Source organism: Anaerocolumna sp. AGMB13020, assembly GCF_033100115.1.
Classification (GTDB): Bacteria; Bacillota; Clostridia; order Lachnospirales; family Lachnospiraceae; genus Anaerocolumna.
On record NZ_CP136910.1, the window covers coordinates 2,540,001 to 2,597,671 of the forward strand.

The 57,671-nt window shown below is 40.5% G+C and carries 50 protein-coding genes and 1 riboswitch (2 of these 51 cut by a window edge); of the genes, 3 read left to right on the forward strand and 47 right to left on the reverse strand.

The window, feature by feature from the left end:
- The 10 genes from ispD to R2R35_RS10210 all read right to left on the reverse strand — a co-directional run.
- Window positions 1–188, reverse strand: partial view of a 2-C-methyl-D-erythritol 4-phosphate cytidylyltransferase gene (gene ispD / locus R2R35_RS10165; protein WP_317734402.1) — the 5' portion only. It extends 562 nt beyond the left edge of the window; 188 of the gene's 750 nt are visible here — the first part of the coding sequence; the start codon lies at window positions 186–188; its stop codon lies off the left edge, out of view.
- Window positions 189–193: 5 nt separating this feature from the next.
- Window positions 194–1,216, reverse strand: coding sequence for a tRNA (adenosine(37)-N6)-threonylcarbamoyltransferase complex transferase subunit TsaD (gene tsaD / locus R2R35_RS10170; RefSeq protein ID WP_317734403.1), 1,023 nt, complete (start codon window positions 1,214–1,216; stop codon window positions 194–196).
- A gap of 102 nt (window positions 1,217–1,318) precedes the next feature.
- Window positions 1,319–2,233, reverse strand: a complete 915-nt coding sequence (locus R2R35_RS10175) for a ribonuclease Z (protein WP_317734404.1) — start codon at window positions 2,231–2,233, stop codon at window positions 1,319–1,321.
- Window positions 2,234–2,524: 291 nt separating this feature from the next.
- Entirely contained in the window at window positions 2,525–2,770 is a 246-nt protein-coding gene (locus R2R35_RS10180) for a hypothetical protein (protein ID WP_033164529.1), read from the reverse strand.
- 74 nt (window positions 2,771–2,844) lie between these two features.
- Window positions 2,845–3,273 (reverse strand): ribosomal protein S18-alanine N-acetyltransferase, encoded by a 429-nt coding sequence (gene rimI, locus R2R35_RS10185; RefSeq protein WP_317734405.1) that lies wholly within the window; start codon window positions 3,271–3,273, stop codon window positions 2,845–2,847.
- Between the two features lie 3 nt (window positions 3,274–3,276).
- Window positions 3,277–3,984, reverse strand: coding sequence for a tRNA (adenosine(37)-N6)-threonylcarbamoyltransferase complex dimerization subunit type 1 TsaB (gene tsaB / locus R2R35_RS10190; RefSeq protein ID WP_317734406.1), 708 nt, complete (start codon window positions 3,982–3,984; stop codon window positions 3,277–3,279).
- 58 nt (window positions 3,985–4,042) lie between these two features.
- Complete coding sequence (gene tsaE / locus R2R35_RS10195; protein ID WP_317734408.1) at window positions 4,043–4,471, reverse strand: tRNA (adenosine(37)-N6)-threonylcarbamoyltransferase complex ATPase subunit type 1 TsaE; 429 nt, start codon at window positions 4,469–4,471, stop codon at window positions 4,043–4,045.
- A gap of 406 nt (window positions 4,472–4,877) precedes the next feature.
- Window positions 4,878–5,498 carry an ECF transporter S component gene (locus R2R35_RS10200; RefSeq protein ID WP_317734410.1) on the reverse strand — a complete coding sequence of 207 codons (621 nt, stop codon included), beginning with the start codon at window positions 5,496–5,498 and terminating at the stop codon, window positions 4,878–4,880.
- A gap of 171 nt (window positions 5,499–5,669) precedes the next feature.
- Window positions 5,670–5,801: riboswitch (FMN riboswitch) on the reverse strand.
- A gap of 31 nt (window positions 5,802–5,832) precedes the next feature.
- Entirely contained in the window at window positions 5,833–6,342 is a 510-nt protein-coding gene (locus tag R2R35_RS10205; RefSeq protein WP_317734411.1) for a VanZ family protein, read from the reverse strand.
- A gap of 149 nt (window positions 6,343–6,491) precedes the next feature.
- Window positions 6,492–7,607 carry an LCP family protein gene (locus R2R35_RS10210; RefSeq protein WP_317734412.1) on the reverse strand — a complete coding sequence of 372 codons (1,116 nt, stop codon included), beginning with the start codon at window positions 7,605–7,607 and terminating at the stop codon, window positions 6,492–6,494.
- Window positions 7,608–7,890: 283 nt separating this feature from the next.
- On the opposite strand from R2R35_RS10210, the gene R2R35_RS10215 reads away from it, so the two are divergent.
- Window positions 7,891–9,144 carry a nucleotidyltransferase domain-containing protein gene (locus tag R2R35_RS10215; protein WP_317734413.1) on the forward strand — a complete coding sequence of 418 codons (1,254 nt, stop codon included), beginning with the start codon at window positions 7,891–7,893 and terminating at the stop codon, window positions 9,142–9,144.
- On the opposite strand, the gene R2R35_RS10220 is transcribed toward R2R35_RS10215, so the two are convergent.
- From R2R35_RS10220 to R2R35_RS10300, 17 genes are all read right to left on the reverse strand, one after another.
- Complete coding sequence (locus tag R2R35_RS10220) at window positions 9,113–10,954, reverse strand: ABC transporter ATP-binding protein (RefSeq protein WP_317734414.1); 1,842 nt, start codon at window positions 10,952–10,954, stop codon at window positions 9,113–9,115. The genes R2R35_RS10215 and R2R35_RS10220 overlap by 32 nt on opposite strands.
- Before the next feature lie 90 nt (window positions 10,955–11,044).
- A complete protein-coding gene (locus R2R35_RS10225; protein WP_317734415.1) occupies window positions 11,045–11,518 on the reverse strand; it encodes a S24/S26 family peptidase in 474 nt (157 codons plus the stop codon).
- Window positions 11,506–12,354, reverse strand: coding sequence for a hypothetical protein (locus R2R35_RS10230; protein ID WP_317734416.1), 849 nt, complete (start codon window positions 12,352–12,354; stop codon window positions 11,506–11,508). The genes R2R35_RS10225 and R2R35_RS10230 overlap by 13 nt, the downstream gene beginning before the upstream one ends.
- A gap of 193 nt (window positions 12,355–12,547) precedes the next feature.
- Window positions 12,548–12,724, reverse strand: a complete 177-nt coding sequence (locus R2R35_RS10235; RefSeq protein ID WP_317734417.1) for a hypothetical protein — start codon at window positions 12,722–12,724, stop codon at window positions 12,548–12,550.
- On the reverse strand, window positions 12,721–13,827 hold the full coding sequence (locus R2R35_RS10240; protein WP_317734418.1) for a radical SAM protein: 1,107 nt from the start codon (window positions 13,825–13,827) through the stop codon (window positions 12,721–12,723). The genes R2R35_RS10235 and R2R35_RS10240 overlap by 4 nt, the downstream gene beginning before the upstream one ends.
- The gene (locus R2R35_RS10245; RefSeq protein ID WP_317734419.1) at window positions 13,775–14,092 is read right to left on the reverse strand and encodes a PqqD family protein; all 318 of its coding nucleotides are present in this window, start codon (window positions 14,090–14,092) and stop codon (window positions 13,775–13,777) included. Before R2R35_RS10245 ends, R2R35_RS10240 begins: the two co-directional genes overlap by 53 nt.
- Complete coding sequence (locus R2R35_RS10250) at window positions 14,089–14,745, reverse strand: YveK family protein (protein ID WP_317734420.1); 657 nt, start codon at window positions 14,743–14,745, stop codon at window positions 14,089–14,091. The genes R2R35_RS10245 and R2R35_RS10250 overlap by 4 nt, the downstream gene beginning before the upstream one ends.
- 9 nt (window positions 14,746–14,754) lie before the next feature.
- On the reverse strand, window positions 14,755–15,375 hold the full coding sequence (locus tag R2R35_RS10255) for a VanZ family protein (RefSeq protein ID WP_317734421.1): 621 nt from the start codon (window positions 15,373–15,375) through the stop codon (window positions 14,755–14,757).
- Window positions 15,317–16,042 (reverse strand): CpsB/CapC family capsule biosynthesis tyrosine phosphatase, encoded by a 726-nt coding sequence (locus tag R2R35_RS10260; protein ID WP_317734422.1) that lies wholly within the window; start codon window positions 16,040–16,042, stop codon window positions 15,317–15,319. Before R2R35_RS10260 ends, R2R35_RS10255 begins: the two co-directional genes overlap by 59 nt.
- Window positions 16,043–16,065: 23 nt before the next feature.
- Window positions 16,066–16,758: an immunoglobulin-like domain-containing protein gene (locus tag R2R35_RS10265; RefSeq protein WP_317734423.1), complete on the reverse strand. Its 693-nt coding sequence runs from the start codon at window positions 16,756–16,758 to the stop codon at window positions 16,066–16,068.
- Between the two features lie 184 nt (window positions 16,759–16,942).
- Window positions 16,943–17,635, reverse strand: a complete 693-nt coding sequence (locus R2R35_RS10270; protein WP_317734424.1) for a CpsD/CapB family tyrosine-protein kinase — start codon at window positions 17,633–17,635, stop codon at window positions 16,943–16,945.
- Window positions 17,622–18,407 carry a YveK family protein gene (locus R2R35_RS10275; RefSeq protein WP_317734425.1) on the reverse strand — a complete coding sequence of 262 codons (786 nt, stop codon included), beginning with the start codon at window positions 18,405–18,407 and terminating at the stop codon, window positions 17,622–17,624. The genes R2R35_RS10270 and R2R35_RS10275 overlap by 14 nt, the downstream gene beginning before the upstream one ends.
- Before the next feature lie 110 nt (window positions 18,408–18,517).
- Complete coding sequence (locus tag R2R35_RS10280) at window positions 18,518–19,267, reverse strand: CpsB/CapC family capsule biosynthesis tyrosine phosphatase (protein ID WP_317734426.1); 750 nt, start codon at window positions 19,265–19,267, stop codon at window positions 18,518–18,520.
- 15 nt (window positions 19,268–19,282) lie between these two features.
- Window positions 19,283–20,701 carry a sugar transferase gene (locus R2R35_RS10285; protein ID WP_317734427.1) on the reverse strand — a complete coding sequence of 473 codons (1,419 nt, stop codon included), beginning with the start codon at window positions 20,699–20,701 and terminating at the stop codon, window positions 19,283–19,285.
- Window positions 20,670–21,320 (reverse strand): hypothetical protein, encoded by a 651-nt coding sequence (locus R2R35_RS10290; protein ID WP_317734428.1) that lies wholly within the window; start codon window positions 21,318–21,320, stop codon window positions 20,670–20,672. The genes R2R35_RS10285 and R2R35_RS10290 overlap by 32 nt, the downstream gene beginning before the upstream one ends.
- A 578-nt stretch (window positions 21,321–21,898) precedes the next feature.
- Window positions 21,899–24,043, reverse strand: a complete 2,145-nt coding sequence (locus R2R35_RS10295) for a Tex family protein (RefSeq protein ID WP_317734429.1) — start codon at window positions 24,041–24,043, stop codon at window positions 21,899–21,901.
- 861 nt (window positions 24,044–24,904) lie between these two features.
- Window positions 24,905–27,586 carry a glycoside hydrolase family 2 TIM barrel-domain containing protein gene (locus R2R35_RS10300; RefSeq protein ID WP_317734430.1) on the reverse strand — a complete coding sequence of 894 codons (2,682 nt, stop codon included), beginning with the start codon at window positions 27,584–27,586 and terminating at the stop codon, window positions 24,905–24,907.
- Between the two features lie 237 nt (window positions 27,587–27,823).
- On the opposite strand from R2R35_RS10300, the gene R2R35_RS10305 reads away from it, so the two are divergent.
- Entirely contained in the window at window positions 27,824–28,744 is a 921-nt protein-coding gene (locus R2R35_RS10305; protein WP_317734432.1) for a GNAT family N-acetyltransferase, read from the forward strand.
- A 246-nt stretch (window positions 28,745–28,990) separates the two neighbouring features.
- On the opposite strand, the gene R2R35_RS10310 is transcribed toward R2R35_RS10305, so the two are convergent.
- The 16 genes from R2R35_RS10310 to R2R35_RS10385 form a co-directional block, all read right to left on the reverse strand.
- A complete protein-coding gene (locus R2R35_RS10310; protein ID WP_317734433.1) occupies window positions 28,991–30,277 on the reverse strand; it encodes a GHKL domain-containing protein in 1,287 nt (428 codons plus the stop codon).
- Window positions 30,274–31,011 (reverse strand): LytR/AlgR family response regulator transcription factor, encoded by a 738-nt coding sequence (locus tag R2R35_RS10315; protein ID WP_317734435.1) that lies wholly within the window; start codon window positions 31,009–31,011, stop codon window positions 30,274–30,276. The genes R2R35_RS10310 and R2R35_RS10315 overlap by 4 nt, the downstream gene beginning before the upstream one ends.
- A 295-nt stretch (window positions 31,012–31,306) precedes the next feature.
- Window positions 31,307–32,728 carry an oligosaccharide flippase family protein gene (locus R2R35_RS10320; RefSeq protein WP_317734436.1) on the reverse strand — a complete coding sequence of 474 codons (1,422 nt, stop codon included), beginning with the start codon at window positions 32,726–32,728 and terminating at the stop codon, window positions 31,307–31,309.
- Between the two features lie 19 nt (window positions 32,729–32,747).
- Window positions 32,748–33,623, reverse strand: coding sequence for an SDR family NAD(P)-dependent oxidoreductase (locus R2R35_RS10325; protein WP_317734437.1), 876 nt, complete (start codon window positions 33,621–33,623; stop codon window positions 32,748–32,750).
- Between the two features lie 26 nt (window positions 33,624–33,649).
- A complete protein-coding gene (gene menD, locus R2R35_RS10330; RefSeq protein WP_317734438.1) occupies window positions 33,650–35,431 on the reverse strand; it encodes a 2-succinyl-5-enolpyruvyl-6-hydroxy-3-cyclohexene-1-carboxylic-acid synthase in 1,782 nt (593 codons plus the stop codon).
- A 24-nt stretch (window positions 35,432–35,455) separates the two neighbouring features.
- Window positions 35,456–36,652 (reverse strand): polysaccharide pyruvyl transferase family protein, encoded by a 1,197-nt coding sequence (locus R2R35_RS10335; RefSeq protein ID WP_317734439.1) that lies wholly within the window; start codon window positions 36,650–36,652, stop codon window positions 35,456–35,458.
- On the reverse strand, window positions 36,633–37,991 hold the full coding sequence (locus R2R35_RS10340) for an O-antigen ligase family protein (RefSeq protein WP_317734440.1): 1,359 nt from the start codon (window positions 37,989–37,991) through the stop codon (window positions 36,633–36,635). The genes R2R35_RS10335 and R2R35_RS10340 overlap by 20 nt, the downstream gene beginning before the upstream one ends.
- Before the next feature lie 14 nt (window positions 37,992–38,005).
- Window positions 38,006–39,148 (reverse strand): glycosyltransferase WbsX family protein, encoded by a 1,143-nt coding sequence (locus R2R35_RS10345; RefSeq protein WP_317734441.1) that lies wholly within the window; start codon window positions 39,146–39,148, stop codon window positions 38,006–38,008.
- Window positions 39,149–39,177: 29 nt separating this feature from the next.
- Entirely contained in the window at window positions 39,178–40,143 is a 966-nt protein-coding gene (locus R2R35_RS10350; protein ID WP_317734442.1) for a glycosyltransferase family 2 protein, read from the reverse strand.
- A 197-nt stretch (window positions 40,144–40,340) separates the two neighbouring features.
- On the reverse strand, window positions 40,341–41,495 hold the full coding sequence (cps2T, locus tag R2R35_RS10355) for a beta 1-4 rhamnosyltransferase Cps2T (RefSeq protein ID WP_317734443.1): 1,155 nt from the start codon (window positions 41,493–41,495) through the stop codon (window positions 40,341–40,343).
- Between the two features lie 654 nt (window positions 41,496–42,149).
- Window positions 42,150–42,770: a formate/nitrite transporter family protein gene (locus R2R35_RS10360; protein WP_317734444.1), complete on the reverse strand. Its 621-nt coding sequence runs from the start codon at window positions 42,768–42,770 to the stop codon at window positions 42,150–42,152.
- A 343-nt stretch (window positions 42,771–43,113) separates the two neighbouring features.
- Window positions 43,114–44,400: an aspartate kinase gene (locus R2R35_RS10365; RefSeq protein WP_317734445.1), complete on the reverse strand. Its 1,287-nt coding sequence runs from the start codon at window positions 44,398–44,400 to the stop codon at window positions 43,114–43,116.
- A 32-nt stretch (window positions 44,401–44,432) separates the two neighbouring features.
- A complete protein-coding gene (locus R2R35_RS10370) occupies window positions 44,433–45,638 on the reverse strand; it encodes a cofactor-independent phosphoglycerate mutase (protein ID WP_317734446.1) in 1,206 nt (401 codons plus the stop codon).
- Window positions 45,639–45,692: 54 nt separating this feature from the next.
- On the reverse strand, window positions 45,693–46,910 hold the full coding sequence (locus R2R35_RS10375; protein WP_317734447.1) for a homoserine dehydrogenase: 1,218 nt from the start codon (window positions 46,908–46,910) through the stop codon (window positions 45,693–45,695).
- A gap of 86 nt (window positions 46,911–46,996) precedes the next feature.
- Window positions 46,997–47,437 (reverse strand): ACT domain-containing protein, encoded by a 441-nt coding sequence (locus tag R2R35_RS10380; protein ID WP_033164504.1) that lies wholly within the window; start codon window positions 47,435–47,437, stop codon window positions 46,997–46,999.
- A gap of 481 nt (window positions 47,438–47,918) precedes the next feature.
- Window positions 47,919–49,664: a methyl-accepting chemotaxis protein gene (locus tag R2R35_RS10385; RefSeq protein WP_317734448.1), complete on the reverse strand. Its 1,746-nt coding sequence runs from the start codon at window positions 49,662–49,664 to the stop codon at window positions 47,919–47,921.
- Window positions 49,665–49,958: 294 nt separating this feature from the next.
- Here R2R35_RS10385 and R2R35_RS10390 point away from each other — a divergent pair, with 294 nt between their 5' ends.
- Window positions 49,959–50,741, forward strand: coding sequence for a MerR family transcriptional regulator (locus R2R35_RS10390; protein WP_317734449.1), 783 nt, complete (start codon window positions 49,959–49,961; stop codon window positions 50,739–50,741).
- Here R2R35_RS10390 and R2R35_RS10395 read toward each other — a convergent pair.
- The 4 genes from R2R35_RS10395 to secA form a co-directional block, all read right to left on the reverse strand.
- Window positions 50,731–52,749: an FAD-dependent oxidoreductase gene (locus R2R35_RS10395; protein WP_317734450.1), complete on the reverse strand. Its 2,019-nt coding sequence runs from the start codon at window positions 52,747–52,749 to the stop codon at window positions 50,731–50,733. The genes R2R35_RS10390 and R2R35_RS10395 overlap by 11 nt on opposite strands.
- Window positions 52,750–53,338: 589 nt before the next feature.
- Window positions 53,339–53,815 carry a chemotaxis protein CheW gene (locus tag R2R35_RS10400; protein ID WP_317734451.1) on the reverse strand — a complete coding sequence of 159 codons (477 nt, stop codon included), beginning with the start codon at window positions 53,813–53,815 and terminating at the stop codon, window positions 53,339–53,341.
- Between the two features lie 45 nt (window positions 53,816–53,860).
- Window positions 53,861–54,980, reverse strand: a protein-coding gene (gene prfB, locus R2R35_RS10405) for a peptide chain release factor 2 (RefSeq protein ID WP_317734452.1) whose coding sequence is annotated in 2 segments (ribosomal slippage) — window positions 53,861–54,904 and window positions 54,906–54,980 — 1,119 coding nt in all. Because the reading frame shifts where the segments join, the coding sequence is not laid out codon by codon here.
- Between the two features lie 268 nt (window positions 54,981–55,248).
- Window positions 55,249–57,671, reverse strand: the 3' portion of a protein-coding gene (secA, locus tag R2R35_RS10410) for a preprotein translocase subunit SecA (RefSeq protein WP_317734453.1). The gene runs 148 nt beyond the window's last position; 2,423 of the gene's 2,571 nt are visible here — the last part of the coding sequence; its start codon lies off the right edge, out of view; it ends in the stop codon at window positions 55,249–55,251.

The following is a 57,671-nucleotide window of genomic DNA, read 5'->3' on the forward strand; positions in this document are numbered from 1 at the left end:
TCATTTATTACCAGTGTTATCTCATCAATACTACTGTTATCAAAAGCCTTCAGTGAATAGTAGAGAATCGGATGCTCTCCCAATCGCATGTATTGCTTTGGAATCTCCGATTGCATCCGTTTTCCACTTCCACCAGCTAATATTATGGCACTGACCTTATCGCCTGGGGTAATACTGTCTTTCTCCATAACACCTACCTCTGTCCAATTTTAAGATTCGGCACTGCATTCAAATCCAATCCATGTCTTGTACCATTTAAATATTCGTAATAAGCCGCAGCTCCAATCATTGCTGCATTATCAGTACATAATATCGGTGAAGGATAATATAGCTTCAGGCCTCTCTTCTCACAGGCTTTACCCATAGCTTCTCTTAAGGAGGAGTTTGAAGCTACTCCGCCTGCAAGCGCTACCTTTTTCAGCTTATAATCTTTCGCTGCTGCCATTGTCTTTGTAACGAGAGCATCGACCACAGCTTCCTGGAAGGACGCTGCAATATCTGCTTTCTTTATTTCTTCCTTTTTCATTTCACAATAATTCAAGTGGTTAAGAACTGCAGACTTCACTCCGCTAAAGCTAAAATCGTATGGCGCATCTGCTATATTGGCTCTTGGGAAGGCAATTGCATCTTTCTTTCCTTCTTTTGCAAGCTTGTCTACTTTGGGTCCCCCCGGATAACCAAGTCCTATGGCTCTGGCAACTTTATCAAAAGCTTCACCTGCTGCATCATCATGTGTCCTGCCAATGATTTCATACTTTCCGTAATCCTTTACAATGACAAGATGTGTATGCCCGCCTGATACGATTAAACATAAGAACGGCGGCTCCAGATCCGGGTGTTCTATAAAATTAGCCGAAACATGCCCTTCAATATGATGTACTCCTACCAAGGGTTTCTTAGCGGCATAGCTGATTGCCTTTGCTTCTGCTACTCCTACTAGTAAGGCTCCGACCAGTCCGGGTCCATAGGTTACGCCAATGGCATCTATGTCCTCAAGCGTCACCTCTGCTTCTTTCAGTGCTTCTTTCACTACCTGATTGATTTTTTCTATGTGCTTTCTGGAAGCTATTTCCGGAACAACCCCTCCATATAGGGTATGAAGTGCTATCTGTGAGGATATCACATTTGATAAGACCGTTCTTCCGTTCTTTACTACAGCTGCTGCTGTTTCATCACAGGAAGATTCAATAGCCAGAATTAAGATGTCTTTTTCCATTTTTAACAGATTGCTCTTAGAGCAATTCCTTTCCAACGTTATTCATTTTGCCTGAAACATACATCGCTATTTCCGCACGCTGTTTTTTAGCTCTTATTACCTTTATTCGTTCGGATCGAATTCCAGCGTAATACTTTTCTTATCCGTTCCTGCCTTTGCTTCCGGAAAGATTGCTCTGGTATCCGCCATAAATTCTTCGGGTCTTATTAAAGACGGACTGTAGTGCGTCAACCAAAGTTCCTTTACATTGGCTGCTTTCGCAAGTCTCGCAGCATCATAAAAGGTCATATGCTTATGCTCCGCTGCTTTATTTTCCTTATCCTTCTCGCCATACATTCCTTCACAGATAAACAGATCTGCCCCCGTGGCATGTTCACTTATGGAAGAAATAGGTCTGGTATCGGTACAGTAGGTTAATTTGATTCCTTTTCTTGGCGGGCCTAATACCATCTCAGGGGTAAATACCCTATCCTCTGCTTCTACCGTCTCTCCTTTTTGGAGTCGGTTCCAATATTTTTGAGGCACCTTATTCTCGGTTGCTTTCTCAAGAAAGAATCTGCCCCCACGTTCAATCTGCACATTATACCCATAACACAATACATTGTGATGAACTTTGAAGGCCTGTATCACATATCCATTGATACGGAATTCTTCTTCTGCCCCGTTTATCTCAATAAAGTTAATTTCAAAGGGTAGTTCCGGTGCAATTACTCTTAAGGCACTTACTACTCTTTCCAAGCCCTTTGGCCCGATCATGGTAACGGGTTCCGTACGGTCTGCATTTCCCATTGTAAGGAGTAACCCGGGTAAACCGCTGATATGATCTCCATGGTAATGGGTAAAACATATAATATCGATGGGATGAAAACTCCACCCCTTTTCTTTTATTGCAATCTGGGTTCCTTCACCGCAGTCTATCAGTAGACTGGAACCATTGTATCTGGTCATTAATGCTGTCAGCCATCTGTTTGGCAAAGGCATCATTCCGCTGGTTCCTAGTAAGCAAACATCTAACATGTATTTTCCTCGCTTTACTGCTTTGATAAAACAGTTATTTAATATCGGCAGAAGCCTTCTGCCTGTGTTTCCTAAATAGTACCATAACCTTTTTAAGGAATCAAGCCCACGGAAATATTACTGCCGGACCTGTTCTATGATAATACTCCTTACCTGTATTATAACCCGGATTACTATATCCCAAAACAAGAAGCTGCGCCTTCCCTCCTATGGATGCCTAATCCTATCACAAAAAAAGAAACAGACACCCAGCCCGGCTATGCCTGTCCCCTGGTATGTCTGTCCCTCTCTTTATAGAGCTTCTTTCTTATGAATCTTTTGTATCGGTATCTTAAAGGATGAAATGAATTTGTCATAACAATCTTCACACATATTGAATTTGTGAAGTTCCAAATCGTACTTGGAAAAGTATCCCCACTCTTTTGCAGCTTCAAAGACATCTTCTTTCATTATACCTTTTTCTACCGCTATTTTCTTTCCACAAACATTACAGAACATGTCATGTCTGATTATCGGTGCTTTCCTTACTTTATCCATGTCTTTCCTCCCGCCGACTTGTCCGCCTTCTTGTTATTATTATAACGTGAAATCCAGAAAATTTACAGTGGGAATTACAACCACATAATAAGTGCATCCTCTACTGGTGCGTCATAATAGTTTTTTCTGATTGCGGTATCCTGAAAGCCTAACTTGTGATAGAGGTGAATTGCTGATATATTGCTGATTCTCACTTCCAGTGTAAAGGTCTCGATTCCTGTCTCTCCTGCCTGTCTGAGCAATTCCCGCAGCATCGCCTCCCCTACCCCCCGGTGCCTGTATTCGGAGTCAACGGCGACATTTGTTATCTCTCCTTCACCTACAATTCCCCACAAGCCGCAATAGCCGAGTATTCTTCCTTCTTCTTCCACCACCAGGTAAAGGTTACTGGGATTACGAAGTGATTGAAGAAAAGAATCTCTGCTCCAGGGTCTTGAGAAAGAATTGCATTCTATTGCATAGACCTGGTCCATATCTTCTTCCTGCATATGTCGAATCAGCATTGATTATACCCCTTCTTGTTTTTCTGCTCTCTCTCTTTCAGCCTGAGACATTCTTAAATACTCAGGTTCAAAGCTGTCTGCATTTTCAATACGTCCGGCTTTATAATACTCCACGCTCAGGCTGCCCAGTGCTGCTGCCCTTTGCCTTGAAAGATGGATCGGTGCTACTGTATAAGGTGACTTCAACAAAGAAACAAACTTTGACAACTGCGCTTCTACCCCATCTCCCAGAAACAGTATTTCATCATCATATTCATTCAATATAGCTGCCAGTTCCTCCACCTCAGCGGCAAATTGGGGACGAAGCACTGTGAAGTCTCCGTTTCTCCATTGATAAAGCCCTGTATATACCTGGTTTCTCCGGGCATCCATCATAGGACAGATAAGCTTATCTGTTCCAAAAAAATTATACGCCAGTGCATCCACCGTAGGTACATTGATTATAGGTATATCTAATACAAGCGCCAGCCCTTTGGCGGTTGAGGCCCCGATTCGAAGTCCGGTAAAGGAACCCGGTCCCCCTGCTACGGCAATGGCATCCAGCTCCTCCAACTCCATATCTACTATCTTTATCACTTCATCCACCATAGGCAGTAAGGTCTGTGAATGTGTCTTTTTATTATTTACTGTAAATTCTCCAAGAACTTTTTCCTCTGTAACTACTGCTACGGAAGCAACAAGTCCTGAACTGTCTAAGGCTAATATTTTCATTTCAGCTCCCATCTGTGTGCGCTGGCACACATTCTAATCAGATTATTGAAAAATTGTCTTACCAGTGGTTTTCCACGGTAATTCTGCGATAATCAAATCCTTTGTCCGAATCCTTTTCTATCCTAATTCTGACAGGATTATCAGGAAGCAATTCCTTAATCAGCTCTGCCCACTCCACCAGGCATACACCCTCTCCATAGAAATAATCCTCGTAACCTATCTCTTCCATTTCTTCAATATCCTCTATGCGATATACATCAAAGTGATAGAGCGGCAGCCTGCCCTCTTCGTATTCAGAAACGATCGTAAAGGTTGGGCTGTTAACCGGTTCCAGTATTCCAAGGCCTCTTGCAAAACCCTGGGTAAAAACAGTTTTTCCCGTTCCAAGATCACCGGATAAACAATAAACCTCTCCTTTACCTGCTTCTTCACCCAGCTTTTTTCCCAGGTTATAGGTTTCATCTCTGTTATATGTCTCTATTATCATAAATTCTCACAGTCCCTTATATTTTTTCTGCGGTTGTTTGCTGCCCTCAAACTATTGGATATCTAATTATACACACTTTGCTACTATCATATAATTACCTGCAGGTATGAGTCAATATTTTTATTGTACTGCTGATTATCTATGTTTACAACCTTAAAATATAAAACACAGTAAATACAATGTTTCAGAACCAGTACCTCTTTGATAAGCGACCAATTACCAATATATAAGTGTATAAAAAATGCCGGTCTGCAGACATTCTGAAAGTTTCAGTCTATGCATACAAAACCGGCAATTATATCTTTTATGTGGTATACCCAGGCTGGTGCTTAAATATCAGACAGGACTTTACTTCATGTCTTACAGCTGATCTTAACATCAGCCAGCAGCAAAAGAACTTCATATTTTAGAACTGTATTCTCTTCTTTAACATTTCATAAGTAAGTTGACCCACTATTCCAAGAAAGACTCCTTTTACCAGATTAAACGGTGTAATACCAAGAAGTATCAATGTAAACATATCCTTGATTCCAGGTATCATAGTTGCTGCTGCTACGATATTCTCTATTCCGCCATACATTCTGGCATACATGGGTACAGTAACGAAATAGTTCATAAGAAAACCTACAACAGTCATTACTATGGTGGCTGTTCCAAACATGAAAAATGATTTATATCTGCCTTTCAGCTTATGGAACAGAAGCCCGGCAGGTACTACATAAGCCACACTGACAATAAAGTTAGCCAGCTCCCCTATCCCCATAGTCTTTGATGCGGTTATGGCTTTTATAAGGTTCTTTATCAGTTCTATTACCACGCCAGCTGCCGGTCCAAACCAGAATGCTCCGAGCAATGCGGGGATATCACTAAATTCCAGTCTTAAAAATCCGATAAAGGGAGGAGACTCCAAAAGCATCAGCACATAGGACAATGCCGATAATAAACTCACGGTTACCATTGCTTTTGTAGTAAACATATTTTTTCTTTGATAGGTTCCTCTCATCATTTTGTTCTCCGACATTTTCATAATAATCTCTCCTTTTGGAAAGGAAATTCCTGGTGTTCGGTGCGGAATAACGATTTCTTCGTTTCTTCACACGTTCTCCAAGGAAGTAATAACTTCTTAAGCAGAAAAATAAGGCCCCGAATATAAATATTCGGGGCCACTAAATACATAGTATCATGCATATTCTGCAATCAGCTTCTTCTCACATCCAGACTTTACTGTCGGTTTTGGAATTGCACCAAATCAACTGATACCAGTATAACTGCATATCAGGTCGCGGACTTTACCGCCGGTCGGGAATTTAACCCTGCCCCGAAGAATTTCCTTATTTTTTTGTGTCTTTATAATAGTCCTATTATTCAACTTTGTCAATAGGATTTTTTTGAGATTTTTTGAAGGCTAATCTCAGGCTGTGCATCCCCTGAAACAGAAGGATTCCTAGCCCTGCCCCTACTGCGTCAATCATTACATCCGTAACCATACCGGCTCTTCCGGGAACAAATAACTGATGCAATTCATCCGTAGCTGCATAAAAAGTACAGATTAACAGTCCTGTAATAAAAAGATGCTTTCCTTTCAACCCATGTTTCCGCAATAAGGGGAAGGCTACTGCAATTCCAAGCAAAGCGTATTCTGTCAGATGTCCTGCCTTTCTTATGGGGGTATGTATAAGCTCTATAATATTTTCTTCTTTTACCTGTGTCAGCTCCAGGTCTATCGCATCAATTACAGCCTCAACCATGGACTTCGTCAACGAACCGCTCAGATCTGAGGATTGATTCCCGTTTTCCATGGAAAACATAAATATCATTACCATTATCAACATTGCCGGTATCCAGGTTAACCACAATTTATTTTTCTTCATTCCTATATGCCTTTTCATTTTCTTCCTATTATTCTATTACATTTTCGGCAGGATGTCACTTTTATTTCATAAATTATGGTATATCAAAACTCTTTCTATATCAAGTTGCCTGTTCTTGCGGCAGAACAACCTGTGTACCTCTTGCTCCCTTATTCTTCCGGTGCATAGGCTTGTGTTACAGAAGCTGTCTCATCGTAGATTTTGTCTCTTAACGCTTCGATGTTACGGTTAAAATCAAGCGTTATAACCTCCATTCCCCGTATACGCATGAATTGATAGGAATTATCCACCGGTATGCTCCACTGATTCAGCTCATAACTGGCGTACTTCGGAAGAGAAAGTATCAATGAGAAAATATCCCCCTCCGATAAATCCGTGGTTATCTCAGGAAGCAATTTATTCAGTAATTTATTCAGTTCCATTAAATTCAACTTCTTTACTTTCTCAAAGGCCTGTTCCAATACCCTTCTCTGCCTGGCCGTTCTTTCAAAATCCGTACCTATATAACGGTTTCTGGCATAACCTAAGGCTTGTTTACCCTTTAGTTTCAGTACACCGGGAGCTGTCAGATAATCTGCCTCGTTCTTTTCTCCCAGCAAACGATTTAACTCTGCTATGTAATCATTTATTATGGGGATTTCCTCCTCCGTTACGTTTATTGTAACTCCGCCAACTGCATCTACTATATCCATAAAGACATAAAAATCCACAGAGGCATAACGGTCCACCGCCACTTTAAAGTTCTGTTCTATGGTATCCATTAACAGCCGGGGACCTCCAAAGGCGCAGGCAGCGTTTAACCTGTTATTATTCTTGCCGGGGATTTGAAGGTAGATATCTCTTAACAGTGAGGTAGCTGTAATGGTTTTCTTCTTTTTATTTATTGACACCAGTATCATTGCATCCGATCTGGAATTTTCGCCTTTTGTCCTGGCATCGGTTCCTATCAGTAAGATATTAAATACATTTTTGTCTGATAAGATGGTTGTACTGTTAGCCTCCATATTCTTACGAATTTCATTTTCTGCATTTTCGATATCAGTTGCAGGTGAATCTGGTTCTGTGCTGTCCGTGTCCTCTGCGAGATCCATAACCTGTGTTTCTGACGGCTGTGTACTTGCTTTCAGCGAACTGCTGTTATTGATTTTACTGATATAGCTATGTACCAGAAGAAATATACTTAACACCAGCAAACCTATGGCAAACAATATTAGCAGTAACAGCTTTTTCCATTTCCTGTTACTTCTTTGTTCTATCTCTTCCATCTGTTACACTCCCTGCCTATCACAGGCGAACCTGCGATACCGCCACTTTTATAAAGAGTGAAAGAATCCTGGTGTGGCATCCTTTCTTTGGTATATTTTCTTCACTCTTCCTTCTATCATTCTGTTAAAAGGTTTCTCAATTTATTTCGTTTCTGCATAAATTCTCTGATCCTGTAGGATACAGGCTTTTTTTGTCTGCTTTAATTGGTTGTCCCTCTGCCTTGAGATATGCTATAATTTTGTAAATATTTAACATTAACTAACTATGGGAGGACTTCCATTTATGTTGGAACACAGTGCTGTCTTAATTCAATTATTATCGTCTGCCATCTATGGCAAACATCCTGATGCCGTTCCTGAACAAACCGATTGGCATGCTTTATATGAAGAAGCCAAAGCACATCAGGTTCACACGTTAATCTATCCACTCTTTGAGGAACTTCCGAAAGAATTTCGGCCTGATGCGGCCTTCCTTGAAGCTTATAAATGCGAGGTGTTAAGAGAAGCTGCTCTTCAAATACTGCACATGGCACAAATGGAGAAGGTATTTACTGCCTTTATGGAAGCAGGTATTCCAATTATTGCCCTGAAAGGATTAATAATAAGAGAATACTACCCATATCCTGAACTTCGTACCATGGGGGATGCTGATGTGCTGGTTCATACATCTGATCTGCAAAAGGCACATAAGGTGCTTATTTCCCTGGGTTATCGCAAAGGAAAAGTCAGCGAAAGACATATTACATATTTACATACCGTCCATCCAGAGGTAGAACTCCATGAAATTCTGACGATCAATGAAGCCTCGGAAAGTAAGAAACATTTTAGTGATACTGTCTGGAACAATGCTCACTATGATTATGTAGGTGAAGTTCCGGTTCTGGTTCTCTCAGTAGAAGACCAGATACTTCATTTACTCTTTCATACCATTCAACATGTTATGATCAGCGGTATCGGCATCCGACAGATCTGTGATCTTACGCTGTTCCTGAATGCGCACCTTAATGATTTTGCCTGGGAAGATATCCTGGCAGAAATGAGAGATTATGGCTGGGAAAAGTTCGCCATAACTATCTTTATACTATGCCACCAGCTTTTTAAACTTCCTGTTCCGGCTTTTATCCTGAAGGAGCGTTCAACTGACAGCCTCCTGTATCAGCAGCTCTTCATTGAAGATATCCTTCGTTCCGGTGTTTACGGTAAGAGAACGAAAGAACGGGAGGCTTCCAGACACATTTTAATGTATATGAAGAACAACAGCTCTGCTTTGTCTTCTGATATACCTCAAAATAAAGCAGTAAGGCATCAGACCGATAGATTGGTTCATCTTCTGCGATTTTTCTTTCCTGGTCCTGATAAATTACATTATCAATACCGGTATGTAAGAAAGTACCCCTTGCTGCTCCCTTTTGCCTGGTTGCATCGGGCGTTCTATAACCTCCGGCAGCTATCTGTTCTTCCTTTTGTATATAAGAAGAAATTTACTGTATCATATGAAAGACGCATCAAACTGCTCCAGTGGCTGCAACTTCGTTAGCCATTTCATTAAATTCTGACAGAACTTCTTCCGCACTCCTTTCTCTGAGCCTGCCGCCCTTTAACTCAAGCACCCTGCGGCAGTACCGGAGGATTGAAAGCCTGTGGGTTATAATGATGCAGCTGCCCTGTCTCAAGCTGCTGATATTGTGTATAACTTCTCTTTCTGTGTCCATGTCAAGTGCCGAAGTTGCTTCATCTAAAATCAGCAGGGGTTTCTTTCGAATAAGCGCTCTCGCAATGGATATTCTTTGAGCTTGTCCCTCTGATAGCCCCACTCCCCGTTCTCCTAAGTTTGTGTCAAGGCCTTCCGGTAATTCACATACAAATTCCCAGGCGCAGGCAGCCTTTAACATCTCCTTTTGCTCTTCTCTGTCTGCCTTACTGTCCCCGATTCTTAAATTCTCTTCAATGGTGCCGGAAAACAAGGTATTCCCCTGCGGCACATAGGATATTAGCTGCCTTATGCAGCAGCTCTCGAGATCATAATTAATTCCTTTGTCTTTTATATATATATGGCCGCTGGTTGGTCTTAGCAGTTGCATGAACAGATAGATCAGAGTTGTTTTTCCCTCTCCGGATGCACCGGTTAATGCCAGGATATCTCCTGCCATTAGTGAAAAGGTTATATCCTTTAGCACTGGTTGCTCAGGTGTATAGGCAAAGGTCAGCTCTTTCAGCTCAATGCTTTCAAATCCATTTATCAGCTTCCTGCCATGGGAATCCGCTGCTGGCTGCCCCACTGCCAGATGGGACTCTAAATCTTCCCTTAAGCCTTCTACTTCTATGATTCGTTTTGCAGAACCGGCTGCCGAATACATCGTAGGAAAAAGTGAAGCCAGTTCAATAAATGGCAGGATAATCTGTAAGATAAGCTGTATGTATGCAGTAATTGTACCCACTGTCAGCGCGCTGTCCAGCACATAAGCCGCTCCCCAGCCGAATACCGCAAGAAATCCTATCCATAAACCTATCATAACGAAAGTATTAGTAACAGCCGACGTGTAATTTCTCTTAAGTGCCAGCCTTTTCCTCTCTGCCTGAAGCTCTCGCAGCTTGACTCTGCTCTCTCCTTCCCTGCCAAAGGTCTTAATAATCAGCATATGCTCCAGGCATTCCTGAAGATATGCTCTGTAGTTGGTATCCGCTTTCTGAGCTTCTTCATGAACGGATACATAACGAGAACCTGCAAAGGCACCCAGAATTAGGGTTACCGGACCTACTATTACTGAAAAATAAGCCACACCTCTGTGAAAGGACATCAGAACAAGAAAGGCTGCTGCCAGACCCATTACGGAAGCTGCCCCTCTGGTTAGTCCATTGATTATTCCATTTACAATAACCTGGGTGTCTCCGTTAACCCGGGCTGCCATGTCGCCTGTATGGTACCTGGCATATTCCATCCAGTCAGTATTGGCAAGCTTTTCATATACTTCTTCCTTTAAGCTTCCGGTCATATTTTCGGTGGTGCGAACTGTAAGTACTGTAATAAGCCATTTGCCAAACAAAAGTATCAGGACAGATACCGCAAAGAGAATTCCTCCCCTTACTGTTGCTTTTGTTATACCGCCTATAAAGGAATCAATCAAATCTTTTGAGAGATATGCCATTATTACCTTAATAACAGAGGAGACACTTCCTGCCAGTACTAAGATTATCAGAGATATCATATGAGGATGGGTTCTCTTTCCCATCCATATAAGAATCTGTATTTTTTGCTTCATCTGTATACCTACTGCATATCGCTGACATGCCAGCAATACCGCCACGAAAATAAGTGAGAAGGCTTCGTGTGGCAACCTTTCAATCATAAATTCCCTCTCACTCTTTATCAGTATGCCATTTATCTGTTTATCTAATTTATTGAAAAAGCAGAAAATCCTCTAGTACGGTTAAGAATGCTAATGATTGAATTTTCTCTGTAAGCTGCGAAATTCATGGTACCGGCAGATAATTGTTTTACGAAAGGGCAGTATACAAAACCATAGAAAGGCAAGAATTTTCCACCTAAAGTCATTTACAGGAATCTCTGTCTCCTTCCGCCATACTGTATTTACTTTCGCCAGTATCTGATCTTTTCGAATCGGTCCTTCCAGACTTCTTTGTGCATCTCCATTTATATATACATGTTCCTTTCTCTTAAATATGACCCGGTGCAATACATATGCGCTGTCATCTCTTTGTATCAAGATAATGTCACCGGTTCTTATTTCTGAAAAAAAACAGGTAATCAGCTCTACACTATCCTTGTTCTCACGCAGAAAGGGATACATACTGTTTCCGGTTACGGTTATCCGTACACTCTTATCATTCTCCAGTAGTTTTTGGATTACGGGCATCATAACGCCTGTACTGATTCTTTTTATTTCAGACATTGGTATAATAACTCCACTGCTTCCCTGTCAGGCCTGCATCTTAAAAGAAATACAGGTGTAACAGTTATTATCTCCTCCAGATTCTTAAGAGCCAGCTTCATATCCTGCTCATTGTTATATGGCAGAAAACTTCTGGGCATTAGTTTCTTCAGAGTTTCCTCCCCGGATAGCTTCATAATATCGTTTTCTTTTGACTGCTCCAAAAGTACGATTGCACTTAAATCAGCTGTTTTTCTGGTGCATTTTCTGCTTGCGCCATTCCATAGAGTGCCGTATACTCTTGGACTTCCTTGTATCACCCTGATTGCAGGCCTGTCATGATTAATCATGACAGCCCCTTTGTATTTCCTCCACAGATTTGCCTGGGTGGTCTTTCCCATTCCGGAGGGTCCTGAAAAAATCAGCCCTTTGCCTTCATATTCTATGGCCGCACCATGAATTACCAGTCCGTTATGCCGTAGGATACGGTTACGAAAAGCAATTTCTCCAAGTGTGCTTAAAAAAGAAGCTGCCGGCTTCTTCTCCTCCGGAGTATAGGAAATGTCCACCTGACTCCAATCTCTGTCCGCTGTCATTCTATATGACAATCTGTCTGTCATTCTGTTAAAGAGATACAGCTCTGTTTTTTCTGCATCCCCTGTATAAGGCACCCACCTTATACTATCATCAAAAACAATCAGTTCCTTGGGAATCTGAATCTCTTTCTCCCGTCTGTATGTAAGCTTCATTTCCTCTCCTGAAGACCTTCGTTTAAAGGTGTTTAACTTTCTGTCTGACCATTTAAGATCCGTCTCCAGCGTTATGGAAATATCTGCTATCTGTAGAGTACTTTTCATGCTGACACTCCTGTATACCGCTTATCTGCCTGCGGTATTGTCTTAATATATATCTGGCTTCCATTACAAGCCGTGACTAAACTCCAATACATCTCGTAAGAGCCCTTGCGGTACTGTTAATCACAAAAAGTAATATCTGCAATTCACTTTCCCCTTCACTCAGACCGCACTGTTCGCTAATATACCAAACTTCTTAACTGCAGCCTCCTGCGCTGGTATACCCAAGTTTGCAGCGGCTTTTTCTGCAAAATATCATTTCCCAAATGTAAGTTAGGGGATCCGGTCCAGACAAACCGATATGGCAGGTTGCCAATCTTTCCTCCGGTCTTAATTCAACGATTTCAATTGTAGGTTTTATGTAATCCTTCATACTATTTCCTCCATTTTCTCATATTCTGTCAGCCTGCTGGTTTCTCTTGCCAATTCGCAAAGGTAAGGTGCAGGCTCTTTAAAGCTGCCGGTTTCATTCAGCAGTCTTCCCGGACAGGACTTGCATTGCCCTTTCAGGGAACATTTACTGCAGGTCTTGCATACCGGTACTTTATCGCATTTTTGAACCAGTTCCCTCCAGGCACGCCGAAAAGAACTTTTCAAGGGCTGGGTCTTGGGAGTATTCATTATGGAGCAGGGCACCATTACTCCTTCCCACGTTATAAAGAAACTGTTCTTTCCACTGTTACAGGGAAATGCATTACTGCTCTGGAAGTAATCAAAACACTCTGTTGCTTTACTATATGCATCCTTATCAATATGTACGGTTTCGTCAAAAGCCTCTGCTTCTACTTCCGGCTGTGTATCAAGAATTAACTGCGCCTGCTCAGCCGGAGCCAGCCGCCCGGTATCAATCTCCCTCCTCTCCCTCTCCGGTGTGATATAATCCACCAGATTTATTTTTAAACCAAATCCCTCTGCCAGGTTCCTGATAGCAGGCAGATCCGATCTGTTTTCCTTGATTATGGTAGTTCTTAACTGAAGATTTATGCCTGCTTCCTTTATCAGCCGAATTCCCTCCAACGCTTGCTGAAAACCATCTGCATTCCCGCATACTTTTCTATAGGTATCAGAAGACCCACCGTAAAGTGAGATATCTATCTGAGAAGGAGGTATGGTCTTAAGCCATTTGATCACCTCCGTTGTAATCAACGTTCCGTTTGTATAGATACTGATGATAAATCCCATTCTGGTTAATGCTTCGTATATTTCTTTGAAATCTTCTCGAAAAAATACTTCCCCTCCGGTCAAAAGCAGAAACAGCATACCAGAATCCCTGGCCTCACCGGCAAGCTCAATCCATTCTTTTGTACTTAGTTCTTTCTTCTTTAAGTCACTGTGAAGAAGTCCGTTACAGGCATAGCACATTCTGCAGCCCAGGTTACAGCGGGTGGTAAGCTCAAATTGACCGGATAAAGGAATTTTTTTGCTAAAAGAGTTCATTGTCAGTGTTGCACTTAACTGTCCCCAGTTCATTGCCATCTTCTATCAATCCCCTCTCATTAATCTGGTGAATAAAATCTGTAATATCCTCCGCTGCCAGCTCTGCTTCAACACTGTATTTTTCTCTTAGCAGCTTTACCAGCTCCTCCTTTGATTCTATCCCCTGTTCCAGCTTAGACCAAAGCAAGGCTCCACTTTCACTCAGACTCATTAATCCATTAAAATCCACTACCCTCTGCCCTACGGGTACTACTACCCAGGCTCCTGCTATTTCACGCAGCAAAAATCCGCTCTTAATTTTCATGTTACACTTCCTCCCTTACGCAGCTTTGCTTTCACTTCTGTTATGGGAACTACTGCAAGTACTGCCAGGCTCAGATATTCTTCTACCTGCTGCGCAGTCTTGATCCTGGTCCCTTTTATATATCTTATAGTCAGCACAAGTACTGTGATAACTCCTCCCAGCAAAGCTCCTCTTACGAACCCTACTGCATCTTCTTTCGGAAACACCTGTGCACGGCCGGCTTCCTCCAGAACTTTTATTTCAAATATATCTCCGAATTCCCTCTTTACAACTTTGATATAGGCGTTGATCAGGGTAACGGCACGGTCTGGATCATAGTCATATACAGTAAGTTCTATAACCCTTGTATTTTCCACCAGAGACAGATACATGGTCTCTCTTAATTCTGCTGCGGTCAGATCTGCATCTGCTTCAAGAATTACCTTCTCCAGGATATTTCTGTTCTGCATAAGGCGTATCAGGTCATCTGCTGCCTGCATCCCGGTCTGCAGCTTTGTTACCGCATAATAGTAATCCGATATTATGTAGCGGTTCACAAACCCTACCAGCAAACCTGCCAATACCGTTAGGAGTATGATTGTTTTAATTTTATTTCTCAGGTATATCAGATATTCACTGAAGGTATCCTTCGTATCGGTTTTTATTCTTTCCATGAAAGCTCCTTATCCGCTATGTAATATATAACGCTTAGCCATATCAGTAAAACCCCTGCAAAGCAGGTGCCCCAGAATACACCCCAGTACATTAAGCAAAACATCATCTGTCTGCAGATACCCCCTTTGTGTCAGGTATTGTGCAAGTTCAATCGTGAGGCTTAAGGTTACTCCACATAACAGATATATTGATATCTGTCTATTTTCCGAAAACAACCTGGATAGGAGAAACCCAAATGGCAGAAAGAGTATGATGTTTTCAATGGCATAGATATTCCCTTCAAGCCTATGGGAAAAGGTTGCAAGAGGCATTAAATCTATATCGGTTCTGGAACCGGGTGGCCTGGAAAGAATGGCAAGAAAAAAAACAAAGGTGATATAGGTAAATAACAAAAATAGCAACGTCTGTGTCTTTCCGGTCATTATCCGAAATCTGTTTCTCCTCTTCTGCCCAAGCAACAGAAAAGTGAAGTCAAAAACCATAAGGGCAAGTATTCCGGAAAATGCCGATGGTATCAGATAAGAAGCCGCTGCCAGGATGGTATCGTTATAGATGGGCAGCAACAACCCGTTATATATATTGGTCTTTAAGAAGCTTCCTGCCGTTATGTATAAATATATCTGCTGCATATTCATCTCCGTACTTTTTCTTTGCCGTATCAATACACTCCCTTATCCTTGGCGGTCTGATTTTATCACCATGGCTGTCCGTGGCTACAAAGTGCAATAACTTTCGCTTAAGGAGTTTCTTAACAAATCGCTGCAATTCCCTACCATCCTCCCCTCGTATACTGGAGGCATTGGATTGAATATAAGCCCCCATAAGAATCAGTTCGTCAACGAGCTTTAGATCCTTTCTCAATACATAATACCGTTCAATATGCGCTATAACCGGCTTGTATCCTCCAATTATAAGATTCTGAATGCTGCTCTTTAAATAACGGTACTCACAGGAGGGCTGAAACTCAACCAATACATAACTTGTATTTCCCAAAGTAGGTATTTCATTTTTCTGAAGCCCGTATACGGTGTCCTGGCTGTAGAATATCTCACTCCCCATATAAAGCTTAAGTTCCGGAAACTGCTCCTCTGCTTTTATTCTCAATTCTTCAAAGGCTCCCATTAATTTGCTTCGTCTGTCTTCCCCTCTTCGGTAGGATATATGGGGTGTCGCTATCACTGTTCGGATTCCTTCGGAAAAGGCGATTTCCAGCATACGCAATGCCTGGTTTATACTATGAGCACCATCATCCACTTTTGGTATTATATGATTGTGTATATCAATATATCCTTCCATCTTTACCACCACTTCTTTACGGACTATTCCACCTTTAAAATAAGGGATACCTTGTCAGATTGATTGCCTTCACTGTCTTGCGCGGTAAGTATGACAGGATAGGTTCCCCTCTTATTCATATTATAGGTTCCGGTTACGGTTACGCTGTCAAGAAGAGTCTGAACAGAGTCTTTGTCATCACTGATATTTTTGATATAGGCTTTAGGATCGAATTCTTCGCCTCTGTTTAGAGTAATCTCTGTGCTAAGAAGTTCTATTACCGGTTTCTTCTTATCGGCATAATCACTGCTGGCTTCTTTCTTAGAATCAGCCGTTATCGTATCAACTGTTGATTGTCCTGTTTCCTTCAGCCCAGCTTCTCCTCCCTTGTCGAAAGCTTCTTTGTTATTGTGTGCTGCTTCATAAGGAATGAGTATATCCAGCTGTCCTACATTATTACTGGAATCTTTGGCCAGATAGGTAATCTTTGCCGCTGTACCGTCCGGCATAGTGATAAGATCTCCAACCATAACAGTAGCAGTAACATCTCCATCAATATCATCTTCTGCCGTAATACCCTGCAACAGGTAAGTGGTATCTTCTCCTTCTCTGTACACCAGACTCTCATTATTTATATGAATGACAGGAGCTGTTTTGTCTTCTTTCACAACTATGTATATCAGCATAGCAAATAGAAGCGAGGTAATAATCCCTGATAAAATAATAAATTTCTTCATAATTTACACCCACTGCCTATCACAGGTAGTTCTGCGATACTGCCACAATTTATACTGAGTGAAAGAAGCCTTATGTGGCAGCCTTTCATTTGTATATTTTCTTTCACTCCCCCGCCTGCTGTTATAGCCCTCTGTAATATAAACGGGTAACTATTACTTCTATCTTCGTAATAAATGCTCCATGTTAATATGGTGCATAGGCTGCTCCGTAGTATTTCTTGTAGGTTAACCCGTAATACCTTTGATGCTTCACTTCTACTTTGTTAAGGACTGCCCCCAGGACCCGGCAATTACTCTTCTCCAGCTGTTTCATAATCTTCTGGACAAATTTATAGCTGTTGGCATCCGCCTGTATTACAATTAACGCTCCATCACAGCTTTCAGCTACATTTGCGCTGTCTATTACAAGCCCTAAGGGAGGTGTATCAATTATAATATAATCGTATTCCTCTCGTTTACACTGTAATAATTCCTTAAAATACCGATTGCTTAAAAGGTCGGAGGGGTTTGGCGGTATGGGTCCGGTAAATATCATATCAAGGCCTTCCAGGTTGGTATTGTAAATTACTTCTTCGCAGGTGTTCATGCCGGAAAGATACTGGGAAAGCCCATTTACAGACTGATTTATCTTCAACCTCTTTATCATATTGGACTTTCTTAAGTCTGCATCTATAAAGAGTACCTTCTTCCCTCCTTCTGCCATTGAGGCTGCCAGCCGAATGGATACGGTGGATTTACCCTCGCCTGGAATGCAGCTGGTGATACAAATTATCTTTACCTCTTTTCCGCAAAACTGAATATTGGTACGAAGTGTGTTATAGGCTTCATACCCTCTGAAATCCACACTTGCCTTTAATTCAATATTAATTGACTGCATTTTCAATGCCTCCTTTGTAACCTTTCTTATTCGCCTTTTTGTATGCTCTTTTTAGTTCCGCCCTTACTTTTCTTGTATTTAGAATATCTTCTTCCAGAGGAATTTCTGCAAGAGATATTATACCCAGATGATTTTCTATATCCTCGTTGCTCTTTATATGGTCGTTGCTTAAATAAAACAATACCACCAGACCCAGAGCAGCACCAAAACCCAAGATACCTCCAAGCAGGATATTCCTCGAGAAGTTATCTTCCGTCGGTGTAAGTGGAATACGACCTCTTTCCACCACACTTACCTTCTCTATATCCATTACCGATTTCATCTGTTCTGCCGATACATCGGCTATTTCATCGGCTAGTTTTTTTGCCAGAAAAGGATTCTCATCTCTTACCGTAATCTCAAGGATTCTGGTTTCCTCCGGGATAAATACCGATATTTTACGAACAAGCTGCGCCTGCTCCAGGTTTAAGTCAAGGTTATGTATTACCTGTTCCATAATGGGTCTGCTGGTTACCAGAATTTCGAAATCCTTTATCAAAAGGCTTCCCGTTGACAAATCCGAACTGGTCACTGTCTTTGCAGGATCCTGCCTGTTTATTACATACAATTTTGTTGTTGCCGCATATATAGGGACCTGGGTCAGCTTTGTTACGATACCGCCTGCCAGAGCACAAATGATTGCTGCGAAAAAAAGTATCCAGAACTTATCAAGCAAAGCATAGAATATTTCTCTGATATTAATTTCTAATTCTTCTGTTTTCTCGAATTCCATTTTATTAACCGTACCTTTCTCCTATCGATATCATCCTGTTTTATCTCTTAATATAAATCCTATAAAATAATGTATGCTTAAATACTATTCCTCCCTGTCCCTGTCACTGCTTAGTCAAAACACGGGTAGAGTCTACGGTCAATTTTCTTACTCTCAAGAAGGCCTCTGGTATTCTCAATTAACTGCCTTTTAATTTCCGTTCCATGATAGCTCTCAATATAGCGAAGGCCTTCTTTCATCATAGGGGCCCTGATGGAATCGGAACGGGAACCTGTCCCTATAAAATGAACCATTTCATATCTTAACAGACGCCTTGCATGCCTTACCCGGGAATCAAATGGATTCCCTAAAAGGCTCTTAATATTCAGCTGCATATAAACACCAAGGTTTATAAGCTGCGCAATTCCTTCATAATTACCATAAAGGCATTGATAGTTTTCTGCATGGGAGAGTATGGGGTAATATCCCTGAATCAGCAGACTGTGGAGCCCTGCTCTCATAAACTCATACTCTTCTTCTCGGTAGAACCTGACCAGACAGTACCTTGTACCCGCTAAGGTAGCCGCCTTTCCTTTGCGCAGATGCTCTGTTATATCACTGCTGTAAAACAGCTCATTGCCAAGTTCTATCCGAAAACCAGGATTAAGTTCTCTGGCTGCCTGACGAACCTTTTTAAGCTTCTCTTCCAGTTCACTTTTATCCGGATTTATACAGCCAGCTCCGTAATGAGGTGTTGCAATGATATAAGTAATACCTTCTTCATAGGCAATCTTTAGCATATTTCTTGTCTGTTCCATGCTAACGGAACCATTATCCACCGCCGGCAGTATATGACAGTGAATGTCTATAAGCTGTTCCAAACCGTTTCCTCCTGCTTATTTTGATCCCCTGCCAAACAATACAACAAAGATTGTTTTCAAAATGATTTTTAAATCCATCTTAAGAGACCAGTTATCAATATATGTCAGGTCGAGTTTAACGACCTCTTCAAAGTCGGTAATATTGCTTCTTCCGCTTACCTGCCAAAGGCCTGTAAGGCCGCAGTTTAAGGCAAGTCTTCTTTTGTGCCGCCCCTCATACCGAAGAAATTCCTCTTCTGTGGGAGGTCTGGTACCTACAAGACTCATATCCCCTTTCAGCACGTTTAAGAACTGGGGAAATTCATCCAGACTGGTTTTTCGCAGAAAACTGCCGACCTTGGTAACACGCGGATCATCGGTTATCTTAAACATCTGACCCTCCATTTCGTTCCGCCCCATTAATTCAGCTTTCCTGGCTTCCGCCTCCGCACACATGGAGCGAAATTTATATATCCGAAAGCGCCTGCCATTCTTTCCTACTCTGATTTGGGAAAAGAATACGGGTCCGGGGGATTCTATAATAATGGCTATTGCAATGAACACCCCCAATATCAGTGTTAATATACAGCCGATGATACCGCCTAAAATATCTATCAGCCTTTTAATATGTAAATGGTACTCATCAAAGACCTTGTTACTAAAGGTCAGTACATGATACCCGCTCATATTCTGAATACTTTGCTCGGACAGTCTAAGCCCAAAAGTATTAATGCTTAGATTCACATTCACTCCCATGTTCTTAAACTGAAATATAATATCTTCCAGATTAAAGTTCACAGTATAATTACTTGGCAAATGAATAAACACACCGTCCAGAACTTCCTGTTTTGCTATTTCAAACATATTTTGGATACCTGCTCTTACCGGTACTCCAAACATTTCATTTCCTGTCATATCCAAGTCAACTATCGTAAGATAGCTGACTTCATATTCCCAGGAATTTTCACCGTTAATCTGTTTTAATACTTCCCCTGCCTGCGTGGTGGTAGTTACTACCATTATTTTGCTGCTTGCCCTGCTCCTCTTATAGACACCTAATAGAATCCACTTAAAATACTGCCTGACGGTCAGGGAAATAATTGTGTTAAAGAAAAAAAACAACAAAAAGAACAATCTTGAGAAGGCAGCTCCTTCTCTTATAAGAAACATAAAAGCTGTTATGGTTAAGGAAAAAATAATATTTAGTTTACATACTTCCAAAAATTCATCAATAAAACCTCTTCTAGCAAAATCCTTATAGGAATCAAAGGCTATAAACACCCCGCTGTAAAACAATACCCCCAATGCCAGGGCCCAACCAAAGACATTATAATACCAGTATTCGGTTATCTCACTGTAACGGATACAGGCTGCCAGTATGTAAGAGATTATTATTCCGGTACAATCTATTAATAACAGATATCTACCGGGCAAATTCTTCTTTATGAAAGCCATCGTATTTCACATCCTTAATCTTGATTTGTATTTTCTTTGACAGTACATAACAGATAGCAAGAAGAATGCTTACCACCGATACCGAAATAATGAGTACTCCCATGTTAATATGTTCACCTGCCACCTTGCCGTTGACGATCGTTAAATTCCTGTATTTATCCGACAAGCTGATCAGCTCACCGGAAGGGTTAAAACCTGCCTTTAAACCGCAGGCAGTAAATATGTCCTTTGTAAGTCCTATGGCAATTTCTTTGCTGTCAGCAGATAACTCTTTTATACTGGTCTTATTTTCCAGATTCATTAAGTGCAGTAATTCTGCTGCCTTGGCCTCCACTTCTTCTTCGGCTGCGGTTCCCAGATTAATGTTATTAAGACCGAAATACTGCAGCAAGAATTCCTCATACTTTCCGCTTCCATCCGTACTTTTATTGATTTTGTTGGTTAAGATGTCAATAATGATTGCTTCATGCTGGTTGATCCTGGTGCTTTTATCCGCACTTACTGTTGCCACCGTCTGCTTCATTGTTTTGGCATTGGCTTCTTTTAAAGGTCCCCCGGCAAAAAGAAGAAGCACAGCCACACACAGGATGGGTATTACAAGATTCTTTAACCTTTTCATGATGATTCCCCCTTTCTCATTCTGTCATCAGGTTAAATGCTTACCGGTTAATGCAGCAAAAGAACTGCGTCAATTGGTTTATCTTTGCTTCCTTATTCGGACAAGCCCGGACAGCAGACCGGCATATCTTATATTGTTATAAGGAACATTCCTCCTATGTGATAAAGTAAATATTTACCAGTTGCTACGATTATAAAACACCCCTTTTAAATACTCAAGTTGCAAACTGTATTTTCATACATCTTTTCATCGCAGTAATTTCCATTAAAACTGTGTAAGTGAATTCGTTTTACAGCATCTTTTGTCCTTATGCTATTTTCTACCCCTTTGTTTTAAAGGAACGACAAAAAGGCAGCAGCTTATGTTCTTTCCTGACGATTACCGTCCGGTTAACATAAGCTACTGCCGTATTTTATAATTATTCAGGAATATTCAGAATTGATTTATAGATATTCCTGTTATTTCATGATATTTTCTGCCTTGAGGAGATCTGGAAAGAAATATAATGTTAGATTAATGTTTTTATATATTCCGGTATTTCATGTCTCACTATGAAAACACCATACCAGCGTTTACAATTATAACTTCATCGTTAATTGAATTCGCTTCTTGGCAGTATCCACACTCATGACCTTTACTTCTACGATATCACCTACACTCACAACATCCAATGGATGTTTGACGAACTTTTTATCCGTTAACTGGGATATGTGTACAAGTCCATCCTGATGTACACCGATATCCACAAAAGCTCCAAAGTCAATTACATTACGAACGGTACCTTTTAATATCATACCTTCTGTAAGATCTTTCATCTCAAGTACGTCGGTTCTTAATATGGGCTTTGGCATTTCCTCTCTGGGATCTCTGCCGGGTTTCTCAAGTTCCTTAATAATATCTGTTAAGGTTATCTCTCCGATTCCAAGTTCTGCTGCCAGGGCTTTCTTATCTCTGATTTGTTTCCCGAGCCCCGACAGTTTTCCTGCCTGAATGTCAGCAGCGGCAAGACCGGATTTCTCCAACAGCTTAAGTGCTGCTGTGTAGGATTCCGGATGAACGCTGGTCCCGTCAAGGGGATTAACACCATCTAAGATCCTTAAGAACCCGGCACACTGTTCAAAGGCTTTGGGTCCCAGCTTCGCTACCTTTAACAGCTGTCTGCGGTCAGTGAAGGGTCCATTTTCTTCTCTGTGGGTTACTACATTCTTTGCTATGGTTTTCGTAATGCCCGAGATATATTCCAGGAGAGAGGCGGATGCCGTATTTAAATCCACCCCAACTTTATTAACGCTGTCTTCTACTACACCGGACAGCGCATCAGACAATTTCTTCTGGTTCATATCATGCTGATACTGACCTACACCAATGGCTTTGGGGTCTATTTTAACCAGTTCTGCCAATGGATCCTGGAGCCTTCTTGCAATAGAGGCGGCACTTCTCTGGCCGACATCAAAGTTCGGAAATTCCTCTGTCGCTAATTTACTGGCGGAATACACGGAAGCTCCTGCCTCATTTACGATAATATATTGTACTCTGCCGTGGTATTCCTTAAGAAGGTCCGCTATGATCAATTCGGATTCTCTGGAGGCGGTTCCATTACCTACGGATATAAGCGTAATGTCATATTTCTGTATAAGCTTCCTTACGGTAGCTTTGGCTTCTTCTACTTTATTCTGAGGCGCTGTTGGATACACCACCACTGTGTCAAGTACTTTCCCCGTTGCATCCACTACCGCAAGCTTACAGCCGGTACGAAAAGCGGGGTCCCAGCCTAATACAACCTGTCCGACAATGGGCGGCTGCATCAGCAGCTGTTCCAGATTCTTTCCAAAGACCTTAATCGCTCCATCTTCGGCTTTTTCTGTCAGGTCATTACGAATCTCTCTCTCAATGGCAGGGGCTATCAGCCGGGAGTAACTGTCACTGACAGTTTTCTTTAGTATCTCTTCCGTATTGGGATTCTTTCTTACAATTACTTTCGTTTCCAGATAGAGAAGTATTTTTTCTTCCGGTGCCAGAATCTTTACAGTAAGGAATTTCTCATTCTCCCCTCTGTTAAGGGCAAGAACACGGTGTCCCGCCAGCTTATTTAACTTCTCCTCGAAGTTATAATACATCTCATAGACGCTTTCCTGTTTCTCATCCTTGGCAGCAGAAGTGATGCTTCCTTCTTCAAAGGTTACTTTACGGATGTGGATACGGTAATCTGCTTCATCAGAGATATTCTCTGCAATGATATCCATTGCTCCTGCTATTGCTTCTTCTATGGTATTTACTTCCTTTTCAGGATCCAGGAAGCTTTCCGCTTCTTTTTCAAGGGGCTTGTCTGTCATCTGCAAGAGGATGATATTTGCCAAAGGCTCCAGCCCTTTTTCCTTTGCTATGGTAGCTCTGGTTCTTCTCTTTGGACGGTAGGGCCTGTACAGGTCTTCTACTACTACAAGGGTTTCGGCAGCTAATATTTGTGCCTTTAATTCTTCTGTTAATTTTCCCTGTTCTTCAATCGTTGCCAGCACACTGGCCTTTTTCTCTTCCAGATTGCGAAGATAAAGAAGACGTTCGTGCAGATTACGCAACACCTCGTCATTTAAGGAGCCGGTTACCTCCTTACGGTATCTGGCAATAAATGGGATGGTATTGCCCTCATCTATTAGCTTTACCGTTGCTTCTGCCTGTTCCAGCCGGATTCCTAGCTCACTTGCAAGCTGTTTTAAAATATCCATGATTTACTCCTTTTGATTCTTTTTCCTCGTTATAACAATGTTAATATAATAACATTGCGGGGGAAGAAATTCAAGCCTGCCGGAATGCTCATGGTGGGGGAGGGTTGTGGCAGGGGGACGAAAACTGCGGACCTCTTTGTACGTTTTTGTTCGGACAAGGTTCCTTATTCCACTAAAGCTGCAGGGATTGCTTCGGACAGTTCATGATATACCGAACTCGCGGAATAAACGGTTATGGGATTCGGGAGGTTTTTGTCGCTCAGACAGCGGCATATCATGAACTTGGCGCAATCTCTGCAGCTTAAGTGTCATAGGAACCTTTCCGAGACAAAAACTTCCAAAGAGGTCCACAGTTTTCTGCGCGTTGGGTTACGGAACCTTGCCAGGACCTGGAGGGAAGTTTTTCATTGTTTGGGATAATATAATTTTTACTATTTGTATTTTTATTATGTTATATTAATCCAGGATTTATTTTTATTTATTTTGTTTATTATTGTGGTCTTTTGGTATTCTATTCTGTTTTGGTATTATGTTATGGTGTTCTTTCTATGGAGTAGATATAGAATTTAGTATCTGGCGATTATAGAATGGTTAAAGACTGGTATAGGTATAGGATTTTTAAATATCTGTGCATAGTTTCAGGATTGAATCGATAAGAATAAGGGAAATCAGGTACAGGGGGGTATACCGGATTTCGCTATATCCCTATTGATGAATTCCTTACTTATGCACAGTTATTTAAATAGATTTATGATGTATCTTTTTGCCGCTGGGGAAGGAGGGGCTTGAGTCGGTTATTGCTCTAAGGTTTATTGGTTTTGAAGTGGGGCAGGCTTATATTAAGTTATTAGGGTAGGATAACTAGTTTACAATAATTCTTAGTTGTTCTTCTGTTAGTTCTTCAACTGGGTGAAAGTCCTGTGAGGCCATGTAGTTTACTATACTTTGGGTTAAGGCTGTTACTTCCGGGTAATGAAGTTGTTCCAATAATCCCATTGTACTGATGATCAGTCTGCCTTTTCCTGTCTTTGCTTCCAGGAGCATGCCCATTTTTCTCATTCTGGCGTAGCAGTCCAGGGCTGTTATAAGGGGAGTCAGGTTCTCAGGCAGCTTGACTGCACGGCCCTGGCACATAGGCCACCATTGCCAGTTGGCGTGAAATTCTGTAGGGAAGCTTCGAAAGACCGGGTGGTTTGGGTCCATCAGACAGCCCATAAATCCATCCTGGCTGGCAAAGGTTCCTACGGACCAGAAGTCAGTGGTAAACTGAGTTTTGATGGAGTCTGGAAAATGCTCGCTGGTTGCAGGTGGTGACAGAAATACTTTACTGCCTTTTTGTAAGGCGGTGATTGCTTCCTCCAGGCTTTGGGTTAACAGCAGGTCTTTTGGACAGGTTAAGGGAACGTCGGGATATACCCATATTGGATAGCTGTTTTCATAGGTCCCGGCTTGTATTTTCAGGGTTAGTTTTTTTGCTTCTGTCTGTGAAGCAAAGGGGAAGGTTATGCTTCCTGCCGCCGTTAGTTCTCCTTTCGGACAGGTGACCGTTTCCAGCTGTTGCTCTGCCAGCAGAGTGCCGCTGTGCTCAAGAAATACTTTGCAGCTGATGGCATAAGCTTTGTTACTGTAGTTGGCAATTTTTATGTCACAGGTTAACTGTTCAGTGTCACGATAAGTGTATTTATCCATGAGCCCCAGAGGTACTACGTCCTTCATAAACTGCCTGAAGCGTTCCGGCTGGGCAAAGGCGTAGGGCTTGGGTTTTAGATGGGAGTTCAGCATTCCTACCAGGGCAGTTCCCTGCCCAGGAAAATCCTGCAGTCCCAAGAGGGAGATACCGGACATATCCCTGGTTCGAAGCACCGCTTCCACTTCTTCTCTATATGCCAGGAGAGACAGCTCTCCGGTGGCTTCTACATAGGTCTTCCATTGACTTGATAACCCTCTGGCTTCTACTCTTTCTTTTATATACAAAAGATTCTCAGGACTTGTGACCCCCTTGAAATCATTGCATTCATCAAAGTCCGGCAGCACCTCGTATTGTCCTACTTCAAAGTTAAAGACCGGTTTATCATATTCTTCTCGTACCTTTTGCATTTCCTTATCAAAATTTGTTCTGCTATTAGGATATTGTTCATTTATATATCCTGTCATATTGGCAGAGGTACCTCGGATATGCTCTTTGTAATAATTGGAGGAGGTATAGAAATCACTGTGCATATCCGGACCCAGGCTTCCGTAATGAGAATTTGAGGCATTTGCATACATTCTGGTATGGTCCAGTTCTTTTGCCAAACAGAGCAGCAAATCCATTCTCTTATGTCCCAGCGCTCCGGCCTGGAGTTCATTTCCCAAGGTCAGCATGACAAAGGAGGGGTGATTGGCATAGCTTATTAATATCTGCTGTAATTCCTCTTTGTAATAGGACCAGCTCTTATCATCTTCGAAGGCTGTAGCCGGATTCCAATGGGATAGTTCCGGCTGCATCAGCATTCCCATCTCATCAGCTGCGGCAAAGGCTGCCTCCGGAGGACAATGGGAATGAAAACGCATGCAGTTTATTCCATAGGATTCATAGACCGACAGAACTTTTGTCCATTCCTCTTTGGACATTGGCATATGTCCGTTTTCAGGAAATACGCAGCAATTGGATTCACTGCGCAGAAAGATTATTCTGCCGTTTAACGCCAGCTTTCCATTGAGATTATGAAAGGTTCGTATTCCAAAGGAGACGGACTTCTCTGTAAGTCTTTCACCGGATACGGATAAGTTATACAGATGCGGCTCGAACTCATCCCAGGGTATGGCATTTTCACTGATTTTTATGTCTTTTATTTCAACTGTATGTCTTCCGGATGTTTTGGCTATCGGGTGTGTTATTGTCTCTGTAAATGCTTCTGAACGAAGTATCAGAAACCCTTCATAGCTTTCTGACAAATCAAGCTCCACAACTACACTGGCTGTTGTAAGGCCAGGATATATTCTTATATTTGTTATAAAATTCTTTTCCTCAAGGCGCAGACGCAGATAACCCAACAGACCATTCCAGTTGGTCTGGGTCTCATCGGTTGCGGCAGAGGAATATACTATGGCATCGTGGGGCCAATCAGGATATGAGTTGTCACAGCAGAAGGTACAGCTATTTTCTCCTTCCGTTATATAATCTGTTATTTCAAAAATATGAGGTGTGGAAATGGTTCCGGATGTAAAAGCAGGCACTTCCCTGCCCTTCATATGAAGGGACAGCTGACGACTTCTCTCCACTTCCAGGAATACTCTTTCCTCTGTTTTCGGAAGCTGAAAGGTCTTTGTAAAGTAAGCTGATCCTTCGTAGGTGTTCCTTCTTGTCAGTCTGGTTAAGATTCTGGTATTGCCTAACATATCCTTTTCGTTTCCAAGTCCGGCGTCGGGATGCCATTGATTCGCCCCTGCATCGGGAAAACCTACACCGTTTCCATCCAGGGTTCCCGGCAGATTTACGCTATCAGCTTTGTGACCTGAAAGCTGCAGCTCCCATTGACCGCTTAAATCAATATAGTTCATTGTTACCTCCCTATGAAAGCATTAAGAAATATCTTTTATATTCAAATTTAACCTAGTAAATAGTATGACTCTATTTTATCATGAACTTATGAGAATAAAATGCAGTATCTACATCATTAATGGACAATATAACACAGTGTAGATACAATCCTATGAAAATAGATGAACTCTCATTAATTTAACTATCAGCACAAAGCTGCTTACAGGCAGCTGCTGCCAGAAAGAGGAGGTAGTCAATTGTTTTCTATTAATAAAGAAGATTTTATAGAGATGAAGACCGCTATAACCAGGGAGGATTATAATAATCTGAAGGAATTAGAAGCTGTCTGCGTGAAGGACAATATTAATCTGAAGCTGGAACTGGAGTATAAGCTTTCTCAGCTGTCACATACCACTGAGGCGCAAGCTTTAACTGAGAAGGCTTTTCGTTCTTCCTGTATGAAGGAATATTTATATTATTCACAGGGCAGACCGGTATCTTATCTTGGTATCTGCAGCTTTGGCGGAAATGTTTATGAATTAAATGGAATGACACATCCTGACTTTCGAAGACGAGGATTTTTCCGCCGTCTATATACACATGCAATGTCTGAGTGCAGGTTTACAGACAGAAAGAGCTTGTTACTCCTTTCTGACGGCAATTCATTATCCGGTATCGGCTTTATAGAAGCTGTTGGCGGTCAGCCTTCTTTCTCCGAATACCGAATGGAGCTTCCTGCTGCCGCTTACAAGCCACAGACTGATGAGAAAGGTCCGGGTGCCCTGGCCCTTCGGACAGCTACTTCCGATGATCTTGCGGAAATCAGAAAACAGGATCATATCTTTTTCGGTGATGAAGAGGATAAAGGAGACTCCGATTTTATTTCCTCCATTGACCACACCTTTATCGTGGAAAATGAGGACAAAATTATTGGAAAGATAAAGATAGATTTCAATACAGATGAGGCTTTTATCTATGGTTTTGGCATTCTGCCGGAATTCCGGGGTGCAGGTTATGGCAAAGCAGCTATCCACGAAGCCTTACACCTGATTTTTTCAAAAGGCCTGAAGAAAGCAGCCCTCGATGTGGCTGCCGTCAATGATCGTGCTTTACATGTCTATACAAGCAATGGTTTTGTAAAAGTATCGGAAATGCGTTACTATGAAAAAGCGCTTTAAATAACGTCAATGCCAGAAGGGAAGGAAAAAGAAGCCACCAGCATATGCCTTGTTCCGGTATCTACAAGGCATGCCCCTCTCGCGGGAGTTATTGTTATATCCCGACGCTGCTGTTTTCTCTGCTCGTTCCTGTACCTTCTGCGACATTCCTGCTCTACAGTTCTACATTGACAAACAAAGTATAACAGGTTATTGCTTATATTTACTTAATTCTGCAAAATAGGGTCGATTTTATGCATATTGTTCCTAGAGTACCAGCCGGACATTGAAGCAGTTGTTACAAACACGGTAAATTACCTCTGCATTGTAACGTTCTGCAAAAGCAAGTACACTTTTCGTACCGATGCCATGTCCGGTTTTATGTGCTATCGGATATCCTTTCTCATCCATAGGAATCTCCCTGTCGCATGTATTTTCCACCTCAAGAATCAGCTGCTCCCTATATAAGATTGTACAATATAGTCTGGGAGTTATATCTGACGGCAGCTTTTCAAGGGCATTTATAGCATTTTCAAGAAGATTGGACAATGCAATAGACAGTTCCAGGGAATCCACCGGTATTTCCTCTGGTAAATCTGCTTTTATGTTACAGGGAATATCTGCTAGTTCTAACAGTCCGGCATAATGGCTTATAGCTGCATTAACGGTCCGGTTCTCACAGTACCTTCTTGGTACTTCCGGATGCTTAAGCACCTGCTGTTCTAGCAGCGCAGTTGCCTTAACTACCTCTCCCCGCCTTAACAATTCAATCAATGTGTTGTTAAAATGCCTTATGTCATGATTCGTTATACTCATATTTCTGGCGGCTTCATCAATCACCGCCAACTGCTGCTGCATTGATAGTACCGAGAGGCGCAAAAGCTCCTGTCCATTCTGCATTTTCAGATTCTCCTCCTGCAGCTTATGCTCCCTGGACAAGGTCTTCATTGAGTGAAAGATAGAGGCATAGGAAGCTGTTGCCACTAAAATCAGAAGCACCAGGGGAACTGCTTCTTCCGTAAGTGTGACAACAATATTCCTGCTGCCGATAAAATAATAGAGAAAAGCGGCACAAATAGTAGCTGCCATATAAAAGTACATATTCCAATATGAAACAATCTGACGGTATAACGGACGGATAGAATACCTCAAAAAGATCGAAATGGAAAAGAACATAATCAACCGCAGCAGTGTATTGGCATAAATCGATCCGGGCAGTGGACGCGATCCCAGGAAGCTCAACACGATAACTACCGCTCCGATGTTTTGAATCGTAATAAAGCTGAACAGCCATTGCATAAAGCTATCCTGAAACAATGGTTTCATTGCAATACAGGTAACTATAAAAATGACCACATCAAGCTTTGATAATAAGGTCAGATCCTTATGGATATAACAAAATACCGCTATCAGAAAATCACATACAAGAAAAGCAAACATGACCAGATTGGTCACCTTTCTGCTATATTTAGGTTGAAGCAGCGTAACCATAAGTACTATATTCATGACAATAGAGACCAGCGCACGAAGAAAATCCGGAAACAGGCTGGTCATAATAGTTCCTTCTTTCCAAGCACATAATTCAGATAGTCATCCCGTACCTCTGAATAAAGCTTTTTGGATATGGGAACCGTTAATCCACCCCGGAGCATAAAATGTTCTTTGCAAAAGCGCTCCACACGGCGAAGATTTACCGCAAAAGAAATATGCGGCTGCAAAAAATAACCGCTGTGCAGCAAAGGTGCGATATGCTCAGAAAAACGCCCGACTAGTGTGGACGTCTCCAGCTGCCCGCCATTGATAAGCCGGTATATTACCCTGCGGTGGGAATATTCGCAGCAGGCAATCTCACATATACGCAAGGTATGTACCCCCTCCTTTGTTTTTATTGCCAGCATGACTTCTTCTAGTAAATCGGTTAGGGATACAGCTAAGGCAAGACTGTCAAACAACTGCTGTTTTACGATTGGTTTGAGCAAATAGTTTATAGGATGTGCACAGAATGCATTTAAAGCAAAGGATGGTTCTGCTGTGACATAAATAATCTGTGCCTCCTTATCAAGATGACGGATATCCTTGCCAACTTCAATTCCGTTCAACATAGGCATCAGGATATCCAAAATATAAATGTGAAAACGCTCCCTGGCACAAGCTGTAAGTAATTCATCCGGATGTAAAAATAAACTTACTTTCGCATCAATTGCATCTAGTTCCAAATATTCATGTACGTATGCAGCAATACCTGCAAGCTGATCCTGCTGGTCATCACAAATTGCGATATGAAGCATCGCTTCACCTCCCTGGTAATGTGATACAGAAACACAATCGCATAATTGCCGCTATTATCCGTAATCCTGAATAACCTTTCTCTCAGTCATTCATATGCCCCTTCCCTTTCTGCTTCAAGCAGATTCAGCTTATTCTTAACATTTTCTGCTAATATATTTCATCATATAACAATTACCGATTATTTTCAATATGGCTTTTTAGAGTATGTTAAGAAGTTAAAAAAAGAGGTTTTCCATAAGAAATACTGGGTTAAATTATTTACTGTCTGTATGTCTATAGTGGATGTTACTTCATTTACTTGCGGATGGGTAATTTTATTTTTTGCTCCAGCTCAGGGAAAAATTCTAAAATTCTTTTTCGCTCTCTTATAACCATAAGAATAAAAAACAGGAACATAAGCGTCCACCGGATGAAACTGTAATCCTTAAAGATATAGAATAGTATTGTTGAAATAATTATCAATACGATTGGTCTTACAAATGCTCTTATTGGATAAAGGCCAGGCTCCAGCTTTTTTGCATAGATTGCATGCAGTATCAAAGATATCAGGTATGCTGCCAAGGTTGTATATGCTGCTGCTACATATCCATATATGGGTATAAAAATATAGTTTAGTAAAACATTAACGATTGCCGCTATTATGGTATTTCTGGTTATGTAAATGGTATGTTTATAAAAATGTTCAATGTTTACATAAAGGGAGTATAAGAAAATAACATAATTCGCTAAAACAATAGGCGGTATGATTTTAATCCCTTCCCAATAAGTCTCATTAGCCATGATTTTTACAATTTCCGGTGCTACAAGAAGCAGACAAACCATCGCATATGTCATAAAATTTATATAATCAATCGACAAAGCATTAATTTCCCCGAACTTTCTATTCTTCATTTTTTCTGTAAACCATGGCAGCCATATACCCTCTAATGAACTTGTAAGAACCGTTGCAATCATGCTAAAGTTAAATATTAAGCTATAAATTCCAGTCTGAGAAGGATTGGCTAACCATGATATCATCATTCTGTCTGATTGTGATAATACATTTAATGCAATTCCATGGATTATAAGGGGCATAGAGATAGTTAATCCGTATCTTAAATATTTTCTATTTATTCCTGCCTTGCTTTTACGATATACCAAAAGTACTACAAGAATACCAAAGAGCAGGCTGACTAATCCAGTAGGTATTATTCTGCCAAGATAACGATCTGTTTTAAAAACAAAAAGAATTGCGACAATCGAAAAAATAACTGACACCAGATTAGGTGCAATCATCAATAATGTTCTAAATCGATATCTGTACTGCATCATTAAGTAATGAATATAGTCTTCGATGACTGCAGTAGAAAACCCCTGAAGCATACACAATAATACCAGAACGATACTGATATTTACCTTAAACAACAAGGCGCCTGAGCATATTATCAAGGTTAAGGCAATGGAAGATAATATGGTGAAGGAAACAACTGTTGACATAAATTCATCAATTTTTTCTTCTAAGTCTACAAACGCCAGCCTAACAGCCATATGAAGAGCAAAACCTATTGACATGGATATAATGCCGATCCATGAATTATAAGTAGTTACAATTCCGTAATCATATGTTGATAATATACGCGTAAAAATAGGTACTGTCAAAAAAGCAATCCCTTTATTAAACAAATTCCCCAAAAGATAATACGTACCGGCCTTTTTTATGTTTATCGTCTGATTCATCTTAGCTCCTGTTTACCATTTAGTAATCTCCCCATAATCCCAGGCTTCTACCTCCATCCACTACAATATTCTGACCTGTTATATAAGAAGCATCCTCAGAACATAGGAAAGCAACCACGCCAGCTACTTCATCTGTTTTCCCAACCCGCTTCATACAATTTATATTAGCTTCTATGTCGGCTGTTCCTTTATCAAACACTTGCCGATTCACCCATCCAGGCGATACACAATTTGCAGTAACTCCATGCTCGCCCAATTCTATTGCAAGAGAACGCATGAAGCCAATAATACCGGCTTTCGAAGCAGCATAATCCGACATGTTTTTTTTACCTTGTAAACCTACTACAGAAGCCATGCTGATAATTCTTCCGCCCTTTGCCTCTCTCATATATTTACCAACATATTTGCTTATCAACATTGTTCCCCTCAGATTGGCAGAAAGGACAGAATCAATCACCTCGATTTCCTGATCGATAAAAGCTTTCGAGTCCTTACGGGCACTTCCGCCGGCATTATTGATAAGAATATCAATTTTACCATATTGGCTTATAAAATCCTCTATTGCTTTTTTGATCGCAGCTTCTTCGTCTATGTCAAAACATACCGGGACAGCTTTTCCTCCATTCTTCATAATATTGTCAATTACGAATTGTATGTTATCAATATTTCTGCCACATACACCTACAAAAGCCCCTTCCATCGCTAGTCTAAAGCATACTGCACTGCCTATGGCCCCAGATCCCCCCGTAACAAAAGCCACTTTTCCCTTTAATTTACCTGCATCAGAAACGTTCAAAACATAATCAACCTTTACGAGTGAAGCACCTAACCATTTTTTTATTTTACTCTTAACACCCAAAGGTACTATTTTCTTTGCTATATTAAATCTGTTCACGCCTTCCTACCTGCCTTTCTATTGTCTTATGTTCTGCCAAGTAATTTCTTTATCTGTCGCTTGGCAGGCTCTGGCAGTTTTGATGCTACAGCTGTTAAAGTTCTTGAGGTTGCCGGTCGGAAGCTGTTAAGAATGCCATTCATCTGCTTAATATCATTATCTTTATCTGTGAATACCTCAAATACAATTGGTTCTGAAGAACCCTCCGACAGAAATAATTCCAGGTTTTTATCAAACATGTCTTTGTTATCAGCGGATAAGTATTTAAAACCCTGGCTTATCGTCCAGCCTTTTACACTTGTGCAATGCTCTGCTGCAACATGACGGTCAATCGTAGAAAACGTCTTAACCTGTTTATAATAAGAAGAGTGAAATAGTGCTCCGCCTGAATTGTTACATATCATAATCCTGATATTCTTATTTATATATCTATTCCAAAGTGCATTCATATCGTAGAAGAAACTCAGATCACCTATTATAAGAAAACTCAGGCAATTTGAGACATAGGACTGTGCTATAAACGATGACATGGAACCATCTATCCCGCAAGTCCCCCTATTGCAAAAGATTTCAATGCCTGGATTTATTGCAAAATAGCTGGCAATTCTTATGCTGTTGCTGTTTGATATATGTAGCAAGCAATTTTCCGGTAAATTTTTTAACAGCTGCTGATTGGCATAAACACTTGAAAAGTCTATTAAGGCATTATCTCTTAATAACATTTTCTCCTTCCTTTTGCTAGTCCATTGCTCAAGATATTCATGTGTGTGTGCTTCCTCCGGAATAAGACTGTCAAACAGCTCAAAGAACTTTGCAGGTGAACACTCGATAATATCTGTCATACATCTGAAAGGATCAGAAATCACTCCCTCCCGTGATACATGCCAGTGCTTGAATTTTCCACTCATGCCAAGTAACTTTGTTTTTACAGGTGTCAGGGAATTTCCATGCATTGTTATGACAATATCCGGACACAATGCCGCATAATCATCGGGCTGCAGCAAAGATCCTAAAACATATGTATTCATTGTACCTTCGCAATGTAAATTGGATAAATGATCCGTTGAGATAAGACAATTGAATTTCTTACAGAAACGTTCAATTATTACCTTCTCGTGTTCACTTACTGCTCCCGCCTGTCCATAGATTATTAAGATTCTTTCTGAAATGAGCTGTTTTGCTTTTTCTCTCCATTTCTCAAGTTCATCTTCTATCATAAGCCTGTTAATTTTAGTAATATCAGGCAACTGTTCCAAATCAAATTTGAAGGTTCCTTGTTCAACCGGGTAATTATCGTCAATAGGAAAATTAATATGAACTGGCCCCTTATCTTTATGTTCAAGCTCTAATAGTGCTTCATTAACCAAACGGGAGCAATACCAAAAGTCCTTATCATCTCGCACAATTGGGAGGCTGACAACTTTTTTGCATACCTCCTTATACAGACCCAGCTGCGGAATACATTGATCCTCCTGCTGATTCAAATAATAAGGATGTCTATCCGAAGTTAAAATAAGCAAGGGCAGCTGCTGATAATACGCCTCATTAGCAGCTGACACATAATTTGCTGAAGCAGTTCCGGAGGTACATACTACAGCCACTGGACGTTTAAGCTTTTCAATGAGCCCTATTGCAAAAAAACCTGCGCTCCTTTCGTCTACAATTGAATAACAATGAAAGAACTGATCCTCTTCGACTGAAAATACAAGTGGAATATGTCTTGTACCAGCGGAAATCACTAAATCCTTAATGTTAAATTTCTTTAATAATGCAATCAGAATTTGAACATTGCGATGTGTACTATACATTTTCTTTCCTCCTGGTTATTATCCCTATGTAATGATCTCCTGAACCATCCTTGCCAGATTATCTGCATAAGCCTCAGTCCTCTTCCTGGCTTCTTTCAGAGGATCTGTCATTTCCTGTTGAATAGATCTATAATGCTCAACCAGGTATAAGAATTTTTGGTATGCCTCCTCGGTGCTCAACTTCTTGCAATCAATATTAACCTTATACCCTATGCTTCCGAAAACACCTTCAAATTTTCTGCTATAAGAAATCGGGATAGTTGCTACTCCGCTTGAAAATGCTCCAATCGTTGCATGCATTCTGGCTCCGGCAAAAACATCCATATGGCAGATATAGTTCTTTGCTTCAATAACATTAAGAAATTTAGGTGCTAATGTTACCGTCGGATATCTTTCAGAAAGTTTCCTGCATACGATAAAGTCATCCTCATAAGCTCCATCCTCTATAACATGAGCAATCAAATGTACTTGATAGCTATCATCCGATGCATATTTTTCAATAACCTTCGTCATGAACTTTTTGTAGTCCAATGCCAGACCAAATTGATTATCCCCCGTATATCCACCATTCCACAGAAGTCCTGATATATTTATTCCTACATTTATTTTTCCGGGAGCAGCGCAAGGAAGCAATTGAGAGTCAAACGGAAGACTCATGGCAACATCACTTGCCAGATGAAGCTTTGCCCCAGGTGCAATTTTATTAACATATTCATAGGAAAGCTTGTCTCTTACAGAAACCGACTCAGAACGATTGATTGCCGCAACCGCAAATTTCTCATTTCGCTTTTTTTTAAAAGGACCGATTGTCTGAGGTGCTAAAAGCAACCTACTTCTTTTCGCAGTTACAAGCTTGCATATGGTTCCTCTGATAAATCTGGTGTCGCCATAAATATCTGAAAAGCTATCCCCTCCCGTTGCATCTATTACAAAATCGCATTTTTTTACTTCCTTAAAAAAGTTGATAAACACTTTAGGATGCCTGATACTGATAGGACGAACAGTAACGATATCTAATTCTTTTTTGCAGACTTTTCGAAACAGCTTAACGACTTTATCTGCGCTTTCCGGTGTAAATACAGTAAAACGTGCTTTTATACCTATTTTTTTGCAAATGTTATCCAACAGAAGAACATGGCATATTCCTAATGCATTAACACCAAAATTCAAATCAAAAAAGTCCATATCATATAATCCAACATTAATTATTTTCTTTCCCATTTAACTTCTCCCTATATCTTGCTTCCCTTAACTTTGAATAATAGCCAAACAGTAAACACATCAGAACATTGAACATTCTTACGTTATCTGATGATCTTACAAAGAATAAAGTTATAGCATAACCAAATAGCAAAACAGTCATAACCCCTGAAAAAGTCAAGGATTTCTCTCCGATACTCTCTTTTCTCACAAAATGCCTTCGCATTCTATAGACCTTTGATACGTATAATAAACTACCAATGATACAGAAACAAAAGCTTATTAGTCCAAGCAAGCCATGAATATAATAGTTGTAAAGGTATTCATTTTCAATGGAACTCTTTGTCCAAGAATAAGAAGTTCCCCATATGGCATTGGTTGCATTAACAGAATACGAAAACTCTTGGGAGGTTCCCATCCCAAGGAGTTCATGTCCTTTTATTGCATCAGAAACCCAGTTGAAAAGATCGATTCTATTACCCATTCCACTTTCATTCAAACCAAAAGAAGCGGTATATAATGAAGAATAGCGGTCATCAAAAACGGCAATGCACATATACCAGATATTTTTTATTTTTTCAAAAGCCTGAAAATTGAAGATTGATAATAACGCTAAAAGCAAAGCACCGGCCAGGACTCCGCTCAAAGCCTTCTTACTGAACTTAACCAGTCCTGTCATCGATAATATTATTACCTGCTCTAATACAAACACTATTAAAGTAGAGCGGGACATCGTTAATACAGCATTTATAATTACCAGAAGATAAACTGTCTTATATAGTCGTTCTTTATGGCTTCCCTGTACCGCCTTCGTCATTTGATATAACAGAATACCGGCAATAAAGCATAAATATCCACAATAAACAATTGGATGTGAAAACGAGGTCTCAATTCGATAGAACCCCAATCGTATTTCTGTATAAAAATAAGCATTATCCAATCCAGATATTCGATGGAAAATATTGAACCTGGTAACTTCTTCAAACAATCCCGTTATGCATAGAAAACCGCCGGCATATATTAAAGCATCCATCGCTTGGTCAAAAACCCTTTGCCGGTTTATCTCAGAGCATAAAATTATGCAAACGACTAACTGTGCGGTAAAGTATGCAAATGCTTTCAGTATGGTGGTATCGTAAAAGGCCTGCGCCGAATAAATAATCATATATAACCAAAAACCAATATTTGTACTTTTTGATGGTATATTTATTTTTCTTGAATAAAAAAACCACCAGAGTACAAATAGAAAGGATATAATATTTACTAAGTTTAGTGGTCCTATGGAAATATACCATGGGACAATAGGATATAAGAAGAGAAATCCCATTAATATTGTCTTAGAGTTAACCTTAATTCTCATTATAAATCTCCTAATTATAATCTCTTGGGAAATTCTCCGTTCTCTTCTAGTGCAGCTTTAATTGCCTCAAGATAACCATACCGGTACCTTTCATCTGGCTCCAAATAGCTGCATTCTGCCCATTCATTCCAGGCGGTAATGAAAAGCATGTCTGTGTTGTATACCTCTTTAGCCCGCTTTACCTGTTTTGTAAAATACTTTTTAAATTTTTCCGGAGTTGCTCCATCGTAAATTTTGGCTTCATTGCCTCGCCTTGGAGAATTATCGAACCCAACAAACGCACCGGGCACATTTTTATTTGATGATGGTTTTCTTTTCAAAATTGCTTCCCAGGCCTTCTCATAACGAAGCAGTTTATTTTTATGAAAAAAATTCTCGCCATAATGTAAAAGATCGATTCCAAAGTTTCTTCCCAGCCAGTTGGATACTCTTCTTCTAATTGCTTTCAAATATTTATGCTGATCTGCGAACATATCTCTATATGCATATAAGGGTTCAAACTCTATATTCAAATCAAACCGGCTATCATCCTTTTCTTTTATTAAATCAAAATCAATGTTCTGATATGCAAAACACAAGCCCTCTTTGAAGCCCCTGTCTTTCGCTGAATTATTCCAGTAATCCAACATAGGATTCAGACAGCCTATAATTTCAGGCCGATAAATTACAACCAGAGGTTTATCTCCAACTTTTATATATCGTTCATCTTTTAGGAATGGTAATAAATAATCAAAATGTTCCTTCCATTCTTTTTCCCCACCATAATTCTGTGGAATCAACACCTTTTTGGCATCTCCAACCCATGCCTTCGTCCAGGGTTCATTTGCCCAGCAGATGCAAAATGGAAGGTTTATTTCTTTATTTAATAGCATCTGCTCCATGGGTTTCTCAAGTAATAAATGCCCGCTAAACCAATAATGATAATAGCAGAATCCATATACACCATATTCTTGCGCCAGCTCAACCTGCCATTTTTTAACTTCATCCTCAAGAAGATTGTAATAATTATTATTTAAGGGAACTCTGGGTTGATAATGTCCTTCATGTAATGGTTCTGATTTCTTAACATTAACCCACTCCGTAAAACCGTCCCCCCACCATTTGTCATTCTCCGGAATGTTGTGAAATTGCGGTAAATAAAACGCTATCACTTTCATCTAAATGAATCTCCTTTACATCACATGATTTATTTCCATCTGTCTATACGTACATAAACTTTTTTCATTAGTGATTTATTAACGGCATACAGCAATAACGATAACTTTAACTTGCTTCTGCAATGGGAATTCTTCAGAACTTCCTGAAATCCTTTCTGTATGATATCTTCACATTTTTCTTTTACCTTGTCATAGGACTTATCATTGGGAGCATTTAGGTAAACTCTTAATGCACCTACAACCTGATATGCCTTAGCCGCTTTATAAACATCCTTCGAATACTTTTTAGAGAACTCCACTTGTCCTTTACAAATATCAAGGATATCACAATCTCTTTTACTAAAATGATTCGTTGTAATACTATTTTCTCGATGCAGATACCCATACAATTTCGCATTAAAATATACAATAGACTTTGTTTTTGAAAAGACCTGGTACATAATTGCAACGTCTTCAAACAGTAAACCAATAGGAAATTCTATAGCAGCAAATAACTCCCTTTTGAATAATTTCCCCCAGGCAGAAAAGAGAAATGAAGTTTGGTACATCATTTCAGCCATAGCATCTTCCGCAGTGTATACTACCACTTTCGTCTCCTTACGATAAATTACCGGTTTACCCGAATAACAATGTACGGGATCGCAGATAGAGATATCTGCCTGATTCAGAGTCATTTTTTCGTACAGCTGCTCCAGCATACTTTCAGATATGACATCGTCACTATCCACAAATGTAATATAGTTCCCTTTTGCAGCCTTAAGTCCGGCATTCCTTGCATCTGACAAGCCACCATTCTCTTTATGAATAACAATGATACGTTCATCTTTTTCAGTCCACTCGTTGCATAATAAACCGCTCGAATCCCTGGAGCCATCATTTATCAATATAATTTCAAGATTGCTATATGTCTGATTACAAATAGAACTTACACATGCATCTAAATATTTTTCAACATTGTAAACCGGTACAATTACTGAAATTAAAGGTTTTTCCATTTCGCTCACCCGTACTTCTACTTTCAAATTAGAAAATAAAACCTATCCGTTCAAAAATATTTCAAATCAGAAAACAAGTCCTTTCAATCCAAAAATATTTCAAATCAGAAAACAAGTCCTGTCAGTTCAAAAATATTTCAAATCAGAAAGCAAGTCCTTTCAGTCCAAAAATATTTCAAATCAGAAAACAAGTCCTGTCAGTTCAAAAATATTCGTTCGTACATATTAGCAATAAGCTCCCAATTATACAAATCGGCCACTCTTTTTTTCGCTTTTGCTCCCAGCTTTTCAATCTGACCCCTTGGCAGGTTATCTGCTTTATCAATTAAATGAGCTAATGAAAAGTCTTTTTTGTCCCAATATAAAGCACTGTCTTCTCCGCACTCTTTGTTAAAGCCCACATTTAAAAGCAAATTCAAGTCCGTGCTGCTCAAAGCCTCCAAAAGGCTTGGATTTGTACCACCGACTTCATGCCCGTGTAAATAACCATAAGCATTCTCTCGAATTTTCATAAGAAGCTCTTGGTCATATACTGTACCAACAAATTTTATTCGGGGGTCTTTATCAAGACTTGTCTTACTCTTCAGCTTTTCAAGAAACCTGCTGCTTATGTTTGTAACAAGAATAAAGTCTCTTTTGGATTTACTCCTCATAAACTCACGAATCATTGTTTCATAGTTGTTTTCAGGCACAAATCTGCCTACAACTAAGTAGTACGATTTAGGAGATATCTGTTTCTCCTTATACCATTCAAGCAAGCGCACATCATCATCTGAAAGTATACTCCTTCGATTTTCTGCACCGTAAGCAATATATGCAGTCGAAGGCTTATATTGTTGATAACTCTCCTTGATATATTTCTCAATGTTCTTACTATCACAAATAATAAAATCAGAGTGTTTCACCATTAACTGCTCTGAAACCTTCCAATATTTACGAACCGGTCGACTCCATTTGGCTCGCAGCCACTCATGACCATCGGGATTTATATAGATTTTTCCACCTAATTTATGTATCTCTCTTTGAAAATAACCTGTAAATGGACCTATACGGCAGGCCAGGATATAGATTATTGGATTTTTAATCTGATTTGCCTTTATATAGGCACAGCAATTTATTAAAGCTGACAAATCATAATAAATAGCCTGTACCGGCCCTATTCTAGGAACCTTTATTTGAAAGCATCTGGCATTATGATACTCAAATTCCCCTTTTTCAAAACTTTTACAGGCAACATGATATTTTAGATTCAGCTTATACTGGTGATATTCCGTCAATTTATCCACGAAGGTTTCATATCCTCCATATGCTCCAGGGATTCCCTTAGAACCAACGATAAAAACATTTTGCATGCCTATTCTCCTAAGATTTGAATAATAAATGCTTTCATTTAACGCCTTAAGTTCGCCTTCTTCTATGTCACGCTTTATTTTGTCAAGCCTGTCCATTGTAAGAGGGTTTGCATTCCCTCAGGCTTCTCTCTCATTTGAAGACATAAACTTAGAAATCTATAAATTCATCATAACTTTCGGTAAAAAATAAGGATATAGCAGTATAATGCAACACTTGCATTCACTACATATATCCAGTTTGATTCTGCCTCTTTCATTACAATCAGCTGCTTCTTCTGATGGTGTTTCTTCGATATTCCTTACGCTTACGTATGTTATAAGCTTTCATGCTCTTTTTCATTCTCATACTGCTGATACTTCTTAAAAAACCTCTTACACATAATCAGGCTATTATTCGTATGAGTATTAACATAAGTAACAGCGGAATTTCATACCTGCTGTTCGAAGCATAATCCACTATTTACCACTGGTATATGGTAAAATCATTATACTTTCAATTTACAAATATTGTCAATAGAATATTAACAATTGGTATTAACTTCTCCATTCCTGCTATCAATATCCATTTATTTCCTGTTTATATATACACAAATAACAATAGCCTGCCAAAAAATTGGCAGGCTAAATAGTGATGTCATTCAAAGACATGTCTTTTTAATGATGTTCCTCACCGCTTGTAACCTTTGTAACTAGCGGAAGTATACAACCGCCGACCAGATTACCAAGAGCTATCACATTTATATATAACAATGCCTTACCTCCCCAAACATTTGCAAAGGAAAAGTAAAACATATCCGCAATACTATGTTCATAACCAGATAGAATAAATACCATAATCGGCAGTATTAATGCCAGGTACTTTCCAACTCCGTCTTTTATATTTAGAAAGCCCAGCACAGCTATGCACATGAGTAATCCGCACATGATTGCCATAATAAAGGTACTGAACAAGCTGTCCGCAAGTTTCCCAGCGACTACTTCGCTTGCATGCTCTAAGTACTGTGACTGTTTTGTTGCTCTTAATATGTATCCGGTTCCTACTGTACCTACTGCATTACCAAGGTAAACGATAAGTACCGTACCAAGAAACTTTATGGGTTTGTTAAGGATCATACAAACCTTACCGGTGTAGAGATCCAATCCGAAGGTGTAAATAGTAAATAAACCCAAGGAGAATAAAAATGCTCCTACCACATGATTTTCCGCCCTTAAATATATCATTCCGCCAACACTGATTGCAATACCAGCCATGACTGCGCGTATAAAGGTTTTCATTTCTGCCTCTTTCCTGTATAAACATTCTAAATTTATTCTGCCTGACCAAGCCCTGTAAAATACCGTCTATCAGGTAGACACAATATTATAGCACAACTCTGTTGTAAAAAATATACCTAATAATGAATAAAATTTATTCATAAAAACCTCAAGTCAATGTTAGTATGACGAATAATTAATAACCGGTTATTCAGGCTATAGAAATCTTTTGGAGCCATGTTCACAAACGCAGAAGCAGTGGTATGGCGACGCGCCAGGATTTTGGAATTGTGCTATAGAATTCAGACCAGTTAATAACCAGTTATTAATATTCGTGGTATTCCTTAGGGGCAGCTTATTAAAGCTATTTCATCCGTTTCTCAATAAGCCTCTCATGGACAGCTCTTACTGCCTTCAGCGTATCCTTTTCATCTACCAGTACTGTTATTCGAAGTTCAGAGGCATAGATCATGTGAGTATCTATACTGGCTTCATGCAATGCTTCAAACATATTAACGGCTATTGCAGTGTTTGACATCATTCCTGCACCTACTGCCGATACTTTGGCTATATTATCTTCTGCGATGATTTCAATGGGTGAGAAACTTTCTTTGCTGTAGCGGTTAAGAACTTCAACCGTTTCACTTAAGCGGTCTCTTGGTACGGTAAAACTGATATCCGTTGTTTTGTCACGGCTGGGAGACATCAGAACAGAATCGGCACCAATGTGCTGTTCTGATAATCTCTGAAAGATATGATATATTTCCTTCGTGGTCTCCTTAATGCCTGTCAGCTGAATCCGTGCTGTATTCTTATCTGCGGTCACCCCACTAACAAGCATCTCCTCCATGGTGGTACCCTCCAGGCTCTGGGCTGCCCTGATAGCCCCATCCTCCAACTGAAATAAAGCGGACTTCTTTCCAGTATTGTCACACACTCTGGTACCTTCCAGATTTTCAAAGCTGGATTTTACCACCAGCTCAACTCCAAACCGTTTAGCCATCTCCACAGAACGGTTATGGAGAACACCAGCACCAAGTGATGCAAGTTCTAACATCTCTTCATAAGATATTTCTTTTAATTTAACTGCAGAAGGAACCATTCTGGGATCGGCAGTGTATACACCATCCACATCTGTATAAATTTCGCATACATCCGCTTTTAGTACCGCTGCCAGAGCAACTGCCGTGGTATCAGATCCGCCGCGTCCCAAGGTGGTATAGTCTCCTGCCTCATTGATTCCCTGAAAGCCGGCAACGATTACAACCTTTCTATCAGAAAGAGCTTCCTCCATTCTGGCAGTGTCAATTCGTTGAATTCTGGCATTTCCATAGACTTTGGAGGTATAGATTCCTGCCTGAAAGGCATGAAAAGAAATGGCCGGAACTCCCATTGATTCGAGAGCCATGGCCATTAATGCTACTGATATCTGTTCTCCTGTGGTGAGCAGCATATCGATTTCTCTTTTTGGTGCATTGGGATTTATCTCTTCTGCTTGTGTTAAAAGTACGTCGGTCTGTTTCCCCATTGCGGAGAGTACTACCACTACGTCATTGCCTTTCTTGTATTCTTCGGCACATATTCCGGCCACATGCAGCATCCGTTCCTTATCGGCTACCGATGTCCCTCCGAACTTTTTAACAATAAGCATAATATGCCTCCTTATATATTCACAAAAGGCTGTTATTGCTCCTGAAATAATTTTTTAATTGTCTCATATCCATTTTCCACCTTATTACCGGTGGCAAAAGCATCTTCTTCGGTATATTCCCAGGAGCTTTCAAGCTTTTTGGTACTGTCATAGAGCATATAGGGAACAGGGTTTCCGGTATGCGTGCGTAAACGGATCGGTGTTGGATGGTCAGGCATAATTAGCATTCTGTAATCTATTCCTAATTGCTCCAGCTGTTCTTTTACAATCCCTATTACCCTCTTATCTAAATACTCTATCGCTTTTATTTTATTCACAGTACTGCCTTGATGACCCATCTCATCGGGTGCTTCTACATGAATATATACAAAATCCTGATTATTTTCTGTTAGCTCCTTCACAGCAGCCATTGCTTTTCCTTCATAATTGGTATGAAGAGTGCCATCGGCTCCTTCCACCTCTACTACTTTCATTTCAGCGCCTACTGCAATGCCCTTTAATAAATCTACCGCTGATATCATGGACCCTTTTTTCCCAAATTTCTTCTCAAAGGAGTCTAATCTTGGTCTGGTACCAGCTCCCCAAAACCAGATAGAGTTGGCTTTGTGTAAACCCTGCTTTGCTCTTGCAACATTTAAGGGATGATTATTTAAGATATCAAAGCTTTTTTTCATCATTTCCTTTAAAGCTTCTTCTTTGGGCAGGTAATCTCCTATGACCTTACCCAGAATGTCATGGGGAGGGGTTAAATCTACCACCTCACCTTTATCCCAGATGGTAAGATGCCTGTAACTGGTTCCCACATAATATTTGTAGATGTCTGTTTCCAGTGCCTCTTTCACTGCTGCTAACAAAACAGCTGCATCCTCCGTGGAAATTTCACTGGAACTATGGTCAACTATAGTTCTGGCTTCATAAGCAACAGCTTCTTCGGAAACTGTGACTATATTGCAGCGAAGAGCCACATCTGTCAGATTCATATCAACACCAATACTTAATGCTTCCAGGGGTGATCGTCCTGTGTAATATTCTCTTGGATTATAACCAAGAACGGAAAGATTGGCAGTATCGCTGCCGGGACTCATTCCCTGAGGAACTGTCTGTGATACTCCAATCTCTGATATTTTAGCCAATTCATCCATTACAGGGGTATGAGCATAAGCAAGGGGTGTCTTACCACCAAGTTCCTGCAACGGCTCATCAGCCATTCCATCTCCAAGCACTATTATATATTTCATATAAGCTCCCGTCTGTGTGCTTTTGCACACCATTCAATCAGGCTGTCATTGTCCTTAAAACATTACTCTGATACGGTTTGCCGGTTTACCCAGCTTTTCTGCCTTTTGTTCATAAGCAGCTTCACTTAAAGGCGGTGTAAGAAAAGCATATTCCTTCTCCCTGTCAGCAAGCTTGATCTCTTCTACTGCTCCGAACTCTTTTTCTATTTTTGCCTTGGTCTCTTCGTCAATATCAGTTACCCTTACAAAGAAACGGTGCTCTACATTTTTCACATCGGTTAACCGGAGTTTCTTACTGCCCCAAAAGGTCATGATATTTGTTCCTATATGTTTAGCGGCATCTACCACATCAGCCACGACTGCACTTGCAGTGGGAAGTTTACCCGCACCGCTTCCGTAAAACATTACATCTCCTATTACATTACCTCTTACGAATATTCCGTTGAACACCCCATTTACACTGAACAGAGGATGGGTAGGCTTTATAAGCATAGGTGCAACCATCGCATAGACCTGATCTTCCACTTTCCTGCTGGTAGCCAGGAGCTTGATACTGGCACCCATTTTATTTGCGTATAATACGTCGATGTCAGAAATCTGTGAAATACCTTCCGTATAGATATCCTCAAAATCCACCTGCATACCAAAAGCCAGAGAGGATAATATAGCAATCTTACGGCAGGCATCATAACCTTCCACATCTGCCTGGGGATTACGTTCCGCATAACCCATATCCTGAGCTTCCTTTAAGGCTGTCTTAAAATCCGCATTCTCCGTACTCATTTTGGATAGTATATAATTGGTAGTACCGTTTAAGATGCCTGTTATTTCTTCGATTTCATCTGCGGTGAGGGACTGATTTAAAGGTCTTATAATGGGAATACCGCCGCCGACACTTGCCTCGAAGAGGAAGTTCACCTTCTGCTCTTTCGACAGTGCCAAAAGCTCTGCACCATGTTTAGCCACCAGTTCTTTATTAGAGGTACATACGCTCTTACCCTTAAGTATGGCATTTTTTACAAAAGTATACGCCGGTTCCACGCCGCCCATCACTTCCACTATTATCTTAACATCAGGATCATTTAAAATAACATTGTAGTCATGTACAATCAGCTTCTCAATCGGTTCACCCTTGAAATCTTTTAAATCCAATATATATTTGACATTAATATCATGCCCGGAGCGCTTGCTGATGCTCTCTCCGTTCAGATTCAATACCTCAAGCACACCGGATCCAACTGTGCCGTAACCCAAAACTGCTATATTTACCATGTATAACTCCTTTCTGTCATTCCTTCACTTTAATCCGTCAGAATCTATATCGTATGCAATTACTATCTGCCCTTCATGCCTCGTCTTTATTCTCTGGCCAAAATCTTTGTATAATGTATTCCTTCCAAAGCCTCTATGGCTTCAAATATTACAGTTGTATCTTCAAATTGCCCGGGAATCTCAATACTTAAGGTTAATGAGGCTATCCCATTAACGGGAATACTCTGGTGTATTGTAAGTATATTCACACCGTTTTTTGATACGCAGTTTAGTACACTGGACAAAATGCCCGGCTTATCATCAATCTGCAGCATAAATGTAATCGTTTTTCCTCTTGCATTTTCATGAAAGGGAAAGATATCATCTTTATATTTATAAAAGGAACTTCTGCTGATACCAACAATATCCGCGGCTTCCTGCACTGTAAAAACTTTCTCTGAATCAAGAAGCCTTTTTGCTTCTACTACCTTCAGAAGAACCTCCGGAACTGCCTTTTTTTTAACGATGAAGTATTTTCCTTCATCCATATGGATGCTCCCCCTGTGCTGAATTTATTTTTTACTTTCCACGTATTTAGAAAGTATTTTAAAAGACTGTTAACTTTAATGTCTCTTTAAGGAAATGTATCTGCTTTACAACCTGTATTTATAGCAAATACAACTGTCTTTCACAGAAAGATATTCTACCATGTTTCGGTGCTGTTTGCAACAGCTTTTGAATAAATAATCATTCTTAAGACAAAATATGCGTTTTCTGCTGATTCAAGCCTACTTTTTTAATCAATTTGCATAAGACGCCGTTGAACAGAGGAAAAAGGTCGATGCCAAAAGAGGGAGGAGACAGAAAAAGCCCTCTGACTTTTCTGTCCCACACCACTAAGAGGATTATTCTTGCGTATACAGTAAGCGTACAAATAAGTACACCCTTTGCAAGCATAAACGCAATTTAATCGGTGCGGAGGAAAGCCGAAGGCTTCTTCTGCTAATGAAATATGCTGAGTTTATGATATTAAATCTTCTGGAATTTTACGACTGCATTGCTTAAATTGTCAACTGAACGGGTACTTTCTGTTAATGTTGATTGGAATACATCAATGTCTCTGGATAACTCCGTACTGTTCTCTGCCACCGTCTGAACATTATTGGAACTATCAGTGATAATTTGGGACACGCCTTCTATGGAATTCACAATATTTATCATGCTGGTTTCCAACTGGTTTGCTGTATTTTGGAATTCCTTCATAATCCGGTCTATGGATTTGGCATCCTGGTTATATTCTTCCCCTGTTTTGACCATTTGGGTATAATCTCTCATAACATCTGATTCAACAAATTCCAGCATACGGTCTGAGTCTGCCGCCAGCTCTCTTACGGCTTCTATAACATACCCGCTGATCTTCTGAATCTGATTGGCCGTTTCACTTGACCGGGTAGCCAGGTGACCGATTTCTCCGGCAACTACGGCAAACCCTTTCCCATGTTCTCCTGCCCTGGCAGCTTCAATGGAGGCATTCAGAGCTAGGAGGTTTGTCTGAGAGGTTATATCCAGAATGGTATTGGTAAGCAGGTTTATCTGCTGTACTTCTCTGGATCTTTCAATGGCAGTCTTTACTTTTTTCCCGATTTCCTCCAGTACATTTCTGGTGGTTTCCCTTGCTTCTTTGGAAGTAACCTGAAGCTTCTCCGCTCTTATACTGATCTCATCCGCAAGCTCTACACCTTCCCCGGCTTTTCCGGTCATATCTTTTAGCAAGCCATTGACATCCGCAGCCGTAACATTGACCTCTTCAATATTAGCGGCGGTTTCCTCCATACCGGCAGACATCTCCTCCATTGCCGCTGAATTATCCGCCGCACTGTCGATTACCTTTTTGATACCGTTTTCAAAGACCGTAAAGTTCGTATTAAGGCTGCCAGATACCACCTGTATATTCCCGATTATCTCCTGTAAAACTGCCAAGAATCCATTTATTCCTTGTGCCAGCTCTCCAATTTCATCTCCGGTGTTTATTTGTATCCGGCTGGTAAGATCTCCTCTGCCTTCTTCTATTCCCCTGGTTATTGCTTCCAGCTCCTTTTTGGTTCGAAGAACAGGCTTAACCACTCCTCTTTGCATAAACAGCCAGATCAGCAAAATTATGACCAGCGTAACGGCAAAACAGGCTGCTGCTGTATATAACGCTGCCGTTTCGTTTATATCCAGCCTTTCCTTTAGCACCAATGTCTGGGCTTTATTATAATCATTGATTCCCCGGAGCTTCTCATATATATTTATGGTTATCGGTTCCATCTCCGATAGGAACATGGCATATGCTTCCTGCCCCTGCCCCCCATCGGTTAGCTTAATTCCCTCTGCCAGTTTACCATAATATGCATCGTATTCTTCCAACATACTGTCTATAGCAGCTTCCTGTTCCGTGCTCTTCATACCTTCCTGCATTTGCACAATCGCTTCCCTGGCCTTACTCTGGCACGAGTCGATTATGGTACGGTACTGCTCTCTTGTCTCCGCACTGCCAGTCAGATAATACTTGGCTGCCAAACCGTCCATGGACAGTATAAACGTATAGGCATCATTAAAGTATATCATATTCTCTACATTTTCATCAGCAATGGATTCTGCTGTTTCCTGTGCTTCTTTTAAGTAGAGCAGATTAAACGTCTGGGACAATATTGTAATAACTAACATCATTACAATGGAGGCCAGCAATTTTTGAGATATTTTTAGATTCTTCAATATACGGTTTCTGTTCAAGATTTTTTCCCCCTGTATCTTGTTTTTCCAAATGATTTTATTGGAAAATTCGGTTATCTATTGTACTCATCCCCATCTGAATTTTTCCTGGTACTAAATTTCTGCGCTTCTTTTATTTTACATTTACTGATTAAAATACATTACTATATAACAACGGTGTTTCCGCACCTTGACATATCTTGTCTCATTTTGTATATTGGATTAATATAAAGGGTGTATCAGAAAATAAAGTGTATTTATTCACTATCAATGAAGCAGCTTCGCAGCAGTCCTGCGAAATGCACGAGGTAATTTATGAGATATAAAATTAATGACGTCAAACGTATTTTAAATATTAAAGAAGAAACCCTGCGTTACTTTGACAAGAAAAATATAATAAAAACCACACGGGATCAAAAGAATAATTACCGGTATTTTAAAGCAGAAGATATTAATAAGATATTTGCTTACAAAATGTACCGTTCCCTCTTATTTTCTTTAAATGATTCCAATGAACTGGTATCCGGCAAGCCTCTTCCTCTCCTGGAGAGAAAACTGAACGAGCAGATAGCGTTTATTGAGAAAGAACAGAAATATCTTAATCAGGTCAAACATCATATTTCAATTTTGTCTGAAAAGCTGAAAAAGTGGAACTCTTTCACAGGTGGCTTTGAAATAGCCGAATCCGAGGAATGTTATTATCATCCGAATCAAACGGATACCTGTTTTATACAGGAGGCAGATGTATTTGAGAATACTTACCAGTGCCTTGATTATCTTCCTTCTATCTGGCCTTGTTTTTATTATAACTATTCTGCATCTTCTCCAGAATTCAGCTTTGGGTATGGTCTGCATACAAACCATACCCCGCCTATTAACGGCCTGATGCATCTGCCTTCCGTTAAATGTCTTTATACTATGATTTTTCTGGAAGATAACCTGCTGCTCTCTATTCCTGATATATTAGAACAAGCAGATACCTATTGTTGTCAAAATAATCACAAACTCAAGGGTACCCTCTATGGCAGTATTCTTCATGAGATGGAGGAAAACGGGCTTAATTATCGCCTATTCGAGCTCTATCTGCCTATTGATTGAGCAAATCAATTGATTTACCCAGGGCATTTCCGGTTGCGGCTGCACCGGCAAGTCTTCCGGAGTTATAAGCCCAGCCCTGTGCGGCGCCTTCAATGGTATGAGCATAATGATCAGAATAAAGACCTCCGGTGTCCGCTCCTGCTGCATAAAGATTGGGAATGGAGGTATAGCCGTTTTCCGGATCATTTTTTACCACTTCAAATCCGGAATTGATGCGGATTCCACCCACTGTACAAAGATTATTAACACTTACTTTAAATGCATAGTAGGGACCTTCGCTCATCTGGTACATATGTTTTCCGTCTTTACCGTAAAGGGTATCCACACCTGCCTTGGCATCCTTATTATAACGCTCCATGGTTTTTGTCAGGTTTGCAGGATTCATACCGAGTTTCCCCGCTAGTTCTTCAATTGTATCGGCTTTTACCACATATCCGCCGTCTACCATCTTGCCTACTATCTCAGTCAGTTTACTCCATCCATAGTCCATAGGAGTAATTTCTGGCATAGGACCCATGGCTATCTTGTCTCTCATACCCGCTGCTCTGGCTCCCTTTTCCTCCAGTGTTTTTAGCAGCTTCTCATTGTACAGAAAATAAGCATGATCTCCCTGAGAGATGACAGAATTACTGGACAGTGCTCTGTCATATACGATATCTTCATTAGCAAAACGTACTCCCTGTGCATTCACCCAGGGAATTATGGGAACATATGCTACGGAGCTTGTGGCCTGGTACAATTCCATAAACTCATAATCGCCCTCAATATTTCCATTTCCCTCTACTTTAAAGGTATGAGCAACCATAGCAGAAAGACCTCTGGCAGCAGCACCTGCATCCATCGCCATATTAATACCGTCGCCTACATTGGAGTTATAACCAGCGGCATTTACACTGACACCATTTAATGCTTCCTTCACCATTTCACTGTTTCCTACGAAACCACCGGATGCTATTATTACTGATTTGGCGGTTATACGTAATACGGATCCGTCTTTCGCTGCAGCAGTTACACCTGTAACTTTTCCAGCCTCTACAATCAGGCTTTTCGCAGGGGTTTCGTAATAGACTTCTGCTTTATTATCCTCAACGATCTTTTGAAGCATTGCTCCAAGCTGTTCTGAGGTTTTGGTATAATCATCATATTTATGATATCCGTTGGTGCCTTCCTCATGGCTTTGCTGTACGGCCGTTTCCGTTTTATGAAATACCACACCATGGTCTTCCAGCCAATCAGCAGTTGTTAAAGATAAATCCAGGAATTGCTTCACTAAAGTTGCATCTGCCAGCCAGTCCATCTCCTCCATCCACTTTTGAAAGATGAAATTGGTATCTATGGGTTCATCCCCTAATGCTCTTGCCTTTCTGCTGTCAGCGGCAAAAAAACCTCCGCCATTTGCAGTTGTTCCTCCGGCTATAGCTGTTTTCTCAAGTACAATTACCTTTGCTCCATTTTCCGCAGAGGTTACTGCTGCGGCTACTCCTGCACCACCAGCACCGATTACCACTACATCTGCTGCCAATTCTACGGTTTTACCTTCATTCTCCTTCACAACATCAGACTTAAGAGCCTCCATATTGCCTCCGGCTTGGCTGAGCGCCGCTTCTACTGCTTCCAGAAAAGCATCGGAAGTTACGGTAGCTCCACTTACGCCATCCACACCAAGGGATTGGTTATTTACAACCTCACCAGTAAGGCTCTCAATTGCTTTGTCTCCAAGTCCTTCTGTTTCGGATGATTCTACAGTCTTTATGCTTTCAATACTGTTTTCAGTAACAGTAACTTCAACTTTGATAACTCCATTTTTTCCTTTCGCTTCACCGGTATAAGTACCAGCTTTAAAGCTTAAGGACTCGGTATTTACTGCTCCCTTTCCTTCCTCTTCCTTACTTGCTTCTTCTGTCGCTTTGGGCTCTGTTTTCTTTTCTTCCTGGCTCTTTTTATCCTGGCAGCCTGTCAGCGAAAATACCAGAATAAGAGAAAGCAGTACTGCTAAAACTTTTTTCATTATAATGACTCCTCCTTTTCTTTATGAGGACAGTCTATACCCTGTAGCAACTATAGAGTCAAGAAGTTTGTGCATTTTTTAACAATATGCTTATACTTCCCATTTTCTTTATACTTCTCTTTTTATACTTCTCTTTTTATACTTCTACTTCTCCATCTCCATACTTTTCTTGTTCTTCATTTGTCTTCTTGTAATTCATTACGACAACAGCCATAGTTCTAGTTGAATTAAACATGCAAAAATATTTTTTACGATTTCAGAAAAAATGCACAAAACAGAAAGAACGAATGCGCCTATGGAAAGGGATTAGAAGCCCTTTTCTCTGAATATTTTGTGCTATAATCTAAAACAGATTGTTTGAGCGTTAGCGAGTTATCTGTTTTAGATTATGTCCAGCACAAAATATTCAGAGAATTAGGGCTTTTTATCCCTTGAAATGAAGCATGAGTCTTTCTGTTTTGTGTATTTTTCCGTCCGTTTGCCATCCCAAAAAAGAGCTGAAGGATTTATGATAATCCCTCAACTCTTCTTAAAATATAGAACACCTTATATAGGAACACCTTTACCAGGCTGTCCTTTTATACCCATTTTACTGTTCTTCTAATATACTCTCAATCTTCTCCTGCTCCTTTGAGGATAATATTCCATCATGATTCAAAAGAATAATCATCCTTCCAGCAATATTAGCTACATTTTGAATGTAGGTGGTATTAATACCTCTAACAATAGACGGAGTCTCACTGATGTTCTCAGGGGCTATTTCTATGATTTCTTTCACACTATCCACTTCGAAAGCCATGAGAATTCCATTTGATTTTGTAATTATCAATCTTGTATCTTCACTGACCGCTTTATCGGACAAGCCGAATTTTCTTCTCAGCGAAAAGACAGGGATAACATCTCCCCTTAAATTCATGATGCCTAGGATAAAACCTGGAGCATTGGGAACTGGTATTAAATCGGTAGATTTCTCAATTGTTTTAACTACCATAATATCCAAACCGAATTCTTCATTATCCAGCGTAAAAACAACCTGTTTTGTCTGTAAGGCCTGCTTAAAGTTCATATAAGGTACCCCCTTTTCATCTGTATACGGACGATAGACTTGATGTTATTCGTTCGTCTGACCTATACTGTTCCATTTTAAATACGCATTTATGAAAGGATCCAGATTGCCATCCAAAACTGTGGCGGCATTTCCGATTTCCATATTGGTACGATGATCTTTTACCAGGGTGTAAGGTTGCATAACATAGGATCTTATCTGGCTTCCCCATCCGATTTCTTTCATCTCACCACGAATTCCGGATTCCTTCTCTAAGTTTTCCTGCTGCTTCAGAATATAAAGCTTTGCCTTTAACATCTGCATAGCTTTGTCTTTATTCTGGAATTGTGATCTTTCATTCTGACACTGTACTACGATACCCGTCGGTAAATGTGTAATACGTATAGCGGAAGAGGTTTTATTAACATGCTGTCCTCCCGCACCACTGGAGCGGTAGGTATCAATTCTTAAATCCCCTTCATCGATTTCAATTCCAGTATCTTCCTCGATATCCGGCATGACATCACAGGAAACAAAGGAAGTCTGTCGCTTTCCTGCAGCATTAAAGGGTGATATTCGCACAAGCCTGTGCACTCCTCTTTCCGATTTCAGATGACCATAGGCATTAAGTCCGTTTATCTGAAGTGTAACAGATTTAATCCCTGCTTCTTCACCGTCCAGATAGTCTAGAACCTGGGTAGTGTAACCCTTCTTATCTGCCCATTTCTGGTACATTCGAAATAGCATACTGGCCCAATCACAACTCTCTGTTCCTCCCGCACCTGCGTGGAGAGTCAGAATTGCATTGTACTTATCATATTCTCCAGAAAGCAGAGTATTAAGCCTCATCTCGTCCAAATCATCTGTAAATTTGGTAAGTGCCTCTTGTATTTCACCTACTAAAGAAGCGTCATCTTCTTCATAAGCCATCTCTAACAGGGTCTCGATATCTTCAAATTCTCTTTTCAGACTATTGTACTCTTCTACAACATCCTTAAGATTCTTAAGTTCTTTTACATATCCCTGGGCTTTATCAGCAGAGTCCCAAAAACCAGACTCCTCCATGATATGCTCAATCATATCTATTCTCTCCAGCTTGTTAGCCAGGTCAAAGTGAATCCCCCACTTCAATCAATGGCTGTCTGTAAGTGTTCAGCGTATATTTGATCTGATCTAATTCAACCATTGTATCACCTCTTTCTTATTTAGATTCTTTTATTATCCAAGTGTATCATCAACCTATATCGTCATAAGCTCCATTTAAGCCATCCTGTCAAAGTACGTTTAGCATATTATATGCTATTCAATACTTTGGCAGGTCTGTAAACTTATTTGATTAATTCAATTATGCAAAGCAAACTCAGTATGCTTCTGTTTGGTTCCTCATAAACAGCAGTACTCATCTGGCTCAGGCAAAGCATCGTCCGCTTTCCGTTAATTTACGCAAAGTAATACTAACTTCTTCCGCAGCAGAACTTATATTTCTTACCACTACCACAAGGGCAGGGATCGTTTGGCTGAACTTTCTTTGTGGCACGTCTTACAGGCCCCTGTGCAACAGATTCATCTTTGTTGGTACCGGTAACCTTAGCAACCTGCTCTCTTTCAACATTCTGCTCAATTCTGACATGCATAAGTGCCTTCACGGTATCTTCTCTGATTGCATTGGTCATTTCATCAAACATCTCAAAGCCCATGAATTTAAACTCTACCAGAGGGTCTCTCTGTCCATAAGCCTGAAGGCCAATACCCTGACGCAGCTGATCCATATCATCGATATGATCCATCCATTTACGATCGATTACTCTTAATAAAATAACACGCTCAACTTCACGAAGCTGTTCTTTTTCAGGGAACTCAGCCTCTTTATCCTCGTATAATTTTACTGCGTCCTCCTTCAGTTTCTGAATTAAGGATGCTTTCTTCAAGCGATCAAGCTCCTGGGCATCAAATACGATAGGCTCCAAAGGAATTATAGGAAGAAGCATGTTATTAAGTTCTTCTAAATCCCAGTTTTCCGGCAACTGATCATCACTGATGCAGGTATTTACACAGTCTTCGACTGTATCAGTTATCATCTTAAAGATCGTGTCTCTCATGCTCTCGCCGTCAAGTACCTTTCTTCTTTCTTTATAGATGATTTCTCTCTGCTCGTTATTAACCTGATCATATTCCAACAGATTCTTACGAATACCGTAGTTGTTATTTTCTATCTTAGTCTGTGCTCTTTCAATGGCAGAGCTTAACATTTTATGCTCAATCTGTTCTCCATCCGGAAGTCCCAGGGAGTTAAACATTGTCATGAGACGTTCGGAACCGAAGAGTCTCATCAAATCATCTTCCAGGGAAATATAGAAGCGGGACTCACCAGGATCACCCTGACGTCCTGCACGTCCTCTTAACTGGTTATCAATACGCCTGGATTCATGACGTTCCGTACCAATTATCTTAAGTCCGCCTACTTCTACGACACCTTCTCCAAGCTTGATATCGGTACCACGGCCGGCCATATTGGTTGCAATGGTTACAACACCTGCCTGTCCAGCATCGGCAACGATTTCTGCTTCCAACTCATGGAACTTCGCATTGAGGACTTTGTGAGGTATATTCTTTTTCTTAAGCATATCGCTTAATTCTTCAGATGCTTCGATGGTTATCGTACCAACAAGTACAGGCTGACCTTTCTTGTGAGCTTCTACAATTTCATCGACTACAGCATTCAGTTTCTCTCTTTTCGTCTTATAAACTGCATCCTGTCTGTCAACACGGGCAACAGCTACATTGGTAGGAACCTCAATAACGTCCATTCCATAAATATTACGGAACTCCTTCTCTTCTGTAAGAGCAGTACCGGTCATACCACATTTCTTATTGTATTTATTGAAAAAGTTCTGGAAAGTAATAGTGGCAAGTGTTTTGCTCTCTCTCTTTACCTTAACTTTTTCCTTGGCCTCAATAGCCTGATGAAGTCCATCAGAATATCTTCTTCCGGGCATAATACGCCCTGTGAATTCGTCTACAATAAGTACTTCATCATCTTTTACCACATAATCTTTGTCCCTTGCCATAAGGTTATGGGCTCTAAGAGCAAGGATAATGTTGTGCTGAATCTCAAGATTTTCAGGATCTGCAAGGTTCTCAATCTTAAAGAAGTTCTCAACCTTTTCAACACCTTCTGCCGTGAGATTCACTAACTTGTCTTTTTCATTAACAATAAAGTCGCCTTCTTCTTCCACATCCTCATTCATAAGGGCAGCCATCTTTGTAAGTTCACCGCTGACTTTACCTTTTGTAAGCTGTCTGGCAAGAATATCACAGGCTTCATATAATTTTGTAGATTTGCCGCTCTGTCCGGAAATGATAAGAGGAGTTCTGGCTTCATCGATTAAAACGGAGTCAACTTCATCGATTACTGCAAAGTTAAGTCCTCTTTGTACCAGCTGTTCCTTATAGATAACCATGTTATCTCTCAGGTAATCAAAACCTAATTCGTTGTTGGTCGCATATGTGATATCACAGGCATATGCTTCTCTTCTCTGGTCATTGTCCATGCTGTTTAAGATAACGCCAACTTTTAAGCCCAGATACTCATGTATCTGGCCCATCCACTCGGAGTCACGCTTTGCAAGGTAATCATTTACGGTTACGATATGAACACCTTTACCTTCAAGAGCATTTAAGTAAACAGGAAGCGTAGAGGTAAGTGTCTTTCCTTCACCGGTCTTCTGCTCTGAAATTCTTCCCTGATGCAGAATAACACCACCATAGAGCTGTACACGGAAATGTCTTAACCCAAGGGTTCTTACAGCCGCTTCCCTCACTACTGCATAGGCTTCAGGAAGGATATCATCCAGTGTTTCACCGTTCTTCAGTCTGT

Excerpts from the sequence above, each read along its gene's own strand:
- R2R35_RS10215 (WP_317734413.1), top strand. The coding sequence starts at position 7,891 with ATGTTGGAACACAGTGCTGTCTTAATTCAATTATTATCGTCTGCCATC.
- R2R35_RS10285 (WP_317734427.1), bottom strand. The coding sequence starts at position 20,701 with ATGGCTTTCATAAAGAAGAATTTGCCCGGTAGATATCTGTTATTAATA.
- R2R35_RS10365 (WP_317734445.1), bottom strand. The coding sequence starts at position 44,400 with ATGCTTATTGTTAAAAAGTTCGGAGGGACATCGGTAGCCGATAAGGAA.
- menD (WP_317734438.1), bottom strand. The coding sequence starts at position 35,431 with ATGTATAGTACACATCGCAATGTTCAAATTCTGATTGCATTATTAAAG.
- rimI (WP_317734405.1), bottom strand. The coding sequence starts at position 3,273 with ATGCTGATTCGACATATGCAGGAAGAAGATATGGACCAGGTCTATGCA.
- tsaB (WP_317734406.1), bottom strand. The coding sequence starts at position 3,984 with ATGAAAATATTAGCCTTAGACAGTTCAGGACTTGTTGCTTCCGTAGCA.
- tsaD (WP_317734403.1), bottom strand. The coding sequence starts at position 1,216 with ATGGAAAAAGACATCTTAATTCTGGCTATTGAATCTTCCTGTGATGAA.
- R2R35_RS10310 (WP_317734433.1), bottom strand. The coding sequence starts at position 30,277 with ATGACCAGCCTGTTTCCGGATTTTCTTCGTGCGCTGGTCTCTATTGTC.
- R2R35_RS10205 (WP_317734411.1), bottom strand. The coding sequence starts at position 6,342 with ATGAAGAAAAATAAATTGTGGTTAACCTGGATACCGGCAATGTTGATA.
- R2R35_RS10400 (WP_317734451.1), bottom strand. The coding sequence starts at position 53,815 with ATGAACTTTAAGCAGGCCTTACAGACAAAACAGGTTGTTTTTACGCTG.
- R2R35_RS10290 (WP_317734428.1), bottom strand. The coding sequence starts at position 21,320 with ATGAAAAGGTTAAAGAATCTTGTAATACCCATCCTGTGTGTGGCTGTG.
- R2R35_RS10220 (WP_317734414.1), bottom strand. The coding sequence starts at position 10,954 with ATGATTGAAAGGTTGCCACACGAAGCCTTCTCACTTATTTTCGTGGCG.
- R2R35_RS10245 (WP_317734419.1), bottom strand. The coding sequence starts at position 14,092 with ATGAAAATTAAGAGCGGATTTTTGCTGCGTGAAATAGCAGGAGCCTGG.
- R2R35_RS10360 (WP_317734444.1), bottom strand. The coding sequence starts at position 42,770 with ATGAAAACCTTTATACGCGCAGTCATGGCTGGTATTGCAATCAGTGTT.
- R2R35_RS10340 (WP_317734440.1), bottom strand. The coding sequence starts at position 37,991 with ATGAGAATTAAGGTTAACTCTAAGACAATATTAATGGGATTTCTCTTC.
- R2R35_RS10395 (WP_317734450.1), bottom strand. The coding sequence starts at position 52,749 with ATGAAAAAAGTTTTAGCAGTACTGCTTTCTCTTATTCTGGTATTTTCG.
- R2R35_RS10180 (WP_033164529.1), bottom strand. The coding sequence starts at position 2,770 with ATGGATAAAGTAAGGAAAGCACCGATAATCAGACATGACATGTTCTGT.
- R2R35_RS10295 (WP_317734429.1), bottom strand. The coding sequence starts at position 24,043 with ATGGATATTTTAAAACAGCTTGCAAGTGAGCTAGGAATCCGGCTGGAA.
- R2R35_RS10335 (WP_317734439.1), bottom strand. The coding sequence starts at position 36,652 with ATGGGAAAGAAAATAATTAATGTTGGATTATATGATATGGACTTTTTT.
- R2R35_RS10240 (WP_317734418.1), bottom strand. The coding sequence starts at position 13,827 with ATGGCAATGAACTGGGGACAGTTAAGTGCAACACTGACAATGAACTCT.
- R2R35_RS10235 (WP_317734417.1), bottom strand. The coding sequence starts at position 12,724 with ATGAAGGATTACATAAAACCTACAATTGAAATCGTTGAATTAAGACCG.
- R2R35_RS10200 (WP_317734410.1), bottom strand. The coding sequence starts at position 5,498 with ATGAAAATGTCGGAGAACAAAATGATGAGAGGAACCTATCAAAGAAAA.
- cps2T (WP_317734443.1), bottom strand. The coding sequence starts at position 41,495 with ATGCAAAATGTTTTTATCGTTGGTTCTAAGGGAATCCCTGGAGCATAT.
- R2R35_RS10225 (WP_317734415.1), bottom strand. The coding sequence starts at position 11,518 with ATGTCTGAAATAAAAAGAATCAGTACAGGCGTTATGATGCCCGTAATC.
- R2R35_RS10320 (WP_317734436.1), bottom strand. The coding sequence starts at position 32,728 with ATGAATCAGACGATAAACATAAAAAAGGCCGGTACGTATTATCTTTTG.
- R2R35_RS10210 (WP_317734412.1), bottom strand. The coding sequence starts at position 7,607 with ATGGAAGAGATAGAACAAAGAAGTAACAGGAAATGGAAAAAGCTGTTA.
- R2R35_RS10270 (WP_317734424.1), bottom strand. The coding sequence starts at position 17,635 with ATGCAGTCAATTAATATTGAATTAAAGGCAAGTGTGGATTTCAGAGGG.
- R2R35_RS10370 (WP_317734446.1), bottom strand. The coding sequence starts at position 45,638 with ATGAAATATATAATAGTGCTTGGAGATGGAATGGCTGATGAGCCGTTG.
- R2R35_RS10255 (WP_317734421.1), bottom strand. The coding sequence starts at position 15,375 with ATGCAGCAGATATATTTATACATAACGGCAGGAAGCTTCTTAAAGACC.
- R2R35_RS10315 (WP_317734435.1), bottom strand. The coding sequence starts at position 31,011 with ATGCTTCATATCGCAATTTGTGATGACCAGCAGGATCAGCTTGCAGGT.
- R2R35_RS10375 (WP_317734447.1), bottom strand. The coding sequence starts at position 46,910 with ATGGTAAATATAGCAGTTTTGGGTTACGGCACAGTTGGATCCGGTGTG.
- R2R35_RS10175 (WP_317734404.1), bottom strand. The coding sequence starts at position 2,233 with ATGTTAGATGTTTGCTTACTAGGAACCAGCGGAATGATGCCTTTGCCA.
- tsaE (WP_317734408.1), bottom strand. The coding sequence starts at position 4,471 with ATGATAATAGAGACATATAACAGAGATGAAACCTATAACCTGGGAAAA.
- R2R35_RS10260 (WP_317734422.1), bottom strand. The coding sequence starts at position 16,042 with ATGGAAGGATATATTGATATACACAATCATATAATACCAAAAGTGGAT.
- R2R35_RS10350 (WP_317734442.1), bottom strand. The coding sequence starts at position 40,143 with ATGGAAAAACCTTTAATTTCAGTAATTGTACCGGTTTACAATGTTGAA.
- R2R35_RS10265 (WP_317734423.1), bottom strand. The coding sequence starts at position 16,758 with ATGAAGAAATTTATTATTTTATCAGGGATTATTACCTCGCTTCTATTT.
- R2R35_RS10250 (WP_317734420.1), bottom strand. The coding sequence starts at position 14,745 with ATGGAAAGAATAAAAACCGATACGAAGGATACCTTCAGTGAATATCTG.
- R2R35_RS10275 (WP_317734425.1), bottom strand. The coding sequence starts at position 18,407 with ATGGAATTCGAGAAAACAGAAGAATTAGAAATTAATATCAGAGAAATA.
- R2R35_RS10300 (WP_317734430.1), bottom strand. The coding sequence starts at position 27,586 with ATGAACTATATTGATTTAAGCGGTCAATGGGAGCTGCAGCTTTCAGGT.
- R2R35_RS10380 (WP_033164504.1), bottom strand. The coding sequence starts at position 47,437 with ATGGATGAAGGAAAATACTTCATCGTTAAAAAAAAGGCAGTTCCGGAG.
- R2R35_RS10345 (WP_317734441.1), bottom strand. The coding sequence starts at position 39,148 with ATGAAAGTGATAGCGTTTTATTTACCGCAATTTCACAACATTCCGGAG.
- R2R35_RS10390 (WP_317734449.1), top strand. The coding sequence starts at position 49,959 with ATGAGATATAAAATTAATGACGTCAAACGTATTTTAAATATTAAAGAA.
- R2R35_RS10230 (WP_317734416.1), bottom strand. The coding sequence starts at position 12,354 with ATGAAAAGTACTCTACAGATAGCAGATATTTCCATAACGCTGGAGACG.